This is a genomic window from Nocardia wallacei, assembly GCF_029868745.1.
Taxonomy (GTDB): Bacteria; Actinomycetota; Actinomycetes; order Mycobacteriales; family Mycobacteriaceae; genus Nocardia; species Nocardia wallacei_B.
In genome coordinates this window covers 1-57495 of the sequence record NZ_JARWOP010000281.1, presented here as the reverse complement: position 1 = coordinate 57495, position 57495 = coordinate 1, and the positions used below count along the sequence as shown (strand labels likewise).

General features: G+C 69.0%; 51 protein-coding genes, 1 tRNA gene and 1 pseudogene (1 of these 53 only partly in view). 26 read left to right on the top strand and 27 right to left on the bottom strand.

Features of this window, described 5'->3' with window-relative positions:
* From QH470_RS25390 to QH470_RS25380, 3 genes are all read left to right on the top strand, one after another.
* Positions 1-954, top strand: partial view of a metallophosphoesterase gene (locus QH470_RS25390; protein ID WP_280274851.1) — the 3' portion only. The gene continues 9 nt to the left of window position 1, outside the view; only the last 954 of its 963 coding nucleotides appear in the window; its start codon lies beyond the left edge, outside the window; its stop codon occupies positions 952-954.
* Positions 955-992: 38 nt separating this feature from the next.
* On the top strand, positions 993-2267 hold the full coding sequence (locus QH470_RS25385) for a DUF8017 domain-containing protein (protein WP_280274850.1): 1275 nt from the start codon (positions 993-995) through the stop codon (positions 2265-2267).
* Between the two features lie 55 nt (positions 2268-2322).
* Positions 2323-2396 (top strand) — tRNA-Pro (locus tag QH470_RS25380).
* 84 nt (positions 2397-2480) lie between these two features.
* Here QH470_RS25380 and QH470_RS25375 read toward each other — a convergent pair.
* Positions 2481-6140: a WD40 repeat domain-containing serine/threonine protein kinase gene (locus QH470_RS25375; protein ID WP_280274849.1), complete on the bottom strand. Its 3660-nt coding sequence runs from the start codon at positions 6138-6140 to the stop codon at positions 2481-2483.
* Positions 6141-6238: 98 nt separating this feature from the next.
* Between QH470_RS25375 and QH470_RS25370 the strand changes: the two genes are divergently transcribed.
* On the top strand, positions 6239-7627 hold the full coding sequence (locus QH470_RS25370; protein WP_280274848.1) for a protein kinase domain-containing protein: 1389 nt from the start codon (positions 6239-6241) through the stop codon (positions 7625-7627).
* A gap of 56 nt (positions 7628-7683) precedes the next feature.
* Here the strand turns inward: QH470_RS25370 and QH470_RS25365 are convergent, their stop codons facing one another.
* Complete coding sequence (locus QH470_RS25365; protein WP_280274847.1) at positions 7684-8319, bottom strand: TetR/AcrR family transcriptional regulator; 636 nt, start codon at positions 8317-8319, stop codon at positions 7684-7686.
* Between the two features lie 148 nt (positions 8320-8467).
* Between QH470_RS25365 and QH470_RS25360 the strand changes: the two genes are divergently transcribed.
* Positions 8468-9856: a lipase family protein gene (locus QH470_RS25360; protein WP_425302777.1), complete on the top strand. Its 1389-nt coding sequence runs from the start codon at positions 8468-8470 to the stop codon at positions 9854-9856.
* Positions 9857-9878: 22 nt separating this feature from the next.
* On the opposite strand, the gene QH470_RS25355 is transcribed toward QH470_RS25360, so the two are convergent.
* Entirely contained in the window at positions 9879-11477 is a 1599-nt protein-coding gene (locus QH470_RS25355) for a succinic semialdehyde dehydrogenase (RefSeq protein WP_280274846.1), read from the bottom strand.
* A gap of 137 nt (positions 11478-11614) precedes the next feature.
* Here QH470_RS25355 and QH470_RS25350 point away from each other — a divergent pair, with 137 nt between their 5' ends.
* Complete coding sequence (locus QH470_RS25350; RefSeq protein WP_280274845.1) at positions 11615-12436, top strand: crotonase/enoyl-CoA hydratase family protein; 822 nt, start codon at positions 11615-11617, stop codon at positions 12434-12436.
* A 56-nt stretch (positions 12437-12492) separates the two neighbouring features.
* Here QH470_RS25350 and QH470_RS25345 read toward each other — a convergent pair whose 3' ends face one another.
* The 3 genes from QH470_RS25345 to QH470_RS25335 are packed head-to-tail and all read right to left on the bottom strand — an operon-like array spanning position 12493 to position 15226.
* Complete coding sequence (locus QH470_RS25345; RefSeq protein WP_280274844.1) at positions 12493-13260, bottom strand: SDR family NAD(P)-dependent oxidoreductase; 768 nt, start codon at positions 13258-13260, stop codon at positions 12493-12495.
* 19 nt (positions 13261-13279) lie between these two features.
* Positions 13280-13972 (bottom strand): acetoacetate decarboxylase family protein, encoded by a 693-nt coding sequence (locus QH470_RS25340; RefSeq protein ID WP_280274856.1) that lies wholly within the window; start codon positions 13970-13972, stop codon positions 13280-13282.
* A 48-nt stretch (positions 13973-14020) separates the two neighbouring features.
* Positions 14021-15226, bottom strand: a complete 1206-nt coding sequence (locus QH470_RS25335) for a cytochrome P450 (RefSeq protein ID WP_280274843.1) — start codon at positions 15224-15226, stop codon at positions 14021-14023.
* A gap of 355 nt (positions 15227-15581) precedes the next feature.
* On the opposite strand from QH470_RS25335, the gene QH470_RS25330 reads away from it, so the two are divergent.
* The 6 genes from QH470_RS25330 to QH470_RS25305 are packed head-to-tail and all read left to right on the top strand — an operon-like array spanning position 15582 to position 21427.
* Entirely contained in the window at positions 15582-15986 is a 405-nt protein-coding gene (locus tag QH470_RS25330; RefSeq protein ID WP_280274842.1) for a carboxymuconolactone decarboxylase family protein, read from the top strand.
* Entirely contained in the window at positions 15983-17482 is a 1500-nt protein-coding gene (locus QH470_RS25325; protein WP_280274841.1) for an FAD-dependent oxidoreductase, read from the top strand. Before QH470_RS25330 ends, QH470_RS25325 begins: the two co-directional genes overlap by 4 nt.
* A 15-nt stretch (positions 17483-17497) precedes the next feature.
* Entirely contained in the window at positions 17498-18358 is an 861-nt protein-coding gene (locus QH470_RS25320) for an LLM class F420-dependent oxidoreductase (RefSeq protein WP_280274840.1), read from the top strand.
* A gap of 48 nt (positions 18359-18406) precedes the next feature.
* Positions 18407-19648, top strand: a complete 1242-nt coding sequence (locus QH470_RS25315; protein ID WP_280274839.1) for a glycosyltransferase family 4 protein — start codon at positions 18407-18409, stop codon at positions 19646-19648.
* Positions 19642-20367, top strand: coding sequence for a class I SAM-dependent methyltransferase (locus tag QH470_RS25310; RefSeq protein ID WP_280274838.1), 726 nt, complete (start codon positions 19642-19644; stop codon positions 20365-20367). Before QH470_RS25315 ends, QH470_RS25310 begins: the two co-directional genes overlap by 7 nt.
* A complete protein-coding gene (locus QH470_RS25305; protein ID WP_280274837.1) occupies positions 20360-21427 on the top strand; it encodes a glucosidase family protein in 1068 nt (355 codons plus the stop codon). The genes QH470_RS25310 and QH470_RS25305 overlap by 8 nt, the downstream gene beginning before the upstream one ends.
* Positions 21428-21433: 6 nt before the next feature.
* On the opposite strand, the gene QH470_RS25300 is transcribed toward QH470_RS25305, so the two are convergent.
* A complete protein-coding gene (locus QH470_RS25300) occupies positions 21434-22102 on the bottom strand; it encodes a class I SAM-dependent methyltransferase (RefSeq protein ID WP_280274836.1) in 669 nt (222 codons plus the stop codon).
* A 73-nt stretch (positions 22103-22175) separates the two neighbouring features.
* Here QH470_RS25300 and QH470_RS25295 point away from each other — a divergent pair, with 73 nt between their 5' ends.
* Positions 22176-22742: a TetR/AcrR family transcriptional regulator gene (locus QH470_RS25295; protein WP_280274855.1), complete on the top strand. Its 567-nt coding sequence runs from the start codon at positions 22176-22178 to the stop codon at positions 22740-22742.
* A gap of 19 nt (positions 22743-22761) precedes the next feature.
* Here QH470_RS25295 and QH470_RS25290 read toward each other — a convergent pair whose 3' ends face one another.
* Positions 22762-23247, bottom strand: a complete 486-nt coding sequence (locus tag QH470_RS25290) for a glutathione peroxidase (RefSeq protein ID WP_280274835.1) — start codon at positions 23245-23247, stop codon at positions 22762-22764.
* 282 nt (positions 23248-23529) lie between these two features.
* Between QH470_RS25290 and QH470_RS25285 the strand changes: the two genes are divergently transcribed.
* The 5 genes from QH470_RS25285 to QH470_RS25265 all read left to right on the top strand — a co-directional run bounded on the left by QH470_RS25285 (position 23530) and on the right by QH470_RS25265 (position 29177).
* A complete protein-coding gene (locus tag QH470_RS25285) occupies positions 23530-25167 on the top strand; it encodes a GMC family oxidoreductase (protein WP_280274834.1) in 1638 nt (545 codons plus the stop codon).
* 204 nt (positions 25168-25371) lie between these two features.
* Positions 25372-26421 (top strand): tellurite resistance/C4-dicarboxylate transporter family protein, encoded by a 1050-nt coding sequence (locus tag QH470_RS25280; RefSeq protein ID WP_280274854.1) that lies wholly within the window; start codon positions 25372-25374, stop codon positions 26419-26421.
* 238 nt (positions 26422-26659) lie between these two features.
* On the top strand, positions 26660-27817 hold the full coding sequence (locus QH470_RS25275; protein WP_425302776.1) for a transcription termination factor Rho, short form: 1158 nt from the start codon (positions 26660-26662) through the stop codon (positions 27815-27817).
* A 125-nt stretch (positions 27818-27942) separates the two neighbouring features.
* On the top strand, positions 27943-28575 hold the full coding sequence (locus QH470_RS25270) for a LutC/YkgG family protein (protein ID WP_280274832.1): 633 nt from the start codon (positions 27943-27945) through the stop codon (positions 28573-28575).
* 275 nt (positions 28576-28850) lie between these two features.
* Positions 28851-29177, top strand: coding sequence for a hypothetical protein (locus QH470_RS25265; RefSeq protein WP_280274831.1), 327 nt, complete (start codon positions 28851-28853; stop codon positions 29175-29177).
* A 221-nt stretch (positions 29178-29398) separates the two neighbouring features.
* Here the strand turns inward: QH470_RS25265 and QH470_RS25260 are convergent, their stop codons facing one another.
* Positions 29399-30931 (bottom strand): MFS transporter, encoded by a 1533-nt coding sequence (locus QH470_RS25260; RefSeq protein WP_280274830.1) that lies wholly within the window; start codon positions 30929-30931, stop codon positions 29399-29401.
* A 150-nt stretch (positions 30932-31081) separates the two neighbouring features.
* Between QH470_RS25260 and QH470_RS25255 the strand changes: the two genes are divergently transcribed.
* Positions 31082-31837 (top strand): TetR/AcrR family transcriptional regulator, encoded by a 756-nt coding sequence (locus QH470_RS25255; protein ID WP_280274829.1) that lies wholly within the window; start codon positions 31082-31084, stop codon positions 31835-31837.
* Positions 31838-32007: 170 nt separating this feature from the next.
* On the opposite strand, the gene QH470_RS25250 is transcribed toward QH470_RS25255, so the two are convergent.
* Both QH470_RS25250 and QH470_RS25245 read right to left on the bottom strand, forming a co-directional pair.
* Positions 32008-33474: a catalase gene (locus tag QH470_RS25250; RefSeq protein WP_280274828.1), complete on the bottom strand. Its 1467-nt coding sequence runs from the start codon at positions 33472-33474 to the stop codon at positions 32008-32010.
* Between the two features lie 66 nt (positions 33475-33540).
* On the bottom strand, positions 33541-33981 hold the full coding sequence (locus QH470_RS25245; RefSeq protein ID WP_280274827.1) for a Fur family transcriptional regulator: 441 nt from the start codon (positions 33979-33981) through the stop codon (positions 33541-33543).
* A gap of 110 nt (positions 33982-34091) precedes the next feature.
* Here QH470_RS25245 and QH470_RS25240 point away from each other — a divergent pair, with 110 nt between their 5' ends.
* Positions 34092-35441 (top strand): serine hydrolase domain-containing protein, encoded by a 1350-nt coding sequence (locus tag QH470_RS25240; RefSeq protein ID WP_280274826.1) that lies wholly within the window; start codon positions 34092-34094, stop codon positions 35439-35441.
* Between the two features lie 27 nt (positions 35442-35468).
* Here QH470_RS25240 and QH470_RS25235 read toward each other — a convergent pair whose 3' ends face one another.
* Positions 35469-35885 (bottom strand): nuclear transport factor 2 family protein, encoded by a 417-nt coding sequence (locus QH470_RS25235; protein WP_280274825.1) that lies wholly within the window; start codon positions 35883-35885, stop codon positions 35469-35471.
* Positions 35886-35978: 93 nt separating this feature from the next.
* Here QH470_RS25235 and QH470_RS25230 point away from each other — a divergent pair, with 93 nt between their 5' ends.
* Positions 35979-36569, top strand: a complete 591-nt coding sequence (locus tag QH470_RS25230) for a TetR/AcrR family transcriptional regulator (RefSeq protein WP_280274824.1) — start codon at positions 35979-35981, stop codon at positions 36567-36569.
* Positions 36570-36586: 17 nt separating this feature from the next.
* Here QH470_RS25230 and QH470_RS25225 read toward each other — a convergent pair whose 3' ends face one another.
* The 4 genes from QH470_RS25225 to QH470_RS25210 form a co-directional block, all read right to left on the bottom strand.
* Positions 36587-37150: an SMI1/KNR4 family protein gene (locus tag QH470_RS25225; protein ID WP_280274823.1), complete on the bottom strand. Its 564-nt coding sequence runs from the start codon at positions 37148-37150 to the stop codon at positions 36587-36589.
* A 179-nt stretch (positions 37151-37329) separates the two neighbouring features.
* Complete coding sequence (locus QH470_RS25220) at positions 37330-38364, bottom strand: aspartate-semialdehyde dehydrogenase (protein WP_280274822.1); 1035 nt, start codon at positions 38362-38364, stop codon at positions 37330-37332.
* A gap of 4 nt (positions 38365-38368) precedes the next feature.
* Complete coding sequence (locus QH470_RS25215; RefSeq protein WP_280274821.1) at positions 38369-39634, bottom strand: aspartate kinase; 1266 nt, start codon at positions 39632-39634, stop codon at positions 38369-38371.
* 67 nt (positions 39635-39701) lie between these two features.
* Positions 39702-39965, bottom strand: coding sequence for a nuclear transport factor 2 family protein (locus QH470_RS25210; RefSeq protein ID WP_280274820.1), 264 nt, complete (start codon positions 39963-39965; stop codon positions 39702-39704).
* Between QH470_RS25210 and QH470_RS25205 the strand changes: the two genes are divergently transcribed.
* Together QH470_RS25205 and QH470_RS25200 are read left to right on the top strand one after the other, a co-directional pair.
* Complete coding sequence (locus QH470_RS25205; RefSeq protein ID WP_280274819.1) at positions 39949-40302, top strand: MarR family winged helix-turn-helix transcriptional regulator; 354 nt, start codon at positions 39949-39951, stop codon at positions 40300-40302. The genes QH470_RS25210 and QH470_RS25205 overlap by 17 nt on opposite strands.
* Positions 40303-40317: 15 nt before the next feature.
* Positions 40318-40737, top strand: coding sequence for a secondary thiamine-phosphate synthase enzyme YjbQ (locus QH470_RS25200; protein WP_280274818.1), 420 nt, complete (start codon positions 40318-40320; stop codon positions 40735-40737).
* A gap of 116 nt (positions 40738-40853) precedes the next feature.
* Here QH470_RS25200 and QH470_RS25195 read toward each other — a convergent pair whose 3' ends face one another.
* The gene (locus QH470_RS25195) at positions 40854-41429 is read right to left on the bottom strand and encodes a dihydrofolate reductase family protein (protein WP_280274817.1); all 576 of its coding nucleotides are present in this window, start codon (positions 41427-41429) and stop codon (positions 40854-40856) included.
* A gap of 75 nt (positions 41430-41504) precedes the next feature.
* Here QH470_RS25195 and QH470_RS25190 point away from each other — a divergent pair, with 75 nt between their 5' ends.
* From QH470_RS25190 to QH470_RS25180, 3 genes are all read left to right on the top strand, one after another.
* On the top strand, positions 41505-42077 hold the full coding sequence (locus QH470_RS25190; RefSeq protein WP_280274816.1) for a TetR/AcrR family transcriptional regulator: 573 nt from the start codon (positions 41505-41507) through the stop codon (positions 42075-42077).
* A gap of 193 nt (positions 42078-42270) precedes the next feature.
* Positions 42271-42726 (top strand): SRPBCC family protein, encoded by a 456-nt coding sequence (locus QH470_RS25185; protein WP_280274815.1) that lies wholly within the window; start codon positions 42271-42273, stop codon positions 42724-42726.
* 41 nt (positions 42727-42767) lie between these two features.
* Positions 42768-43976 carry a low temperature requirement protein A gene (locus tag QH470_RS25180; RefSeq protein WP_280274814.1) on the top strand — a complete coding sequence of 403 codons (1209 nt, stop codon included), beginning with the start codon at positions 42768-42770 and terminating at the stop codon, positions 43974-43976.
* On the opposite strand, the gene QH470_RS25175 is transcribed toward QH470_RS25180, so the two are convergent.
* The 10 genes and pseudogenes from QH470_RS25175 to leuA all read right to left on the bottom strand — a co-directional run bounded on the left by QH470_RS25175 (position 43973) and on the right by leuA (position 56907).
* Positions 43973-44746: an ion transporter gene (locus tag QH470_RS25175; protein ID WP_280274813.1), complete on the bottom strand. Its 774-nt coding sequence runs from the start codon at positions 44744-44746 to the stop codon at positions 43973-43975. The two genes, QH470_RS25180 and QH470_RS25175, sit on opposite strands and share 4 nt — an antisense overlap.
* Positions 44747-44843: 97 nt before the next feature.
* The gene (locus QH470_RS25170; protein WP_280274812.1) at positions 44844-46466 is read right to left on the bottom strand and encodes a GMC oxidoreductase; all 1623 of its coding nucleotides are present in this window, start codon (positions 46464-46466) and stop codon (positions 44844-44846) included.
* A 117-nt stretch (positions 46467-46583) separates the two neighbouring features.
* Complete coding sequence (locus tag QH470_RS25165; protein WP_280274811.1) at positions 46584-47294, bottom strand: type 1 glutamine amidotransferase; 711 nt, start codon at positions 47292-47294, stop codon at positions 46584-46586.
* Positions 47291-48526, bottom strand: a complete 1236-nt coding sequence (locus tag QH470_RS25160) for a Mur ligase family protein (RefSeq protein WP_280274810.1) — start codon at positions 48524-48526, stop codon at positions 47291-47293. Before QH470_RS25160 ends, QH470_RS25165 begins: the two co-directional genes overlap by 4 nt.
* A gap of 54 nt (positions 48527-48580) precedes the next feature.
* Positions 48581-49210, bottom strand: a complete 630-nt coding sequence (locus QH470_RS25155; protein WP_280274809.1) for a pyridoxamine 5'-phosphate oxidase family protein — start codon at positions 49208-49210, stop codon at positions 48581-48583.
* A gap of 50 nt (positions 49211-49260) precedes the next feature.
* A complete protein-coding gene (locus tag QH470_RS25150) occupies positions 49261-50970 on the bottom strand; it encodes a hydroxysqualene dehydroxylase (RefSeq protein WP_280274808.1) in 1710 nt (569 codons plus the stop codon).
* A 251-nt stretch (positions 50971-51221) separates the two neighbouring features.
* Positions 51222-51366 (bottom strand): annotated as a pseudogene (locus QH470_RS25145) (EamA family transporter); the annotation flags it as partial.
* An 18-nt stretch (positions 51367-51384) separates the two neighbouring features.
* Positions 51385-52137, bottom strand: coding sequence for a hypothetical protein (locus QH470_RS25140; RefSeq protein WP_280274807.1), 753 nt, complete (start codon positions 52135-52137; stop codon positions 51385-51387).
* A 355-nt stretch (positions 52138-52492) separates the two neighbouring features.
* A complete protein-coding gene (locus QH470_RS25135) occupies positions 52493-54811 on the bottom strand; it encodes a nucleotide-binding protein (protein WP_425302775.1) in 2319 nt (772 codons plus the stop codon).
* Between the two features lie 293 nt (positions 54812-55104).
* Complete coding sequence (gene leuA, locus QH470_RS25130; protein ID WP_280274806.1) at positions 55105-56907, bottom strand: 2-isopropylmalate synthase; 1803 nt, start codon at positions 56905-56907, stop codon at positions 55105-55107.
* Positions 56908-57495: the final 588 nt, after the last annotated feature.

Below are 57495 nucleotides of genomic sequence, written 5' to 3'. Positions count from 1 at the left end.
TTCTCGTCCCCTGTACTCCGACGAGCCGCGTTGGGCACCGTCGCAGCAGGTGCCGCCGGAATCGGATACGCCTCGCTGGTGGAACGCAATGCCTTCGTGTTGCGGGAGGCGACCCTGCCCGTCCTGCAACCGGGCTCCGCGAGCCTGCGGGTGTTGCACATCAGCGATCTGCACATGACCCCCGGCCAGCGGCTGAAGCAGGCCTGGGTGCGGGAGCTGGCCAAGCTGGAGCCGGATCTCGTGGTCAACACCGGAGACAATCTCGCTCATCAGCGCGCGGTGCCGGCGGTCGTCCAGGCCCTGTCGGAGCTGCTGGCCCGCCCCGGCATCTTCGTCTTCGGCAGCAACGACTATTTCGCCCCGGTCCCGAAGAACCCGCTGAAGTACTTCGACAAGAACCACAAGCGCGTCCACGGCGCGCCGCTGCCGTGGCAGGACCTGCGCGCGGCGTTCACCGAACGCGGGTGGCTGGACCTGACGCACGTGCGCCGCGATCTCGAGGTCGCCGGAATCAAGATCTCCACTGCCGGTGTGGACGATCCGCATCTGCGCCGGGATCGCTACGAAACGGTCGCCGGAAGCCCGAACCCGCTGGCGGAGTTGAGCATCGGGCTCACCCACTCCCCCGAGCCGCGGGTGCTGGACCGGTTCGCCACCGACGGCTACGACCTCGTGCTGGCCGGGCACACCCACGGTGGTCAGCTGTGCCTGCCCGGTTTCGGCGCGCTGGTGACCAACTGCGGTATCGACCGTTCCCGGGTGAAGGGCGCCTCCCGCTGGGGCGCGCACACCCGCTTACACGTGTCGGCGGGCTTAGGCACCTCGCCGTGGGCCCCGTACCGGTTCTGCTGCCGCCCCGAGGCAACGCTGCTCACCCTGGTGGCGGCGCCACCGGAACGCCCGATCGCCGACACCGGCCACGGCCTGTCGGAATCGGAGGCGATCGCGCGCTAGGGTGACGCCGAGGCGGAACGTGAGGCAGGGGACGAGGTTTGAGCAGCGGGTTCGATCGACGGCCGAATAACCCGACCGCGGCGAGCGGATCCGCTCCCAGTCCCCCGGCCCCGCGGTCCACACCGGATCCCGTCGCGCAGACGGAGGAAATCCGGCGCACCGAGCGACCGGCGCAACTGAACTTCGCGGCGGGCGCGCGGCCGCTCCCGTCCTCCGGCAATCCCGCCGGCGGGTTCGCTTCCGATCTGGAATCCGCTGCGACACAGGAATTCGCGGTGTCCGCGCCGCCTGCGGGTGCCGACGCACCGCCCAATCATGCTGCGGCGCATGGCGATACATCCTCGGCCACGGCATGGCAGTCGGCGGCTACGACTCCCATTCTGCGGCAGTCGGCGCAGCCGACCGATCCGGTGCGGCCGGTGCCGGAGCAGTCGTGGCAGGTGGGTGTGCCGACGGAAAGCGTTGCGGCGCAACCTGTTCCCGCCTGGCGGGGGTACGGGTCGCAACATCCGCCGACGTCCACGTTCGAAGTGCCGCCCCACGGCCCACCGCCCGGCCCGCGGCGCAACCGCACGGCGTGGATGTTCGCCGGTATCGGGGCTGTCGTCGTCGTGGCGCTGGCGGTGACGGTCGCGGTGATCGTCTCCGGCCGCAACTCCCGCGACCCCGCCGCCCAGGCCGGTAGCCCGTCCATGGTGAGCGCCCTCACCAGCGGCAAGAGCGCGCCGTCGCCGACCAGCTCCGTCCCGGCCACGCCGCGACCGAGCGCGGCCCCGGTGGCGCCGCTGGTGCCCGGTTTTCAGGTGGTGTCGATCCCGGAACGGGGTGCGGCCTACGACGTGCCCCGGGACTGGAAGATCGATCCGGTCGGCACGGCGGTCTGGGGCCAACCGCCCGACAGCGTGGAGCTGGCGGGCCTGGTACAGGACGGTAAAGACTACTGCCCCAGCTACACCCGCACCAACGCGTTCCTGACCCTGTCACCGCGAAGCGACCCGGCCGCGGCGGCCACCGACGTCGGCGCCCGGATGGCCAAGGTGGGCTGGTCCGCCGCCGGCGCCACCGCGAGCGCGGCCGAGCCGCTGGATTCGCTCGACGGCCAGCTGCACGGCACCTTCGTGGAAACCACCGGCAGCGCACCGCCGCCCGCCCCCGGTTGCGCCACCACCTTCGCCGTCTACACCTTCGCGTTCCCGAGCGAGAACGGCAACTTCGTGATGACCATCGCCGCCGACACCGGCGTGGACAAGGCCGTGGACAAGCCCACCGCCCAGCGCATCCTCACCAGCATCCGCCCCCTCCCAAACCGCTGACCAGCCGATTTAACGACCACCCACCCCCTGCTGTAAGCTACGACAGGTTCACTCACGGGGTGTGGCGCAGCTTGGTAGCGCGCCTCGTTCGGGACGAGGAGGTCGCAGGTTCAAATCCTGTCACCCCGACTCGTGTGTGGAGACACGACAGGGCCCCTGACCAGCATGCTGGTCGGGGGCCTTACTCGTGCGATCACCATGCAATACCCGTCCTCAGCGCCGCCCCAGCCAACGACGAAACCTCGGCGGCCTCTTGCGCTCCACCCCGACCGCCGGCGAAGTCCCGGCGGCCTCTTGCCCTTCACCGCGCCCACTGGGCGGGCGGCGCGGACCGTCGGGGTCATCGGGAAAGATGTAGTCCCAGTCCAGTTCCCACACCCGCACGTGGTGGCCGAAGTCTCCGGCGACGAGAAAGCGGCCGTCGTCGGTGAGGTCGAGGTACGATATCCCGCTCGTGTGGCCGGTCAGCGTCCGCAGGCACGCACCGCTGCGGAGATCCCAGATCTTCAGCACATCGTCCCGGCTGCCGGAAGCGGCGAACCGTCCGTCGGCACTGAGCGCCAGGCGACTGACCCAGTGAGTGTGACCGATCAGGACCAGGCGCGGATCCGGCGAGTTCCGGTCCCAGATGCGCAGGGTGCGATCCCAGCTCGCCGACACCAGCATGGTGCCGTCCGCGTCTGCGGCGAGCGCGGTCACTCGCTCGGTGTGGCCGTCGAATCGGCGAGTGTAGCGGCCGGTCGTCATGTCCCACATCCGAATCGAACAGTCGCTGTAGGCGGCGAAAGCCCACCGACCGGCGACCGTGACCGCGGTCGGATCGTCCGCCGGTGGCTCGGGCGCGACGGTGGCGAGGCATCGACCGGTGGCGACATCCCAGAAGCTCAGTCCACAGAACAGACCGCCGGTGGCCGCGATCCGTCGCGCGCCGTCGAGGGCGACCTCGGATCCGATGCCTCGGGCATCGTCGGCGATGAGGGGCGTACCGCTGCCTGTCGCCACGTCGAGCACGCGCGCACCATCGCTCCCGACGGCCAGGATGATGTCCCCGTCGCTGGTCGGGACGCTCGATAGCGCCCTGTGCCCATCCACCTCGAGCACATGCAGGCATCGGCCGGACGCGACATCCCAGATCCGCACGGTGTCCTCGTCGGCGGTGACGGCGTACCGGCCGTCGGCCGTGCAGCAGACGCGCCAGATGAAACCCGGATGAGCCTCCAGCGTATGCAGCGTTACACCTGTGGCGAGATCCAGCAGGACCAGCTGCCGTCTGCCGCCGACCGCCGCGATGCCGTTGCGGCTCAGCCCGATCGCGGCGTCGTGCCCGTACTCGCGGTCGATGTGTTTCGCCTCCCAGACCCCGTTCAGCCCGGCGCGCTCACCGGCCGGGGCAGCCGACCACCAGCGGCCCAGGAGCTCCCGGTCGCGCGCGAAGCCCGGTACGGCGCGAGCGTCGCGGATCAGCTGGGCCGCCGTCGCCCAACGGCGTTGCGAGAGAGCGCGATCGATGTCGGAGAGTGCCTCGGTGACCGTGTCGGCGCGAGTGGTCAGCTCGGTCGCGTCGGCCGGTCGGCAGTAGCTCCACGGCGCAAGCGGCCCGGCGGGTTCGAGCTGCCACACGTGCACGGTCGGCACGGTTCCCGAGTGACCCATGATCACCGAGCAATCCGAGTTGGAAGCGATGAGGGCGTGCCGATTCCGGCCGTGAGCCTCGACGGTGCGGCGGCAGCGGCCCGATCGCAGTTCCCAGAGCCGGAGCACCTCCCTGCCCTGTACCTCACCGGTGCACACGGCCACGGCGGCATCGTCGCTGAGGTGACCGGCGGTCCGGAACAGCGCCGGGAGCTTCGCGTGTGGCACGTCCCGGCCCGAATTCAGCTGCCAGAGCACGTGTTCCACTTCGGCACTGCCGCCGGTGTACGGCGTGATGCGGATCAGCGCCCACCGACCGGCGCCATCGCGTACCGTCGCATAGCAGTCGGCGCGCTCGTGCAGCAGCCGCCCCGTCGCGATCTCCCACACCTGAGCCAGGTTCTCCGCGCTGTCATGCGCCATCGCAAGCTGTCCGTCGGCACTGACCGCGACCGCACTGCTCTGCGGGCGGAAGCCCGACGACCCGCGAAGAGTGCGCAGTAGCCGGCCCGCGACCAGATCCCACGCCTGCACCGTGCCGTTCTGGGCCGACACGGCGACCGCACCGTCCGCGCTGACGGCCAGCCCCGCGCCCTTCGGCCCGAACCCTTCGAAGCAGTGCCGCAGCCGACCGGTGGTGATATCCCAAACCTGTAGTGCGCCATCGAATATGGCGAGCACGCACGACCCGTCGGCACTGACGACGAGCGGGTCCGGTCCGTACCCGTCGTGCGTCACGGGTCCCTGCGACGGCAGGGTGTGCAGGCAGCGGCCGCTGGTCAGATCCCACACTCGCACGGTCCGGTCGTAACTGCCCGACGCGCCGATCCGCCCGTCGGCGCTCAGCGCCACCCGGCAGATGCCTTTCGTGTGACCTTCGAGCGCGATCGGCTCCCTCGCGGGGGTGCGGCCGGTCAGGCCCGCGCGTGCGGTGTCGAGATCGGTATCGCGCGCCGACGCGGCGGCTGCGAGCCGGCTCGCCTCGTCCAGCCAGCGCCGGGCCAGGTCGATGTCGCCACGTTCGAGGTACACCGATCCGATCAGCCGAGCCGAAGCGGCGCCCGGACGCTGGTCGTGCAGGCTTGCCAGCTGCAGCAAGAAATGCGCATCGGTGTGCTGTCCGGTCCGCCACCGATGCAGGCCGTAATTGAAGACCGCGTGCGTGTGTAGCGGATCAGCCGCCAGCGCCTGCTGCCACGATCGCTCGGCCCGCTCGACGTGACCGAGATCCAGCAGCGACAGGGCTTGATTGGACAGCCCGTCCGCTCGCAGCTCGGCCGGATCGGGCTGAGTGCGAGGGTAGGCCGTACCGGTGACCGTGGCGTAGATGCCGATCAATTCCTCGGCCAGTTCGGCCATGCGCCGTGGGCGGCCGCCGGGATCAGCGGTGAGACAGCGGCGCAGCAGATCGACCAACGCCGGTGGCATTGCGGGAACTCCAGGGCGACGCGGGGGCCCGTCGGCCAGGTACGACTCGAATACCTGAGCGGCCGTCTGGCCGAAGGCACAGGGTGTGGCGCCCGCGAACATCTCCCACACGCTGATCGCCCACGACCACACATCGGTGGCGCGGGTGAGCACACCGGTCCGGTCGGCGGCCGCGGCGGCCTGCTCGGGGGAACAGTAGGCAGGAGTCATGCCGCCGAAACCGGCGATCATGGTCGCGGCCGGATGCGCCGGCGGCCGCTCCCCTGCCGCGGCACGCGCCTTCGCCAAGCCGAAATCGGTCACCTTGACGGTGCCGTCGGAGGCCAGCATGACGTTGGCGGGCTTCACGTCCTGGTGGATCAGTCCGTGCCGGTGGGCGTGCTCGAGGCCCCACGCGAACTGGATCGCGATATCCAGCAGTCGGGCCGGTGACCGCTCGCCCCGGTACAACCGCCCGGTGCGCACGGTGTCGGCGAGACTGCCGCCGTCCACCCATTCGGCGAACACCCGAGGCACGCCGGCGAGCCTGCGAACATAGCTGCACGACACCGTGTTCGGGTGCAGTCCCAAGCCGACCCACGCCTCGGCCTCGGTCTCGAAACTACGCACGTGCTCCTCGGAATCGAGCAGCTCCGGGCGCGGCGTCTTGACCGCCAATTCCAGGTTCCACCCGCGGTGCCGAACCCGGTACACCAATCCCAGCCCGCCGCTGCGGATCACTTCCCGGACCTCGTACACGTCCGAGATCACCGCACCGACCTGCCATTCACCGGACCCGGAATACCGTTCCGCGCCCGCAGCCAGCCTGTCCAACTCGAGACCTCCCGCCCGCTTTCCCACCCCGGGTCCCCGCGGGATGATATTGCTCGTCCGGACCGATCATGGTGCGGACAGCGGGGACGAGGAGGGATATGTCTGCCTCTGTGCGATTGTCGGTGATTTCCGGCCCGTCGGCCGGGACCGAGTTCTTCGCCGATGAGAAGGCCCACTGTGTCGTCGGGCGCGCACCCGATTGCGCCCTGCAGATCGTCGAGAACGGCGCCAAACCGGTGGTGTCACGCCATCACTGCCTGTTCGACATCAATCCGCCGGACGTCCGAGTGCGAGATTTCGGGAGCCTCAACGGAACTCGGGTCAACGATCGTGAAATCGGCCGGCGCCGTCCGGGTCAGACACCCGAGGAGGGTGCGCGGCTGGAATTCCGGGAATACGACCTCCTCGACGGGGACGAGGTCCGCCTGGGAAAGGCTGTGATCCGGGTCGGCGTCGATGTCACACCGGCCGACGACTTACCCGAGGCCGCGCGATGTGGTGTGTGCGGACGGGACATGCGGGACAGCGGAGCGGGAAAACGGATCTGCCGGACGTGTCGGCGCGACCCCGGGAAGCTACTGCTCGGGCTGCTGCGCCCGGCCGGTGCGCCGGGCGGGGAGCTACCGGCGATCACCGGCTATGAACCGGTCCGTGAGCTCGGGCGCGGTGGTCAGGGCATCGTCTGGCTGGTGCGGCACATCGACTCCGGTGAGCTGCGAGCGCTGAAAGTGCAGTCGGCCCAGGCTGCTGTGGAGCCGCGGGCCGAACGCAGTTTCCTGCGGGAGATGGACAATATTCGCGGGCTGCGTCATCCCAATATCGTGGCCTTCCGCGACGGGGGCGCCGTCGGTGCGATGTTCTATTTCGTTTGCGAATACTGTGCGGAAGGCAGCGTGGACGAGCTTGTCCGGCGCCGCGGCACACTCGAGGTCGATGAGGCCGTCCGGCTGACCACGCAGGCCTTGGAGGGGCTCGCGTACGCGCATGACGTGCCGGTCGAGTGGGGCACCCTCGACACCGGGCCCGCCGCAATAGGTTTGATCCATCGCGATGTCAAACCCGCGAACATTCTGCTGGCCGCCGCGGGTGCGCACCCGATCGCCAAGCTCGCCGATTTCGGCTTGGCCAAGGCCTTCGAGCGAGCTGGGCTGTCCGGTCACACGATGACCGGTTCGATGGCCGGGACGGTCGGGTTCATGGCCCGTCCGCAGTTGATCAACTACAAGTTCGCCAAGCCGGAGGTCGATGTCTGGGCGATGGCCGCCTCGCTGTACTTCATGCTCACCGGCCACCCGCCGCGCCATTTTCCCGCCGGAACCGATCCCATCGCGGTGGTATTGCGCGACAAGGCCGTTCCGATCCGGCAACGCGATCGGAACCTGCCACGCCGTCTCGCCGCTGTCATCGACGAGGCCCTCATCGATGAGCCCGCGATCCGCATCACCACCGCGACGCAATTGCGGGACGCGCTGCTGGCCGCGCTGTGAGCACGTGACGTCCGCGAGACGAAGTTGGTCCCGGCAGGCGGAGTAGAGCCGGTCGGCTAGCTTTCGTGCGACTCGATCAGGGAGACAGCCACCGGCACCAGGAGATCGGCGAGTTCGGCCACCGGCGGGCGAGGATCCATCAGCAGCCACTCGTGCGCCAGCCCGTTGACGGCGCCGATCAGGGTACTGGCGGCCAGGTCGCGCCCGCCGCGAATGCGGGCGTCCGGGCCGGCGATGGGCGCCACCGCCAGCTCCACCAGTTGCGCCCAGACATGGCGGCGGGCGCGGCGATGGCGTTCCATGCGCTCGCTCACCCCGACCACCTCGATGAACGCCACCTTCGCCCGGTACGGATCGGCATCGATGGACTCGAGGTAGGCGGTGAGCACGACCGTGAGCGCCGCCCGGGGATCGCCCTCCGCGGCGGCCGCGGCCAAGGCCGTGGTCACCGCCGCGGCGGCCTCGTCCTGGATCCGGTCGTAGGCCGCGACGAGCACGTCCTCGCGGGTGCTGAACTCCTCGTAGAACTGCCGCTTGGACAGGCCCGCACCCGCGCACACGTCCGCCAGCGAACAGCCGGCATAGCCGCGCTCGGCGAACAGGCGGGTCGCGGCACGCAGAAAGCGTTCGCGCCGTTCGGCTTTGCGATCGGCCACCGCCCGCCCGCCGTACTGCCGTTCCACGATCTTCATCGCACCACGGTAGCGCGGTCCGCCGCGAGCCCGAGGCCACCGCTGGGCATCCCGCGCTCCGGCGCGACCCTTGCGACGAGGGTCACAGCTATGCGATAGTTCCGGCTCATGTGAACCCGAACGGTGTCACATAGACGAAGGAGTCGCATTGACCGAGCCGAGGGCGGGCCGCACCCGCCGGTGGGCGGCGGTGGTGGCCACAGCGGTCGCGATCGCCACACTGCCGGCGACGGCCGTGATCGCCGCACCACCGTCAGTTCCCGCGCCGCCGGCCGCGCCGATTCCGCTGCCGCCCGAACTGGATCCGGGCTTCTATCACCCGCCCGCCGAGATCGTCGCCGCCAAGGCCCCCGGCGAGATCATCGCCGCGCGACAGGTCGATGTCGCCAATCTCGGGCTGATCCCGGTCAACGTCGACGCGTGGCAGCTGTCCTACCGCTCGACCGACACCCGCGACGCGCCGATCGCGGCGGTCACCACGGTGTTGAAACCGCGCGGTTCCGCTCCGGACAAGGTGCTGTCGGTGCAGATCGCGGCGGACTCGCTGGCGCAGTACTGCTCTCCCTCGTACGCGCTGCGGCAGTGGTCGGTGGCCCCGTTCGTCGGCCAGATCGTCGCGCCCGCGGAGTTCGTGATCGCCCAGGGCGCCGTCCAACAGGGCTGGGGCGTGGTGATTCCCGACCATCAGGGCCCGAACCAGGCCTACGCGGCCGGTCCGCTGGCGGGACGGATCACCCTCGACGGCCTGCGGGCCGCACGCGATTTCGAGCCCATGCGAATCGCTCCGGATGCCCGCCTCGGTCTCTACGGCTATTCCGGCGGCGCCATCGCCACCGGCCACGCGGCCGAGCTGAAGCAGTCCTACGCACCGGAACTGAATATCGTCGGCGCCGCCGAGGGCGGGGTGCCCGCGGATCTGGGCGTGGTGCTCGACGTGGCGAACGGCCAGGCCACCGCGGGCCTGGTAATGGCCGCGGTGCAAGGGCTTTCGCGCGAGTACCCGGACTTCGCGAGATTCCTGGACGAACGGATGGACCCGCTCGGCAAGACGATCGAGACGATTCAGGGCGGGTTGTGCGTCCAGTACGTCTCGTCGTTCCCGTTCCTGAATCTCAAAGGGATGCTGCGGGTTCCGGGCGACCCGATGCAGCAGCCCGCCGTGCGGGACGTGGTGGACCGCACCCGCATGGGCAAGGCGGTACCCGATCTGCCGATGTACATCTGGCAGGGCAATCCCGACGAGATCATTCCCGTCGGCCAGGTGAACACCCTGGTGGACACCTACTGCCGCAACCCCGACGCCGACGTGCAGTACACCCGCGAGCATCTCGCCGAGCACGTGGCCACCGAGATCTCCGGCGCCGGACCGGCATTGCTGTGGATGAAGGACCGGCTCGACGGCGTCCCGGTGCAACGGGGCTGCCGCACCGGTGACGTGGGCTGGCTGGCCTTGGACCCCAACGGATTCCAGCTACTCGCCGCGACCTTCGGGGAAACCTTCGCGTCGTTCTTCGGCAAGCCGATCGGCGTGAGGTAGCGGTTGCGAAAACCCTTGTCGCTCAGCGAATCCGCAATCGCCGCATCCAACGCAGCGTGAGCCGCGTCGAACTCAGCTGCTTCGCGTACGGCATCGCCGCGCGGGCGGCGAGCACCTGCCTCTTCTGCACACCGATGTTGATGGTGTCGGTGTACTTCAGCAGTCCCGCCACACCGTGCCGGGTGCCGACGCCGGACTGCTTCACGCCGCCCGAGGGCGTCGCCTTCGCCGAGTAGCTGGCGACGAAGCCGTCGTTGATATTGATGTTCCCGGCCTCCAGCCGATCCGCGATGCGGTTGGCGCGGGCCAGGTTCCGGCTCCATACGCTGGCGTTCAGACCGTAGGTGGTGGCGTTGGCCTGCCGGATCGCCTCGTCCTCGTCGGTATACCGGTACACCGTGACCACCGGGCCGAAGGTCTCCATGGTGGCGTGCGCCATCTCCGAGGTGACGCCGGTCAGCACGGTGGGCTCGTAGAACGCCGGGCCGAGATCCGGGCGCGCCTTGCCGCCGGTCAGCACGGTCGCGCCCTTGCTCCGGGCGTCCTCCACATGCGCCGCCACCCGCTCCATGTGATCCACCGACACCAGCGAGCCGAACTCCGGCTCGTAGTCGTAGGCCGCGCCCGCATTCGCACCCAATTCCTCGGCGGCGGCGACGAATCGGCGGAGGAACTCGTCGTGCAGCCGTTCGTGCACGTAGATGCGCTCGATGTGCATGCACGCCTGGCCGGAGTTGCCGTACACGGCGAACACGGTGCTGGGAATCACCTCGTCGAGGTCGGCGTCGTCGAGCACGATCATCGGGTTCTTGCCGCCCAGTTCCAGGCTGCAGCCGATCAGGTTCCGGCCGGCGAGTTCGCCGATGGTGCGGCCGGTGGCGGTGGAGCCGGTGAACATGACGTAGTCGGAGTTCTCGATCAGCGTCGGACCGACGTCGGGGCCGCTGCCGCAGACCACCTGCACCAGCCCCCGCGGCAGCCCGGCCTTGTGCAGCAGTTCGACGCCGAACAGCGTGCACAGCGCGGTCTTGTTGTCGGGCTTGAGCACCACGCCGTTGCCCGCGATGAGCGCCGGTACCGAGTCGGACATGGAGATGGCGAACGGGAAGTTCCACGGGGCGATGACCGCGACGACGCCCTTGGGCCGGTGCTGTTCGGTCGAGGTCGTGATGATCGGCATCGCGCCGCCGCGCCGGACCGGCTTCAGCGTCCGCGCGGCGGTCTTGAGGTAGTGGCTGATCACCATCGGCGGATCGCACGACTCCTCGATCGCCATGCGCCGGGTCTTGCCGCAGCCGATCTGAATCAGGTCGGCGATGGTCTCCAGTTCGGCCAGGATCAGCTCGTGCGCCCGCTCGAAGACGGCCAGCCGCTCGGACACCGGCCGGCTCGCCCATTCCCGCTGGGCGGCGCGGGCCGTCGCGGCCGCCGCGGCGACGTCCTCGGGCGAGGACTGCGGCAGCTCGCCCACGACGGCGCCGGTGTAGACCTCGATCATCTCGTACGGTGCGCGCTGTTCGCCGGCGGTGCCCGCAATCACCATCGCGGTCAGCCGGTCGATGAGCGTCTGTGTGATCCGCGGCGGCAGCGTGGTCGCGCCGCTGTGCGTGGTTGTCTCCATCAAGGATCTCCCTAACTTGCCGCCCCGTGACGGCGGTCACCAAACTCCAAACTAGAACACGTTATTGTTGTGGACAACGTCGCGGGGTAACTTCGTCCGCAACACGCAGGTAATGCCCGGAGGAGAGAGGGTCGGCGATGACTACGGCAGCCACTGAAACAGGTAGCAACACGGAACCGCACGCATTGATCGAGCGGCGCGGCCACACGCTCGTCGTCACCATGAATCGTCCGAAGGTCCGCAACGCCCTGTCCGGCGAGATGCTGGAGCTGATGGTGCAGGCCTGGGACACCGTCGACAACGATCCGGAGATCCGCTCCTGCGTCCTGACCGGTGCGGGCGGCGCCTTCTGCGCCGGCGCCGATCTCAAGGCGATGACCAAGCAGAACCCGGGCGAGGACATGAGCGAGGGCGGCAGGTTCGACCCGAGCTACCTGCCCGGCCTGCTGAAGGGCCGCCGCCTCACCAAGCCGCTGATCGCCGCCGTCGAGGGCGCGGCCATCGCGGGAGGCACCGAGATCCTGCAGGGCACCGACATCCGGGTGGCCGGTGCGAGCGCCAAGTTCGGCGTGTCCGAGGCGCGGTGGAGCCTGTTCCCGATGGGCGGTTCGGCGGTCCGGCTGCCCCGCCAGATCCCGTACACCATCGCCGCGGAGATCCTGCTGACCGGCCGCCACGTCACCGCCGCCGAGGCCAAGGAGATCGGGCTGATCGGCCACGTGGTGCCCGACGGCACCGCCCTGGACAAGGCCCTGGAAATCGCCGAGCTGATCAACGCCAACGGTCCGGTCGCCGTGCGGGCCATCCTGCAGACCATTCGCGACACCGAGGGCCTGCACGAGGAGGAAGCCTTCAAGATCGACGCGAAGCTCGGCCTGGCCGTCTTCCGCAGCGAGGACGCCAAGGAGGGCCCCCGGGCCTTCACCGAAAAGCGCAAGCCCGTCTTCAAAGGACGCTGACGGGCTGGGGATTCGCCACACCCGGAACCCCCGCTGACGGGACTCTCCTCACTGGCCTACAGGTTGGGTTTCACCATGCGTGCGATTTGTTTGCGGAGGAGGTTGGGGGCGAAGCGGCGGGCCAGGACCAAGGCCCGTGCCGGGCCGGGGAAGACGAACAGGGGGGACTTCGGGTTGGCGACGGCTCGCTCGACCGCGTCCACGATCTTCTCCGGCGCCACACCGCGGCTGCCGCCCAGGATGGCCGGGTCGACGGCCCGAATGCCTTCCAGGAACGGGGTTTCCACGTGCGGCGGGCAGATCGCGATCAGCCGCACGCCGGTACCGGCCAGCTCCAGCGACAGCGCCTCGGCGTAGCAGACCACCGCGAACTTCGACGCCGAGTACGCCGCCAGGCCGGGTGAGGGCAGCCAGCCCGCCACCGAGGCGAACAGCACCACGGTGCCCGCGCCGACGTCGCGCATGCCGGGGACGATCGCCTGACAGAGGTTGACCGTGCCGATGTAGTTGATGTCCATCACCCGGCGGATCTCCGAAACATCCTGGGCCAGCGTGGATCCCACCCGGCACAGGGCCGCGGCGTGCACCAGCTGCTCGATCGGCCCGAGGTCGCCGCGCACGGTATCCACAAGTTTCACGACCGCGTCGGTGTCGGAGACGTCGCAGACGTAGGTGGTGGTATTCGGTGAGCGCCGGGCGGTTTCGGCCAGCCCGGCCTCGTCGATGTCCACCGCGGCCACCCGGTGTCCGGCCGCCGCCAGCCGCTGGGCGACCATGCGGCCCATGCCGCTGGCCGCTCCGGTCACCAGTGCCGTCTTGGTCATCGTGCCTCCTGTATCGCGCTCACCGGATCTCCGTGGCGTCCTGAAAGGCCATGCGCAGCAATCCGATACCACTGGTGAACAGCGCCCGGCGGGGCAGCCCGAGGGCGCGCAGTTCGGCCGCGGCGGGATGGTCGCCGAGTTCGACGCGAGCGCCGCCCGGGCGCATCCGCACGCGCGCCGGATCCATCAGCCACGGCGTCGCCCGCAGCACGCCGTCGCGATGGGTGTAGGTCTGCATCGAGGCGCCGCCGAGGCGCGCGGGCGCGGGCACACCACCGACCGTCTCCAGCGCCACCACGAGCGGGCCGTCCAGCCGCACCTCGCAGCGCTTCCCGCGCCCCTTCGGCTCGATCCGGATATCGGCGATCTCCTTGGGAAAACCCCACAGTTCCCGGCCGACGGCGCAGGTGAAGGTCTGGTTCACCGGCAGCCAGCGAATAAAAGCTCCGGTGCTGTCCCGGCGACCGGGCAGCCGGGCCAGTAGAGCGAACGCGAACTCGTGGTACGGACCGAGATCGGTGTCGAGATGCCGGATGAAGGCCAGCGCACACAGGGCCCGCCCCGCCATTCCGACCGGCTCCAGCCCCGTCCCCGCCAGAACGGTGCGCGCGGCCGCCGCGTCGACCGGGAACAGACTCGAACACGCCTCGGCCTGCCGGACCTCGACCGGAACCCGGATCTGTTCCCCGAGTATCGAGTGCACCTGCGCCATCACTCTTCGATTAGAACACGTTCTAGCGTGCCGAAAGGCGGATTCGAGTCATCGCACCGACACCGTCACCGGAAGCCGCGCGAACCCGCGCACATTCGTGGAATGCACTCGCACGATGCCGGATTCGTCGATGCCGTAGGCGCCGACCCGAGTGGCGAACTCGCGCAAGGCGATTCCCGCTTCCAGGCGAGCCAGGTGCGCGCCGAGGCAGAAGTGCACGCCGCGGCCGAAGCTGAGCAGGCCGCCCTTGTCGGCGCGCTCGATGTCGTAGGTGTCGGGGTGCGCGAACACCTCGTCGTCGCGATTCGCCGAGCCGACCAGCAGCAGCACCTTGTCGCCCGCCGGGATGACGCCGCCGTGCAGTTCGATGTCCGTCGCGGCGGTGCGGGCGAGGATCTGGCTGGAGGTGTCGTAGCGCAACGTCTCGTCCACCCAGTCGGAGACGAGTTCGGTATTGCCCGCGACCTTCGCGTACTGCGCGGGATCGATTGCGGCCCAGTACAAAGCGTTGCCGAGCAGCTTGGTGGTGGTCTCGTTGCCCGCCACCACCATCAGGAACATGAACCCGATGATCTCCTCGTCGCTGAGCTTGTCCCCGTCCAACTCGGCGTCCAGCAGCGCCGAGGTCAAATCCTCGGTGCGGGCCCGGCGGCGCTGTTCGAGCATGTCGGCGTAGTACCCGACCAGCTCCAGCGACGCCTCCATCGCGGGCAGCGGCACGTCGAGCACGCCGTCCTCGCGGTGCATCACCAGATCGGCGAGCCGCCTGATCTCGGCCCGGTCCGCCGCGGGGACGCCCATCATGTCGGAGATCACGTCCATCGGCAGCTTGCCCGCGAAATCCTCGATCCAGTCGAAACTTTCGCGTTCCAGCGCCGGTTCCAGATGCTGTAGCGTCAGCGCCCGGATGCGGTCGCCCATCCCGGTGACCCGCCGGGGCGTGAAGCCCTTGAAGACCAGCTGCCGCATGCGCATATGCCGCGGGTCGTCCATCGCGAGAAACGACATCGTCTTGTGCGCGTGCCTGCCCCACGCCGCCGGATCCAGCGACACCCTGTTCGCGCTCGACAGCCGCGTGCTGTCCCGGAAACCCGCCCCGACGTCGGCGTGCCGCGACAGCGCCCAGAAGCCCAGCTCCGCATTGCGATACAGCGGCGCCTCGGTGCGCAGGCGCCGGTAGACCGGATAGGGATCGTCGTGGAAGCCGTAGTCGTAGGGGTCGAAGGTGAGCGGTGTCAGGAACGCCGCGGTCATTGCCACCCCTCATTCGAGAACGAGTTCAGCCGTTCACGGCGGAACCCGGCCACCGCCGAAGACACATAGCTGGACATGTGTCTGGACGGTACCATTGTGCGCGCATGCCGACAATGGGACAGCCGTCCCGACGCCACCAGGACCACCTCGCCGACGCCAAAATTGAAACAAGTTCTTGCGACATGTACGGGCTCGAACCTATAGTCCGTACACGTGTCCAGACAGTTTCGGAGCAACCGGAGGAGCACGCTCGTCACCACCGGCGGCCCGCCGCTGTCGGTCGGGGGCAAACGGATTCCGCGTGGTGCCCAGAGGTTTCCGGCATAGCCACCCGTGCCACCGCGAAGGAGCAGCAATGAACACCGACGAGACCGGCGAATCGGCCGCGGAGCGCCGTCAGCGCGGACTGAAGAAGATGTCCGAGGTCTACGGCTGGGAGTTCTCCGACGGGCCCGGCGAGCATTTCGCCGTCACCGCCGACCACCTGTTCGCCGACATCTGGTCGCGGCCGGAACTGTCCGTGCGCGACCGGCGGCTGCTGCTGCTCGGCGCGCTCACCGCCCAGGGCCTGTTCGACGTCGCCGAGATCCAGGTCGGCGCGGCCCTGCGCAACGAGGAACTCACCGCCGCGCAGTTGCGCGAGATCGCGCTGTTCCTGTGCCACTATGCCGGCTGGCCCGCCGGCACCGCGCTGGACGGCGTCGTCGGGAAGGTAGTGGCACAACACCAGAAGTCCGAGCAGAGGAAGAGCACACGATGACCGACACACCAACCGTGCGCCCCGCGCGCGCCGCCGCGATCACGGCCTGGGACCTCGAGGCCGATGTCGTGATCGCCGGATACGGTGTCGCCGGAGCGGCCGCCGCCATCGAGGCCGCACGCGCGGGTGCCGATGTGCTCGTGCTGGAGCGCACCGGCGGCTGGGGTGGGGCCGCCTCGCAGGCGGGCGGATTCATCTACCTCGGCGGCGGGACGCCGCTGCAACGCGCGCTCGGCTTCGAGGACACTCCGGAGAGCATGGAGAAGTTCCTGCTCGCCGCGCTGGGACCGGGTGTGGACAAGGCCAAGATCCACGACTACTGCCAGGGCAGCGTGGCGCATTACGACTGGCTGGTCGCCCAGGGCGTGCCGTTCAAGGAGGAGTTCTGGGGCGAGCCCGGCTGGGAGCCGCCGCACGACGAGGGCCTGATGTACTCCGGCGGCGAGAACGCCGCGCCCTTCAACGAACTCGTCCCGCCCGCGCCGCGCGGCCACGTGCCGCAGATGGCGAACAAGCGCACCGGCGCCAAGGGCGGCGGCTACATGCTGATGAAGCCGCTCACCGATACGGCCGAATCCCTCGGCGTCCGAGCCGAATACGACGTGCGCATCCAGCGCCTCGTGGTCGACGACGAGGATCGCGTCGTCGGCATCGTCGCCAAACGCTACGGCAAGCCGCTGACCGTGCGGGCCCGGCGCGGGGTCGTGCTGGCCACCGGCAGCTTCGCCTATCAGCAGCAGATGATCGAGAGCTACGCGCCGCGGTTGATCGGACGACCGGGCGCGGCCATCGAGGAGCACGACGGCATCGGCATCCGCATCGCCCAGGCGCTCGGCGCGGACCTGGCCCACATGGACGCCACCGAGGTCGCCTTCTTCGGCGACCCACAGCGGATGGCGCGCGGCATCCTCGTCAACGGCCGCGGCCAGCGCTACGTCGCGGAGGACACCTACCCCGGCCGCATCGGCCAGGCGACCCTGCTGCAGCAGGAAAATCAGGCGTTCCTGGTGCTGGACGAGGAGGCGCTCGAGGCCGCCGACGCCACCGAGACCTCCACGCCGTTCTTCCGGCAGCCGCCGACCTGGGTGGCGGAGACGGTCGAGGAACTCGAGACCGAGATGGGCCTGCCCGCCGGTGCGCTGCAGACCACGGTCGAGGTCTACAACCGGCACGCCAAGGACGGCGTCGATCCGCTGCTGGGCAAGAAGCCGGAATGGGTGAAGCCGATCGGGGCCCCGCTCGCCGGATACGACCTGCGCGGCATGACCGCCGGATTCACCCTCGGCGGCCTGCGCACCGACCTCGACTCGCGCGTGCTGCACGTCTCCGGCGAACCGATCGCCGGGTTGTACGCCGCGGGCCGCTGCACCTCCGGCATCTGCGCCGGCGGCTACGCCAGCGGCGCGTCCCTCGGCGACGGCAGCTTCTACGGACGCCGCGCCGGACACGCCGCCGCCACCGGCGAAACCCCGCACTCCCCCGCTGCGGCGAACTGAAAGGACCCACAGGCCATGCGTTTCGGCATCGTCTTGTTCACCAGCGATCGCGGCATCACCCCCGCCGCGGCCGCGCAGGCGGCCGAGGAGCGCGGATTCGCGTCCTTCTTCGTGCCCGAGCACACCCACATTCCGGTGAAACGCGAAGCGGCACACCCGGTGACCGGCGATGCCAGCCTGCCCGACGACCGCTACACCCGCACCCTCGACCCGTGGGTGGCGCTGGGCACCGCGGCCGCGGTCACCGAGCGCATCGAATTGTCCACCGCGGTCGCGCTGCCCGTGGAACACGATGTGATCACCCTCGCCAAGACCATCGCCACGCTCGACCACCTGTCCGGCGGCCGGGTCAGCCTGGGCGCCGGATTCGGCTGGAACACCGACGAACTCACCGATCACGGGGTGCCGCCGAAGAAGCGGCGCACGGTGTTGCGCGAATACCTCGAGGCCATGAACGCCCTGTGGACCCAGGAGGAGGCGGCCTACGACGGCGAGTTCGTGAAGTTCGGGCCGAGTTGGGCGTGGCCGAAGCCGGTGCAGCGGCACGTGCCGGTGCTCATCGGCACCGCGGGCACCGAACAGGGCTTCCGGTGGATCGCCAAATCGGCGGACGGCTGGATCACCACGCCCTACGAGAACGATCTGCTGCTGGATCGGCTGAAACTGCTGTCGAAGGTGTGGCAGGAGGCCGGGCGCAGCGGGCAGCCGCGCGTCGTCGCCCTCGATTTCAAGCCGGACGCCGAGCGGCTGGCCGAATGGGAGGCGGCCGGGGTCACCGATGTGCTGTACGGGCTCCCGGACAAATCCGATGCCGAGGTGCTCGCCTACCTGGACCGCTTGGCCGCCAAGCTGGCCCCACTGGGCCTCACGGCCTGAATCACCCTCTACCCCTTCCTGTCTCGACCACGGAGAGTGAGCCGACAAGTGCGCATTGCCCTGCTGTCCTACCGCAGCAAGACCCACTGTGGCGGGCAGGGGGTCTATGTCCGGCACCTCAGCCGCGGCCTGGCCGAACTCGGGCATCGAGTCGAGGTGTTCTCCGGGCAGCCGTATCCGGAGCACCTCGACCCGCGGGTGACCCTGACCGAGGTACCCGGCCTGGACCTGTACCGGGAGCCGGACCCGTTCCGCACCCCGCGGCCCGGTGAGATCCGCGACCGGATCGACCTGCTGGAGCTCGGCACGATGTGGACCGCCGGCTTCCCGGAGCCGCGCACGTTCAGCCTGCGGGCCGCCCGGCTGCTGCGCTCGCGCGCCGCGGATTTCGATGTGGTGCACGACAATCAGTGCCTCGGCACCGGCCTGCTGGACATCGCGGCGCGGCTGCCGCTGGTGGCGACGGTGCATCATCCGATCACCCGGGACCGCGCGCTCGATCTGGCCGCCGCGCCCTGGCGGCGCAAGCCGTTCGTGCGGCGCTGGTACGGGTTCCTCGCCATGCAGCAGCGGGTGGCCCAGCAGATTCCGGACCTCATCACGGTGTCCTCGTCCTCGGCGGCCGATATCGTCGACGACTTCGGGGTGGCGGTGGACCAGCTGAACGTGGTGCCGCTGGGGGTCGATACCGACCTGTTCCGGCCGCGGGATCGCCGCGTTCCCGGTCGCATCGTCGCGGTCGCCAGCGCGGACAAACCCCTCAAGGGCATCGGTCACCTGCTGCAAGCCGTTGCCCGGCTGCGGCTTTCGCACGACATCGAGCTGCGCCTGGTGGCCAAGCTGGAGCCGAACGGGCCGACGGAGAAGCTGATCGCCGAACTCGGCCTGTCCGATATCGTCACGGCCACCGCGGGCCTGTCCGACACCGAACTCGCCGAACTGCTGGCGTCGGCCGACCTCGCCTGCATCCCGTCCATGTACGAGGGCTTCTCACTGCCCGCCGTGGAGTCGATGGCCAGCGGCACCCCGCTGGTCGCCAGCCGCGCGGGGGCGCTGCCGGAGGTCGTGGGCGACTGCGCCGAACTGGTCGAACCGGGCAATGTCGACGAGCTGACCCACACCGTCGGCCGATTGCTGGACTCCCGCCGCCGGCTGACCGAACTCGGCGCCGCGGGGCGTCGCCGTGCGGTTACCGTGTACAGCTGGGAAGCTGTTGCCGCACAGACCGTTTCTGTCTACGAGCGAGCCATCGCCCGGCGGAACCACGCACCCGAGGAGGGCACATGCTGACCGTCGACTTCGACCGCCTCGGAATCGGGCCGGGCACCCGCGTCATCGATGTCGGCTGCGGGCAGGGCAGGCACTCGTTCGAGGCATATCGGCGCGGCGCGGATGTCGTCGCCTTCGACCAGAGCGCGAGCGACCTGGCCGACGTGAAGGTCATGTTCGGCGCGATGGCCGAGGCGCGGGAGGTGCCCGCCTACGCGAAAGCCGAAGCGGTACAGGGCGATGCGCTGGCCCTGCCCTACGACAACGAAGAATTCGACATCGTCATCGCGTCGGAGATCCTCGAGCACGTCCCCGAGGACGACCGGGCCATCGCCGAACTGGTGCGGGTGCTCAAACCCGGTGGGGCGCTGGCGGTCACGGTGCCGCGCTGGCTACCGGAGCGCATCTGCTGGCTGCTGTCGGACGAGTACCACGCCAACGAGGGCGGCCACGTGCGCATCTACCGCGCCGACGAATTGCGCGGCAAGATCGCGGGACAGGGTGTGCGATTCATCCACAGCGCGCACGCCCATGCCCTGCACTCGCCCTACTGGTGGCTGAAATGCCTGGTGGGGGTGTCGAAGACGGACAGCAGGGTGGTCGGCGCCTATCACCGGCTGCTGGTGTGGGACATGATGAAACGACCCCGGCTGACTCGCTTCGCGGAGAGCGCGCTGGACCCCGTCATCGGCAAGAGCGTCGCGCTGTACTTCACCAAACCGGCGGTGCGTAGTGCCTGACCTACCGGCGGTGCCCGGCGTCCTCACCGCCGCGCAGTGCCGGCAGACCGGCGAATCCATTGCCGCCGCACAGGAATCCGACGGGGCGCTGCCCTGGTTCACCGGCGGCCACACCGATCCGTGGGACCACGTCGAGAGCGCGATGGCGCTCACCGCGACCGGACTGCTGACCGAGGCGCGCGCGGCGTACGAGTGGTCGGCGCGCACCCAGCGCCCGGACGGCTCCTGGCCGTCGCAGTTCCGCGCGGGCGCGATCGAGAACGCGGACGCCGACACCAACTTCTGCGCCTACCTCGCGACCGGGATATGGCACTACTTCCGCTACACCGGGGATCGCGATTTCGCCGCGGCACTGTGGCCGAGCGTGCGGGCCGCCGTCGACTACGTGGTCACCATGCAGCAGGGGCGCAACGGCGAGATCTATTGGCTGCGCGGAGCTTCCGGGGTCGCCGCGGAGGCGCTGCTGACAGGGTGCGCGAGCATGTTCCACAGCATCCGGTGCGCCCTGGCGCTGGCCGAATTACTCGGTGACCCACAGCCGGACTGGGAGATCTCGGCCCTGCGACTCGGCCACGCCATCCGCCACCACCCGGAGTCCTTCACCGAGAAGGACCGCTACTCGATGGACTGGTATTACCCGGTGCTGTGCGGCGCCTACGACGGTGTGGCCGCCGCGGAGCGAATCGCTTCGCGCTGGGGCGATTTCGTCGTCGGCGACCTGGGCATCCGATGCGTCGCGGACCGGCCGTGGGTGACCGGTGCGGAGACCTGCGAACTGGCGCTGGCCCTGGATACCCTCGGCGACCGCACCCGCGCCCACCGCCTGCTGGCCGCCATGCAGCACCTGCGCGAGGCCGACGGATCATATTGGACCGGACTGGTATTCGCCGACGGCAAACGCTGGCCGGAGGAACGCACCACCTGGACCGGCGGAGCCATGATCCTGGCCGCCGACGCCCTCTCCCGCACCACACCGGCCAACGGCATCTTCCGCGAGCCCGCCGCCCCGATCGACCTCGCCACCGGCTGCGCCTGCGATTGCGTGGGCTCCCGCCCGTAACGGGCCTTACCCTTGCCCGCCGCAGCCCGCGGAACGCTCGAGGATGCGCAGCGAGCCCGTGACCGAGACCTCGCGGAACTTCCCGCTCTCCAACGCTTTCCGATAGATGTGGTAGGGCGCTTGCCCGCCGTCGCGGGGGTCGGGGAAGACGTCGTGGATGGCGAGTGCGCCGCCCGCGGCGACCCAGTGCGCCCAGTTGTCATAGTCCCGCTGGGCCGCCTCTTCGGTGTGTCCGCCGTCGATGAACAGCAGCCGGATCGGGCTGCGCCACATGCGCGCCACGGTGGCCGAGGGGCCGACGATCCCGATCACGGTGTCGGTCAGCCCGGCCCGCACGATGGCACGCCGGAACGCCGCGACCGTGTCGAAGCGGCCCGTCTCCGGGTCCACCAGCGAGCTGTCGTGATACTCCCAGCCCGGCTGGTGCTCCTCCGAACCCTGGTGATGGTCGAGGGTGTAGACGGTCGCGCCGGTGTCGCGGGCGGCCGCGCCGAGGTAGATCGACGACTTACCGCAATAGGTGCCGATTTCCAGAACGAGGCCGTCACCGGCGTAGCGCAGGACCGCCTCGTAGAGTGCCCGGCCCTCCTCGCTGGGCATGAAACCGGTAGTTTGCTCGGCGAGTTCGAATAATTCGCCGGTGGCGCCGGAAACCGCCGAATCGGCACGGGTCATGGGAGACGGACCTTTCTGTTGCCCGCAAGGGGTGTCCAGTGTAGCATCCAGACACGTGTCTGATTCTATGCCCGTGAGCCTGGAGGCGACTCGCCGCCGCCTCACCGAGAAGCAGGCCGACACCGTCGACCGGCTGACCCGGGCCGCCCTGGAGGTGCTGTCCCGCGAGGGTTTCGCGGGCCTGACAGTGCGCATGGTCGCCGCCTCCGCCGGAGTCGGCACCGCCACCGCCTACACCTATTTCTCCTCCAAGGAACACCTCGTCGCCGAGGTCTTCTGGCGTCGCCTGGCCGCGACCCCGGCGCCCGCCGACGACGACACCGCCGACAGCATCGCCCGCACGGTCGCCGTGCTACGCCAGATCGCGATGCTGGTCGCCGACGAGCCGGCCCTCGCCGGCGCGGTGACCAGTGCGCTGCTGGGCACCGATCCCGATGTCGCGCACCTGCGCGTGCGCATCGGCAGCGAGATCCGCCGGCGCCTGGTCGACGCCCTCGGCGAGGACGCCGACCCGGATATCGTCGAGTCGCTCGAACTGCTCTACGCCGGCGCCCTCGTGCGCGCCGGTATGGGTTACGCCTCGTACGCGGAGATCGCCGACCGGCTGGAGCAGGCCGCGGTGCGCGTGCTGCGCGACTGACCCACTCGCGACCGAGCGCCTACAGCACCGACTCGACGGCGGCGACCACCGCCGGGTCCTGCGGTTCGGTCCGCGGCCGGAACCGGGCCACCACCTTGCCGTCCCGATCCACGAGAAACTTCTCGAAATTCCACTGGATATCGCCGCCCTCGCCCTCCGCGTCGGCGGTCTGCACCAGCTCTCGATACAGCGGATGCCGCTCGTCGCCGTTCACGTCGGTCTTCTCCAGCAGCGGAAAGTCGACACCGTAGGTGGTCGAGCAGAACTCCTCGATCTCCTGCGCGGTGCCGGGCTCCTGACCCATGAACTGGTTGCACGGCACCCCGACCACGCTGAAACCGCGCGGGCCGTAGGTCTTCTGCAGTTCCACCAGGCCGGTGTACTGCGGCGTCAGACCGCATTTGGACGCGACGTTCACGACCAGCAGCGCCTTGTCGCCGGCCAGTTCGCCGAGGGTGGTGGATTCGTCGGAAAGAGTGCGTACGGCAATGTCACGAATAGTCACAAGGGCGATGATAGGTCGAAGTCGATCACCGACCCCGGGAAATGAAACCGGTTCTACAACGCTCGAACCAGCGCCGCGACGGTACCGGCAGCGGCCCGCGAGCGGCCCCGATGATCCATCGCCACCACCCGACTCGCGCGATCGAGGATCGTCGACGGGGAGCCGCATCCAGATCCGGCGCTTCACCATTATTAGAACTTGTTCTACAGTGATCTCGGGCACGCTCTCCGGCACCGAGCGCGGCCGCGATCTGCCGACTACTTCGAGGATGAGGTAAGCACTATGACCGACTCTCCGCGCACCGGGGATACCAGCGAAGCCGATTACGTCGTCGTGGGCGCCGGTAGCGCCGGTGCCATCGTCGCGGGCCGCCTGGCCGAGCACGGCGCCAGCGTGATCCTGCTGGAGGCCGGGCGCAAGGACAACACCCGGCTGGTCCGCGTGCCGGGCATGATCACGACGGTGCACACCGTGCCGCAGCTCAAGCATCAGGTCACCTGGAGTCAGTACTCGGTGCCGCAGAAGCACGCCAACGAGCGCCAGATCCCGATGACCCGCGGCAAGGTGCTGGGCGGATCCAGCTCGGTCAACGGCATGCTGTTCGTGCGCGGCAACAAGGCCAACTTCGACTCCTGGGCGGCGGAGGGCTGCGAGGGCTGGAGCTACGCCGACGTGCTGCCCGCCTACAAGCGCCTGGAGAACTGGGAGGACGGCGCCAGCGAACTGCGCGGCTCCGGCGGCCCGATCCAGGTCACCCGGCAGAAGGAACTGACCCCGATCGCGCAGGGCTTCATCTCCGCCGCGACCGAGACGCTGGGTGTCCCGCAGATCGCCGACTACAACGGCGAATCGCAGGAGGGCATCAGCATCTTCCAGCAGAGCGTGCGCAACGGCATCCGCTACAGCTCCTCGCGCGGCTTCATCACCGAGCGTCCGAACAAGAATCTGCGCGTGGTCACCGGTGCGCACGTGGCGCGCGTGGTGATCGAGAAGGGGCGCGCCACCGGCGTCGAGGTGATCGAGAAGCGCGGCCGCCGCCGCATCATCCGCGCGGCCAAGGAGGTCGTGGTCTCCGGCGGCGTGATGGGTTCGGCGCACACGCTGCTGCTGTCGGGCATCGGCCCGGCCGGGCACCTGCGCGACCTCGGCATCGACGTGCACGCCGACCTGCCGGTCGGCCAGAACCTGCACGACCACCTGTTCGTCCCGATGACCTACATCTCCAAGAAGGCGCTGCACCGCGGCATTCCGTCGCATTTCGCGGCCGGCATGCTGCGCGAGGCGCTGCGTCCGGGCAGTTCGTGGTTCGGGCGGACGGTGTTCGAATGCGTCGGGTTCGTGAAAACCTCGTTCGCCAAGGACATTCCGGACATGCAGATCCACACCCTGCCGTGGAGCTACCCGGTGCCCAACCAGGACGAGGACAAGCTGCACATGGTCGACCGCCGCTCGGCGCTCACCATCTTCCCGACCCTGATCTACCCCAAGAGCCGGGGTGAGCTGCGGCTGGCGTCGACCGATCCGTTGCAGCAGCCGCTGATCGACCCGGGTTACCTGTCCGATCCGGCCGACACCGAGTTCCTGATCGAGGCGATGGGCATGATCCGGGAGATCATGTCGTCCAAGACCATCGCGGGCGACGTCACCGAGGAGCACTCGCCGGGCCCGGAGTTCACCGACGAGACGGCGCTGCGGCGCGAACTGCCCAACCGCATCCATTCCGTCTACCACCCGGTCGGCACCTGCCGCATGGGCGTCGACGAGCGGGCGGTGGTCGATCCGCAGCTGCGGGTGCGCGGCATCGAGGGCCTGCGGGTCGCCGACGCCTCGATCATGCCGAGCATCACCGGCGGCAACACCAACGCCCCGTCCTACATGATCGGCGAGAAGTGCGCCGAATTCATCACCGCGGGAGCGTAATTCGCTGAAAGGGGACGGGGGCACACGCCCCGTCCCCCTCGCGCCGGACACACTCGGCGACAGGCGCTTACGCGAGTACTCCTCGCATCGGTGCGAAACTTGCCGTCGTGAGCGCGTTCGCCGCCCTCGCCCGGTTCGGCACGGCGTTGTCGGCGAACCTCCAGCGCGCCTGGTGGCGCCCGGCAGCGAGGTGGTGGCGTGAGCATGCGCGTGGCGAGCGTGCGGAACCTGAAGCCGGGCTGGTTCGCGGCGGTCATGGCGACGGGGATCGTGTCGCGGGCCGTGACCGGCGCCGGGTGGGCGTGGGGCGGCAATGTCCTGTTGATCATCGGGCTGGTGGCCTTCGTCGCACTGACCGCCGCGACACTGTTGCGGCTGGCCCTGTTCCGCGCCGCCGCCCTCGCCGACGCCCGCGACCCGGCCGTCGGCTTCACCTATCTGACCTTCGTCGCGGGCGCCGCGGTACTGGCCGCGGGGCTCGCGAAGCACGATCGGACCGGACCGGCGCTGCTGCTGCTCGCGATCGCGGCCGCGGCCTGGCTGCTGCTGTGTTACGCGATACCGGCGGCGCTGATGGTGCACCACGCGCCGCAGGACGCGGTCACCGGCGCCGACGGCACCTGGTTTCTCTGGGTGGTCGGTACCCAGTCGCTGGCCGTGGCCGCCACCGCGCTGCCGCGGCCGTGGGGACAGCGACTCGCGGTTCCGGCGCTCCTGTGCTGGTCGGTGGGTGTCGTGCTGTACCTCGCGGTGGCCGCGCTGGTGCTCGGCACCCTGTTCGGCGGATCGCTGACGGCCGCGAAACTCGTTCCGGCGTATTGGGTTTTCATGGGCGCGACCGCGATCAGCGTGCTGGCCGGAGCGCAGGTGCTGGAGCACGGCGCCGACCAGCTCGTCGCGGCCGTGCGACCGTTCCTGGCCGGTGCCGCGCTCGGACTGTGGGCCTTCGGCAGCTGGCTGATCCCGCTGCTGCTGGCGGCCGGGGTGTGGCGGCATCTCGTGCGGCACTTCGCGCTCGCGTACGAGCCGGGCCTGTGGAGCATCGTCTTCCCGGTCGGCATGTACGGCGTCGGGACGGCGGAGTTGGGTCGCGTGCTCGGCGAGCACTGGATGATCACCTTCGGCCACGCCGAGGCGTGGATCGCGCTGGGGGCCTGGACGGCGACGGCCGTCGCGCTGCTCGGCAGCGTATTCCGGCGACGGCGAGCACACGATGCGGCGGGGCGGACCGCGGCCGCACCGGTGCGGGAATGAACCGGCCCCCATTGCGCGTTCTCCACGGTGCCGCTACCGTAGGCACTGTCGTAATCCTGTGGACGTAGGTCGACGCAGCAGTCCCTCCCACAAGATTTCTTCACCCGCTCCGATCCGATTCCCCGGTGTGCAGTGCCACCTCGATCGGGCTCGACCGGGATTCTCCACCCGCGGCTCACACTCCGCATCCACGGCGTTCGCCGCAGCACGACTTCCTATCTCACTCAGGAGAGAAACCATGAAACACAACACTATTCATTCGAAAGGCGATGCCGACGCGGTAACCACCGGGACACCGGTGACCGGCATCCTGGACCTCACCGACAACCACGCGGCCCTGCGCGTCGACGGCTACCTGGCCGGTCCGGACGACGCCCACGTGCCGCCGCGTCTCCTCCGCGAATTCGGTTTGCGCCGCGGCGACACCGTCACCGGCACGGTCGGAGCCAAGCGGGAGGGCGCCAAATTCGCGCCACTGGTCCGCATCGACGCCGTGAACGGCCTGCCGCCCGCGCAGGCGAAGTCCCGCCCGCACTTCTCGGAATTGGTCCCCATCTATCCACAGGACCGGTTGCGGCTGGAGACCGAGCCGCACGAAATCACGACGCGCGTCACCGATCTGGCGATGCCGATCGGCAAAGGCCAACGCGCCCTTGTCGTCGCGCCGCCGAAGGCGGGCAAAACCTCTGTGCTGCAATCGATCGCACACGGCATCGCGAAGAACCACCCCGAATGCCAGCTGCTGATGGTCCTGGTCGGCGAACGCCCGGAGGAGGTCACCGACCTCACCCGCGCGGTGCCCGCCGACATCGCCGCGGCCACCTTCGACCAGCCGCCGCGCGAGCACGTCGCGGTGGCCGAACTGGCCATCGAGCACGCCAAGCGCCTGGTCGAGATGGGCCGGGACGTGGTGGTGCTGCTGGATTCACTGACCCGCCTGGCCCGCGCCTACAACCTGGCCTCGCCCGCCTCCGGCCGGGTGCTCTCCGGCGGTGTGGACGCCGCCGCGCTCGCGCCGCCGAAGAAGTTCCTCGGCGCCGCCCGCAACATCGAGCACGGCGGTTCGCTCACCATCGTCGCCACCGCGCTCGTCGAGACCGGTTCGGTCGCCGACACGGTGATCTTCGAGGAGTACAAGGGCACCGGCAACGCCGAGCTGAAGCTCGACCGGCGCACCGCCGAGCGCCGCCTGCACCCCGCGGTCGACATCGCACAGTCCAGCACCCGCAAGGACGAGCTGCTGGTGGCGCCGGACGAGCTGGCCGCCGTCCACGCGCTGCGCCGGACGCTGGCCGGACGCGAGCCCCAGCAGGCCCTCGAACTGCTGCTCACCGGCCTGCGCCAGACCGACACGAACGCCGAGTTCCTCGCCGGTGTGCGCGCCGCCGGTCACTGACACCGGCGCCCATCGGCAACACGACGTTGCGCGGTATTAGCCGGGTTCCTACGCGGGGGTAACCTGGTTCGCGGTGGTGGGCATCGAGCAGGTCGTGCCGGCCTTGCCCGACCCGGGAGGACACGGTGACGTCGCGAGAAGAGTTCCTGCGCCGCGTGCGCGACGGCCTGATGGCACTACCCGACGACGAGCGCACCGTAACGGTGTCGCACCGGTACCCGCGGCAGACACCGGCGGTCTCGACCGAGGATCGCGCCACCCTCGTGGAATCCTTCGCGAGTCGACTGAAATCCCTGGGCGCCGAGGTGGACCGGATCACCGAGCCGGAGATCGCCGACCGCGTCAACCTGGTGCTGCGTGTGCACGGCGCTACCGCGGTGACAGCGCCCGACGGGCTGCCCGGGGAATGGCTCGAATACTGGTCCGAGACCGACGGCCACCACGTGGTTCCCGACCATCCACACTCCTCCACAGCCGACCCGGTGGACGCGATCGTGACCACCTGCACCGGCGCGGTCGCCGATTCCGGCACCCTCGTGCTCGACGGCAGGCCCGGCCAGCTCCGGCGCACGCCCAGCCGGGTGCCCGGCTGCCACGTGTGCGTGGTGCGGGCCGACCAGATCGTGGCGTCGCTGCCCGAAGTGCTCGATCGACTGGATCCGCGCCGTCCGATCACCTTCTTCGGCGGCCCGTCGGCCGCGGCGGCCACACCCGACGCCTCGGATCCGCGGCAGTTGATCGTCTTCATCGTCGAGTAGCACCGCAAGCACTCTTTAAGACCCCGCCAAGCCGGGCGCGGCATCGTCTGTGTCACCACCGGATCACTCCGGTGAACCCCCCGCCGAGGGGGTTGGAGCACCGGACGCGGCCCGTCTTCGAGGGGTGGCGGGTCACGTCCGAGCCACACCCACGCGCTCCTGCCGACTTCAGGGAGGGGGCGGCAGGATCGCGTGGGCGGGGGGATGTGAAAGGCTTTCCGGCACTGGGTATCCGGTCGCTTCCGGTGCCCGGCCGCCCGCTATACGGTTTCGGCGTGGAACTCAACGACGACCTGCTCGTGCTCGTCGGCACCCTCGTCGCGGCCGTGGGCTTGGTCATCGCATGGAACAGAGCGGTGCGCCGCGAGGCGGCGACCCGGGCGGCGCTCGTCGGCTTCGTCGAAAACCTCCGGGCACGACTGGGCGGTGCCGAAGCCACCGCGGTGGACCGGCTCGCCCCGGCCGATCTCGACGCGGCGCTGACGGCGGCGCTCGCGGACCTCGAACCGCCGGCGGCCGCGTCGACGGCCCGGGATCTCGCGGTCGTGCTGGCCGGTCTCGCGCTGATGGCGTACGGCTCGCTGGCCGACATCCTCATGTGATCCGGGGCCGTTGCGGCGTTGTGATCTTGGTCGGCGGCGCGGCGCGCGAACTCGAGGAATGATGGGTGGTACGCGAAAGGTTGGGAGCGACGATGGAAACCGCAGTCGTCTTCGTACTGGCCTGCCTGCTCTATTGGTGGGGACTGCTGTAGGCAGAGCGGCCGCCGTGCACGACGAACTCCGCCCCGCCGATCTCGGCCGGGGCGGAGTTCACACAGCGTTCAGTGCGTATCGGCCGGTTGCTCGCTGCCGATCGTCTCCCCTTCGCCCGCAACGTTTTTCACGTTCCGCATGAGGAAGACCGCCACCACCGAGGCCGCCAGCGCACTGAGCGCGCCCGCCGTGAAGGTGGCCGACATGGCCGAGCTGAAGGCATGCCGGGCCAGGCCGATCAGGCCCTCGTCACCCGTGCCGAGCGCACCGGCGATCGACTCGCGGATACCCTCCGGCGCCCACGTCGGCATCTCGTCGGTGTAGGTGCCCGCGAGGATCGCGCCGAGCACCGCCACCCCCATCGACGCACCTGCCTGCTGGATGGTGTCGTTCAGCGCCGAACCGACACCGGCGTGTTCGGCCGGGACCACGCTCATCAGCGCGCCGATGGCCGCGGGCATCGCCAGTCCGGCGCCCGCGCCGAGCAGCGCCGTGGCCAGCGCCACCGGCCAGAAGCCGCTGTCCGCGTCGAGCAGGGCCAGTCCGCCGAAACCGGCCGCGACCACCAGCAGTCCGATGACGGTGACCACCTTGGCGCCGAACCTGCTCACCAGCGTCGCGCCGAGTCCGTTGCAGGCCAGGATCGCGACCGCCATCGGCGTGAACGCCAGCGCGGTACGCATCGGCGTGTAGCCGAGCACGAATTGCAGGAACTGGGTCAGCACCAGCACCAGGCCGCCGTTGGCGAAGGTCACCAGCACCAGCGAGAAACTGGACCCCGTGAACGTCCGATTGCGGAACAGATCGAGCGGCACCATCGGCGACTCGGTGGTGACCTCGCGGAGCACGAACCCGGCCAGCGCGGCCGCGGCGACACCGAAGGCGGTCAGCACACCGGTATCGGTCCAGCCGTCCTGCGGCACCGCGATGATCGCCCACACCAGCGCGGTCATTCCGACGATCGACAACACCATGCCCGGGACGTCCGGCTTGCGCCACGGCCCCTTCGACTCCGGCATCAGCGCCAGCGCGGCGACGATCGCCACCACCGCGATCGGCACGTTCATCACGAACACCGCGCCCCACCAGAAGTGGTCGAGCAGCGCGCCGCCGACCACCGGGCCGCCGACCATACCCAGCGTGGCCACCGCACTCCACGCGGCGATCGCCTTAGGCCGCTCCTGATCGTCGAAGACGGTGATCAGGATCGACAGCGTGCTCGGCATGATCAGCACGCCGCCGACACCCATCACGACCCGGCCCGCGATCAGCAGTTCGGGGGTGTTCGCGTAGGCCGCGAGCAATGACGCGCCGCCGAACAGCACCAGGCCGAGCACCATCACCAGCCGCCGGCCGAACCGGTCGGACAGGCTGCCCGAGGTGAGCAGCAGTCCGGCGAACACCAGCAGGTAGGCGTCGATGATCCACTGGATCTGCTGGGCACTGGCGTGCAGATCGGTCGCGATGTCCGGGATCGCCACGGTCAGCACCATGTTGTCGATCACCAGGACCAGCGAACTCAGGCACAGCACCACCAGGATCAGCCAGCGGCGGGGGTTCCTGCCGACCGACTCCCGGGCGGTCGTTTCGAGCGTTTCCATCGTGAGCCCTTTCGAGATTCCGCACGGCGTGCGTCCTTCCGAACACTGTACGGTCACCGCACAGTGTTCGCAATAGGTACGGCGTTCGCTTCTCCGAACACCGTTCGCCCAGCGCGTTATGCTGGGTGCGACGACTGTGAAGGAGCGGAGATGGCCACCGAGACACGGCAAGGCACGGCACCGGACGGAATTCCGTCGGTGTGGACACGCCCGCAGCGGGTGCGGCGGGAAACCCCGGCGCTCAGCCGGGACCAGATCGTCGCGGAGGCGATCGCCCTACTCGACGCCGAGGGCTACGAGGCGCTGAGCATGCGCAAGCTCGGCGCGCGGCTGAACGCGGGCGCGACCTCGCTGTACACCCACGTGGCGAACAAGGAGGAGCTGCTCGAACTGGTCGTCGACGAGATCTTCGGCGAGGTGCACTCGCTCGAAACCGCCGACCCAGCCCAATGGCGCACGGCCGTACTGGATTTCGGCCGGGACGTGCGCGCGGTCATGCTGCGGCACCCGTGGGTCGGCGTGGTGCTGAGCAGCGCGGGGCTGGCCTTCCTCGGACCCCACCTGATGCGCCTGACCGAACAGGCGCTGGCACTGCTGGAATCGGCGGGCTTCGACGACGACACCGCCGACCGCGTCACCAACACGGTCTTCACCTACATCATCGGCGCCACCTCGACCGAGGCGGCGGCGCTGGCCACGATCGCGCGCAGCGGCCTCGACGAACAGCAGTGGACCGAGCGCCTGATGGCGGCGTACGAGGCCGCGTCCCAACCCTTTCCACGCAACCACCGGCGCTACGTCGAACAGCGCGGCGTGAACGCGGCGGGCTATCGAGACGCCACGTTCGACGACGAACTGAACCTCATCATGGACGGGGCCGAACTGCGCCGCCGCCAGGCTCGATAGTCGTTGCCGTCCAGCGGCAACCAGTTCTACGGCCTGTTCTGGTACCGCTTGCTGCTCGGCCACTCACCCTTGGACCGGGCGGCCGCCGAGCGATTGACGGACGCGCTCCTGCGGTCGGCATAGGCAAGACCCGCACCGAAAACGGTGCGGGCCTTGCTATCCGGGGAAGATCAGCGCTTGCCGTCGAGCCCGGCGCGCACGCCCTCCTCGATACGCTTGCCGATCTCGGAGTCGACGTTCTTCCAATACTCGAAGACCCGGCTCAGCACCGGCTCCCGCACGCCGCCGAGCACGTGGCCGACGACGTTGCCCACCAGGCGATCCCGCTGTGCGTCGTCGAACACTTCGCGGACCAGGGTGCCCGGCTGGGTGAAGTCACCGTCCTCCGCGTGCTGGATGTAACCGGCGCGCACCTGCTCCGGCTCGAAGGTCCAGGCGGCCTCCTCCGGCGCGCGGGTCGCGTCGGCGTGCGGGCCACCGTAGGAGTTCGGCGCGTACACCGGCACCTCCGGCGCGTTGAAGTCGTACCGCATCGCGCCCTCCTTGGAGTAGGAGTTCACCTCGGCGGCGCGGGCCCGGTTGGGCGGGAGCTGGGCGTAGTTGGTGCCGATGCGGTACCGGTGCGCGTCGGCGTAGGCGAACACCCGGCCCAGCAGCATCTTGTCCGGCGAGTAGCCGATGCCCGGCACGATCGCCGACGGCTCGAACGCGGCCTGCTCGATCTCCACGAAGTAGTTGCGCGGGTTGCGGTTGAGCGTCCAGCGGCCCACCTCGATCAGCGGGTAATCCTTCTTCGACCACACCTTGGTCAGATCGAACGGGTTGAAGCGGTAGCCCTCCGCCTCGTCGACCGGCATGACCTGCACGTACAGCGTCCAGCTCGGGTGGTCGCCGCGCTCGATCGCCTCCCACAGGTCCTGGCGGTGGTAGTCGGGATCGGTGCCGGCCAACCGGTCGGCCTCGGCCTGGGTCAGGAATTGCTGCCCTTGGTCGGTGCGGAAGTGGTACTTCACCCAGAAGCGCTCACCGGCAGCGTTGATCCACTGGTAGGTGTGCGAGCCGTACCCGTTCATGTGGCGGTAGGTCTTCGGGATGCCGCGGTCGCCCATCAGCCAGGTGACCTGGTGGGCGCTCTCCGGACGCAGCGTCCAGAAGTCCCACTGCATGTGGTGGTCGCGAAGACCGCTGTCGGGCAACCGCTTCTGCGAACGGATGAAGTCGGGGAACTTGATCGGATCCTTGATGAAGAAGACCGGCGTGTTGTTGCCGACGAGGTCGTAGTTGCCGTCCTCGGTGTAGAACTTCACCGCGAAACCCCGTGGGTCACGCCAGGTGTCGGGGCTGCCCTGCTCGCCGGCCACCGTGGAGAACCGGGCCAGCGACTCGGTGCGCGCGCCGGGCTGGAACAGCTTGGCCTTGGTGAACCGGCTGACGTCGTTGGTCACGACCAACTCGCCGAAGGCGCCCGCACCCTTGGCGTGCACGATCCGCTCCGGCACCCGCTCGCGGTTGAACTGGGCGAGCTTCTCGATCAGGTAGTGGTCGTGCAACAGGATCGGGCCTTGCGCGCCCGCGGTCAGCGACTCGTTGTCGCTGGGTACCGGGGTTCCGGTGTTGGTGGTGGTCGGCTTGGTCATTCGACGCCTCCTTGGCTGACGAGCGAACGCCGGGACAGCTGCCCGGGTACGGGATGGGTGGCGCGTTTATCGGGCGTGTACGGACCCGGCCCGGCAGTCCGGGCATCGGCCCCAGTACACGACCTCGGCCTCGTCGACGGTGAAACCGTGCGCGTCGGACGGGTCGAGGCAGGGGGCAGTGCCCACGGCACAGTCCACGTCCACGACCGTGCCGCACTGCCTGCACACCAGGTGATGGTGGTTGTCGCCGATGCGGGCCTCGTACAGCGCCGCGGACCCGGCCGGTTCGATGCGCCGCAGCAGGCCCGAGTTCACGCAGGCTCGCAACACGTCGTAGACGGCCTGCGTGGACACCGACCCGATCCGTTCGCGGACCGCGGCGGCGACTCGCTCGGCATCCGAATGCGGTTGCGCCGCAACCACATCCAGCACCGCGACCCGCGGGGCGGTAACCCGCAGGCCGACCGCGCGCAACCGTTCGCGCGGATCGAAGTCACCGGTGTGCATGACTCCAGTTTCCCTCTTTTCTGGAATAAGTCAAGAAAAGGAGCGGACGGGCCGATCACCGACACCGAGATTTCACCGTGCGGCGCATGCTGCCGCGATAGCCTGAGGGCATGGGGCGCATCCTCGGGTGGGTGACGGGTGTGGTGGTGCTCGCGCTGGCGGCCGGTAGCATATCCGCGGCGTCCGTCCGGGCAGCGCCGGTGGACGACGTCCGCTGCGCGGTGACCTCCGGACGAGACTTCGAACGCACCGCGCCGGAGCGCGCCGGGCTGGACGCCGCCCGGCTGACCGCCGCGCTGGACTTCGCGGCCCAGCGAAATCGTTTGAACGTCAAGGTATTCCGGCACAATTGCCTGATCGGCGCGGGACCGGGCAATGTACAAACCGACAATGTCGCCTGGAACGTGTGGAGCGTCACCAAGAGCGTCGTCTCCCTGCTCGCCGGAATCGCCCGGGATCAAGGGAGACTCGACATCTCGGCACCGATAGATCGCTACCTCCCACTCGGCTTGGGCGACACCGCGCATCGATCGATCACCGTCGAGAACCTCCTCACCGAGACCTCCGGGCTGCACATCGGCCTGATCAACGAGGGCGTCACCGGTGTCGTGCCGGTCGATCCCAACAGCGCGGTGCAGGCGCTCGGCGTGCCGCTGGACCATCCGCCGGGCACCGAATTCGCCTACAGCCAGCGCAATGTCGATCTGCTCAGCTATGTCGTCGAACTGGCGGTGGGCGAGCCGCTGCAGCAGTTCGCCCAGCGCGAGCTGTTCGATCCGCTGGGCATCCAGCGCGGTGACTACTACTGGGCCCGCGACCGTTCCGGGCACACCTACGGCTATGCCCATCTGATGATCCCGCCCGACGATCTGGCCAAGCTGGGGCTGCTGGCGAGCAACGACGGGCGTTGGGGCAGCACGGAAGTCGTCTCCGCCGACTATCTGCGCCGAGCCCGGCAGCCGTCGGCGGCGAACCCCTGCTACGGGTATCTGTTCTGGGTGGGCGCGGGGTGCGTGGAGATGCCCGGCTTCCTGCCCGCCGACACCTACGAGATGTCCGGGCTCGCCCTGCAGAACGTCTTCGTCATCCCCAGCCTGGATCTGATCGTGGTGTGGACGGGCGTCTTCGGCAACCACAGCAACCTCGGAGTGACCGGCGCGCTGCAGAATTCGGCCGAACTGTCCCACGAGTTCTTCCGCCGGCTGTTCGCCGCATTCGAACAGCCACCGGCGCCGGATCCGGGCCCCTATGTGGAGCCGCCGCCGCGCCTGGACCCGCGCGACTACTTCGATCCGAACATCACGCTGGCGGTGTTCGGCCTCGGGCCGCACGCCTACCCCGACTGTAATGTCCTGTCCTGCTTGAATACTCCGCTGGCCCCGCCGTTCGCCGACGCCCCGCCCGGCTGCCTGCTGCTGGCGTGCCTCGGGCCGGATCCGCGTACCCCGGGAATCCGGTGAGGTCCCCCGGCGACGGCGCGGCCGGTGTCACTCCACGAGTCGCGTGAGCCGCGCGGTGTCCATGTAGTCGCGGAACAGCACGACCTGGCCGTCCCGGACCCGGACCACATTGACCGACGTGCGCACCCGGGCCCGCCCGGCACTGGGCACGGTCATATCGACCTCGTTCTCCACCAGTAGCAACTCCGGATCGGTGGTCTCGTACACCTCGGGATGAATCGCGTGCACCTCGATCCCGGACAGCCCCGACCAGCGCTGGGCCAGATGCTCGCGAATAGCCTCCCGGCCCTCCAGCCGGTCCGGCAGGCCGGGGATGGTGAACGGGATCTCGAAGATCGCGTCGGGCGCCAACAGCGCCACGAAGGCGTCGGCGTCTCTGGCCGGGAGCTGCTGGAACAGCTTCTCGACCAGCGCCCGGGGACTCTGCACCGAAGTCTCTGTCATGACAAACCTCTCTCGATTAAGCGGAACGTATGCCCCGCTTATAATCCGGAACCATCGCCCCGTTTGTCAATGGGCAAGCGGTAGACTCGCGCCGTGCAGGAGAAACCGAGCGCGGCGAGCCCCACCGGCGACACTCGACGGGCGCCGCGGGCCGATGCGCAGCGCAATCGGGAGCGGGTGCTGGCCGCCGCGCAGGCCGCCTTCGCGGCCGAGGGCATCTCGGTCCCGCTGGACGAGATCGCCCGCCGCGCGGGCGTCGGCCCGGGCACCGTGTACCGGCACTTCCCCACCAAGGAGGCGCTGTTCCACGCCGCGATCACCGACAATGTCGAGCGGATGATCGACTACGCCCGCACCTTGACCACCGCCGAGGACGCGGGCGCGGCCTTCTTCGAACTACTCGACCGGATGGTCACCGAGGGCGGCGTGAAACGCGACCTCGCCGAGGCGCTGGGCGGTCACGAGGCCGTCGGTACCACCGTGCCCACAAGGGAATTGGTCACCGAGATCGATGTCCTGCTGCGTCGTGCGCAGGACCGCGGGGCGGTACGCACCGATATCGGCACCGACGACCTGATGCGAATCCTCAAGGGCGCCTTGCTGGCGGCGCACACCACCGACGCCGACGAGACGCAGCGGTCCCGCGCCTTCGCCGTGGTGTTCGACGGCCTGCGCGCCCGGTAACCCGCGCCGTCGGTCACTCAGGCGCAGCCGACGACCCCCGCCGGTGTGTACGCCCGCAGTTCGGCATTGAGCCGGGCGGCCGCGTGATTGAGCCAGCTCTGGTAGTAGTCGAGAAACGCTGGGCCCAAGGACCATTCGTTGCGGCGGTAGCCCAGGTAGACGATCCGGCCCCGCGCCGCCCCGGCCGCGACCACGCCGATGAAGTCGCCGTAGCCCACGTCGCTGATCACCAGGAAGCCCGCGTCCGGCAGCCCTGTCCCCTGCTCACCACCGGGAAATTCACGCGCACAGGCATTTCGGGCGGACCGCACCATCCGTTCCCAGCTGATCCCGCAATACGGCCCCGCACCGACGCCGATCCGCGCCAGAAAGGCCCGGAACAGCGGGTCGAGGCCCGCCCCCATGGCGTCCTCGAGTCCGCACAGTTTCTCGGCCCGCACCGGCCAGGTGAGATAGGAGTGCAGATTTCCCCCCGACACCACCTCGTTGTCGAAAACCCTGGGCAGCAACGCGTCCCGCTCCCGCAACCAGACCAGCCGCCCCCGAACCCAATTCAGCCGACCCCGTAGTTCCTCATCCATCGGTCGATCATGACCACCGAACCCCCTGCGCGCCAACGCCGTTCGAGTCCGACGGAACAGGATAACGCCAGGTCGGCACCGAAGTTACCTATCTTTCACCAACATTGAACATGCCGGAAACGACCGAAGGCCGCCCGGATCACGGGGATCCGAACGGCCTCGGCCGCAACAGCGTTCGCTCAGCGCTGGCTCAACAGCACCTCGGCGATTTGGATGGTGTTGAGGGCGGCGCCTTTTCGGAGGTTGTCGCCCGAGATGAACAGGGCCAGGCCGCGGCCGTCGGGGACGCCCTCGTCCCGGCGGATGCGGCCGACCAGGGATTCGTCGATGCCGGCCGCCTGGAGCGGGGTGGGCACGTCGACCAGCTTGACGCCCGGGGCGCCGGCGAGGATGCGCTGTGCCTCCTCCACCGAAAGTGGTTGCGCGAATTCGGCGTTCACCGACAGCGAGTGGCCGGTGAAGACCGGCACGCGCACGCAGGTGCCGCTCACCGCGAGGTCCGGGAGGCCGAGGATCTTGCGGCTCTCGTTGCGCAGCTTCTGATCCTCGTCGGTCTCGCCGGAGCCGTCGTCGACCAGCGAACCGGCCAGCGGCAGGACGTCGAACGCGATGGGAGCGACGTACTTGTTCGGCGCCGGGAATCGCACGGCCGAACCGTCGTGGGTCAGCTTCTCCATCTCGGGGGCGACCGCGCGCACCTGACCGGCCAGCTCCTCCACCCCGGCCAGTCCGCTGCCGGACACCGCCTGGTAGCTGGAGACGATCAGCCGCCGCAGACCGGCCGCGTCGTGCAGCGGCTTGAGCACCGGCATCGCGGCCATGGTGGTGCAGTTCGGGTTGGCGATGATGCCCTTGATCAGGTTGCGGGTCTGCTCCGGATTCACCTCGCTGACGACCAGCGGGACCTCGGGATCCTTGCGCCAGGCCGACGAGTTGTCGATCACGGTGACACCCGCGGCGGCGAACCGCGGCGCCTGCACCCGCGACATGGTGGCCCCGGCCGAGAACAGCGCGATGTCCAGGCCGCTCGGGTCGGCGGTCTCGGTGTCCTCGACCACGATCTCCCCGCCGCGCCACGGCAGCGTCTTGCCCGCCGACCGCGACGAGGCGAAGAACCGCACCTCGTCGGCGGGAAAGTCGCGCTCCGCCAGCAGTTTCCGCATGACGGCGCCGACCTGGCCGGTCGCGCCGACGACTCCTACGCGTACACCCATGCGATCACCGCCCCGATCCGGCGTGCACGACCGCGACCTCGTCGCCGCCCAGATCGAAGGCCTTGTGCAGCACCTGCACGGCCTTGTCCAGCTCGGTGTCCTTGACCAGCACCGAGATCCGGATCTCCGAGGTGGAGATGAGGTCGATGTTGACCCCGTTCTGCGCCAGCGCCTCACAGAAGGTGGCGGTGACGCCCGGGTGACTCTTCATGCCCGCGCCGACCAGCGACACCTTGCCGATGTGGTCGTCGAACAGCACCTGGGAGAAGCCGATCTCGCTCTGCCGCTTGGTCAGGAACTCCACGGCCTTCGGGCCGTCGGTCTTCGGCAGGGTGAAGGTGATGTCGGTCTTGCCGGTCTCCACCTTGGAGACGTTCTGCAACACCATGTCGATGTTGACGTCCGCGTCGGCGATGGCGCGGAACACCTTGGCGGCGTATCCCGGCTCGTCGGGGAGGCCGACCACGGTCACCTTCGCCTCACTGCGATCGTGAGCGACGCCGGTGAGAATTGCTTTCTCCAAGGGGATGTCCTCCATCCATCCGTAAACGTAGGTGCCCTGCTTGTCGGTGTACGACGAACGCACATGGACGGGCACGTTGAAGCTTCGCGCGTACTCCACGCAACGCAGCATGAGCACCTTGGAGCCGCAGGCCGCCATCTCCAGCATCTCCTCGAAGGAGATCTGGTCCAGCTTCTGCGCATCCGGCACGATCCGCGGGTCGGCGGTGAAGATGCCGTCCACATCGGTGTAGATCTCGCAGACATCCGCCTCCAGGGCGGCCGCGAGCGCCACGGCGGTGGTGTCGGAACCACCGCGGCCGAGCGTGGTGATGTTCTTGCTGTCCTGCGAGACGCCCTGGAACCCGGCGACCAGCACGATCACGCCCTCGTCGAGCGCGTCGCGCACCCGGGACGGGGTGACGTCGATGATGCGGGCGTTGCCGTGCGCACCGGTGGTGATGACGCCGGCCTGCGACCCGGTGAACGAGCGCGCCTCCGCGCCCAGCGAGTGAATGGCCATCGCCACCAGGGCGTTCGAGATCCGCTCGCCCGAGGTCAGCAGCATGTCCAGCTCACGAGCCGGCGGCGCGGGGGACACCTGCTGGGCCAGGTCCAGCAATTCGTCGGTGGTGTCACCCATCGCGGAGCAGACCACCACCACGTCGTGGCCCTGCTTCTTCGTCTCCACGATCCGCTCAGCGACGCGCCGGATACGCTCGGCTGATTCGAGCGAGGATCCTCCGTACTTCTGAACGACGAGAGCCACGACGGGGTCCTCCAAGATCGACTAGCTGCAATTACAGGAACCCAGAGTACCGATCCGGATCCAACGATTATCGATGCACCTCGGTCGGGGGCAGGTGCGAGGAACCCATCCGAGCGTCGAACTTGGTGGTCAACGGTGCCAGGACCCAGTGATATCTAGTGTTGTGAAAAGCTGAAATTTCCCATCCTTCGGCGCGGCGGACGAGCACCCAGGTCTGCACCTTCGTCTTGCGGAGCGTGCGGCGCTGTCCGCCCTTCAGCAACGCGCCCTTGCTGTGCACCAGCGCCACGTCCGGCACGGGGAAACGCAGCTGGGTGATCTCGCACTCCATCCGGGAACCCCTGCGCGGCCCCGCCACGCCCGGCGAGCTGGCCGCCCGCACCGGACTGACCACCGGCGCCGTGACCCGGATGATCGACCGGCTGCTGCGCGGCGGCTACGTCGCCCGCGAGCACGACGCGCAGGACCGGCGCCGGGTGATCGTCACCGCCGACGAGGACCGGATCGCCGAGATCGCCCCGCATTACGAGCTGCTGGCGCGGGAATTCGGAAAGATCATGGGCGAGTACTCGACCGCGCAACTGGAGCTGCTGCTCGAGCTGTTCGATCGCCTGCACGAGACATCGCTGCGGGTGACCACGATGCTGCGCAACAACGAAACCGACTGAGCCGGAGAGGAATTCATGAAAAGCACCGAGATCGACGTGACCACGGGCCGCTCCGAAGTGGTCCACGACCTCACGCCGCAGTGCACGGCCTTTCTGCGCGAGGCCGCCGCGGGCGGCGACGGTCTGCTGCACGTCTTCGTCCCGCACGCCACGGCGGGCATCGCGCTGATCGAACTCGGCGCGGGCAGCGACGACGACCTGCTGGCCACGCTGCGCGACCTGCTCCCGGCCGACGACCGCTGGCGGCACGCGCACGGCTCGCGCGGGCACGGCCGTTCGCACGTCATGCCCGCGCTGATCGCGCCCTACGCCACCATCCCCGTGCTGCGCGGTGAACTCGCGCTGGGCACCTGGCAGTCGGTGGCCTTCGTCGACCTCAACGTCGACAACCCGAACCGCCGGGTGCGCCTCTCCTTCCTTGCCGACCCCAGTTGACCTGAGGCATCGGGCGCACGGGGCGTGCGGTGAAGCGCTGCTGCACGGCGCGGTTTCGGACCGGCTTTCGCATGGGGATACTGCCTTTCTGGAGAAAATGACGCCAGGTGGTGCGTTCAGGCCCGGGTGAACCAGGTGACCTGTGCACAGTTGCTGAATTCCTGCCGCCGGACCGGGCGGAACTGGGTCGGGCGGAAGTTCCCGCCGAACACCGGCACGCCCGCGCCTGCGATCACCGGGTAGCTCTTGATGATCAACTCGTCGATCTCGTCGACGAGCGCACCGGCGAGCTTGCCGCCGCCGCACAGCCAGATATCGCGGCCCTCTTCGGCCTTGAGCCGGCGCACCAACTCGACGGGATCGCCGTCGACGACCTCGACGTTCGGATCGTCCACCGGCGCCAGCGTGCCGGACACGACGTACTGCTTCATGTGCGCGTATGGGCTGGCCACCCCGATCGACAGCGCGGGTTCGTAGGTGCCGCGGCCCATGATCAGCGTGTCCCACTCCCGGTTCGGCGCATCCACGGCCAACCCCACATGCGGGCGGATGTGCGTCGGCACCACCTCCGGATACCGCTCGTTGAACCAGGCCGACATGTCGTCGGCGACCGGATAGAAGTCGATCTCCCCGGCAGGCCCGGCGATGTAACCGTCCAGGGACACCCCGACGTAGTAGACGAGCTTTCGCATCTCAATACCGCCTTGCCTGTTGTACTCTGTCTGTAGTGATTTCGAATGTAGTACTACGGATGGAGTGGTGTCAAGATGCGGACCAATCCCGAACGCCGGCAGACCCTGCTGGACGCGGCGATCGAGGTGCTGGCGCGCGACGGCGCGCGCGGGCTCACCTTCCGTGCCGTCGACAAGGACGCGGGGGTACCGGCCGGGACGGCCTCGAACTACTTCGCCAATCGCGACGACCTGCTCACCCAGGTCTGCGGGCGGTACTACGAGCGTCTGCAACCCAGCGCGGAGACCATGGCGATGCTGACCGACGCGCCCAAGAGCCGGGAGACCATCGCCGAACTCATGACCGAGGTGGTCGGGCGCGTGGCCGGATTCCGCACCGGCTACCTGGCCCAGCTGGAACTACGGCTGGAGGCGACCCGGCGGCCCGAACTGCAGGCGATGCTCACCGAGCGGGTGCGCGCCGACCTCGATCTCAACGTGCGCAATCACCTCGACGCCGGGATGCCGGGCGACGCGACCACGGTGGTGCTGCTGTATCTGAGCCTGAACTGGCTGATCCTCGAAAGCCTCACGCTGCCCGAGATTTTCGATGAGCAGCAGCGGCGCGAGTTGGTGCGGGCCGCCGTCGACCGCGCGATTCCCCTGTGATGCTCATCACTGGTGGCCGGATTCCGCCACTGTCACTAGTGCGCCGACCAGGCGCGGCGGCCGCAGCCCGCACGACCGCGCGTCTCGAAACACCGTGCCCCGGACGGACTGCCGCGCCGGAGAGCCGGTTGACGTGCGCTGTGGCCCCGGCGACAATCGGGCTCGAAGCATTACGGGGGGTGGAGGGCACAGCATGCGCACGAAGACCGACCACCGATTTGTCATCGACCTCGATCCCGACCAAGTCATGGAAGCCTTGCTCGCGATCGATCGGATCCCGGAATGGTCACCGTCGCACAAGGATGTGCGCGTGGCGACTTACGACGACTACGGACGTCCCAAGAAGGTATACGCCACGGTCACCCCGCTCGGCAATTCCGATCGGCAGGTTCTCGAATACGACTGCACCGACGACCGGGTTGCGTGGGAAGTCGTGGAGAGCGGCGGCGGCGGCGGCGGCCGCGGCTGGTTCGAGCTCGAGGTGACCGGGGAGGGCACCGAGGTCTGGTACCACTCCGAACTGCAACTGCCGATCCCCGTGCCGGGAATCCTGATGAAACGCAGCATCGCCCGCGTGAACGAGGAAGCGGTGCAGAACCTGATCGAATTCATCGAGAAGTTCCGGTTCGAGAACTACGACGTGGGCTGAGCGTCACCCCGAGAACACCGACCGACTGGCACGATATCGGCATGACCGGTGTGAAACGGCGGATCCAGGCAGTCTCCGAGGATGCCTCGGTGACCCAGCTGGAGCTGTTCTTCGACCTCGTGTTGGTGTTCGCGTTCACCCAGGTGACCGATCTGGCCGCGCACGAGACGACGGCGTTGAACATGCTGCGGGCCGTGCTGGTGCTCGCGGTCATGTGGTGGGTGTGGATCGCCTACGCCTGGCTGGGCAACGTGGTGAAGGCCGACGAGGGGATCGCGCGGGTCGCGATGTTCGCCGCGATGGGCGCGGCGCTGATCGTGGCGGAGGTGATCCCCGAGGCGTTCCACGACATGCCCGGCGGCTGGTACGGGCCACTGGTTTTCGCGATCGCCTACCTGGTCATCCGGCTGGTGCACCTGCTGATGTTCTGGCTGGCCAGCAACGAGGACCAGCAATTGCGCGGGCAGGTGACGCGCTGGGCCGCGGGGTCCATCACGATCGGCACCACGCTGCTGATCGTGGCGGCGCTCGAGCACGGCACCGTCCAGATCTGGCTGTGGATCGCGGCCATCGCCGGCGACATGCTGTGGACCTTCTTCGCCGGCAACCAGTGGCGGCTGAACTCGGCGAGCCACTTCGCCGAACGGCACGGGCTGATCATCATCGTGGCGCTCGGCGAGTCGATCGTCTCCATCGGCGTCGGCATGGCGGGGCTGCCCATTTCGTGGCCCATCGCCGTGGGATCGCTACTGGCACTGACGGTTTCGGGGCTGTTGTGGTGGGCGTACTTCGACGTGGCGGCCACCGCGGTGGAGCATGCGATGACCCACGCCCGCGGCGAGCGGCGCATCCAGATCGCGCGAAACTGCTACACCTTCTGGCATTTTCCGATGATCGCGGGCGTCATCGCGCTGTCGCTGGGCCTGAAGAAGGTGCTCAACTACCTCGGCGGCGCCCAGGGGCATACGTTGCACGATGCGCTGCACGGGATTCCGATGTTCGCGCTCTACGGCGGGGTGATGCTGTACCTGCTCGCGCTCGTCGGTTTCAAGCAGTACGCCACCGGGCAGGTCTCCTGGGCGCGAGTGGCGACCGCGGTGCTGCTGGCCGCGCTGCTCCCGGTGGCGACACAGGTACCGGCGATGGCCGCGCTGGCGCTGCTGTGCGCGGTGCTGGCCGCGCTGACCGGGTGGGAACTGGTGCGTTTCGCGGAGCCGCGCGAGGAGATCCGGCACGGCGCCACGGGCTAGCGATAGTGGACCGGGGACTTGTGGTCCACCGTCTCCGGCACTTCCACGCCGTCGCGGACCGCCTCGCGCATCTGATTCACGTTCTCCCGCAACACATCTCCGATCAGCTCGTCGGTGCGCGGATCGGCCAGCGCCTGGAACACGATGCGGAAACTGATATCGGCGATGGTCCGGATGATGTCCTCGTGGAACGGGAGATAGCGCACCCGGCCGATCTGCGGGTCCTTGCGGATCAACTCGACGATCATGGCGTCGAGTTCGCCGCGGTTCTCCTCCAGCGCGGTGGCGATATTGCGGGTGTAGCGGCCCGCGCGCAGCACCGTCGCCACCTCCTCCAGCACGGCCATGGTCACCGGGCGCTTGATCGTCTCGACGATGGTGCCGACGAAACGGTTCACCACCGCCGCGGTCACCCGGTCACCGAAGACGCGGTCGGCGACTCGGGCCAGCCGGACCAGGATCACCACGACCCGCAGCAATCGGAAACCGCGGAAGAACGGGCTGGTCACCGGGATCATGCCCAGCACCTCGTACCAGTACACGAACGGGAACGTCCAGGACCAGTCCGCCCGGCGCCAGCGCCACCCGAACTCGACGGCGAAGATCGCGCAGATCGTGTAGTCGACGATCACGAACACGTGGTAGGCGCCCGGCGAGATCGGGAAGAAGGTAACCCAGCCGACCAGCACCACCGAGACCACGGCGAGCGCCAGCATCAGGAAGTCGGTCCACAGCGCCGGCGGTTTGCGCGGGTACTCCTCGGGCGACACAGCGATCCCTTCCACATCGAACGGTCCCGCCGAGAGTAATGGGTGTCGGCACCGATGTCTCCGCTGCGCCGGATGTCACAATCGCGCCGTGCCGCACTCACTGACCGGCGCGGACGATCGCCTCCAGATTGCGTTCGGCGAGCGCGGTGATGGTCAGCGACGGGTTCACCGTGCCGGTGCTGCCCGGAATCGCGGCGCCGTCCACCACGTACAGGCCCGGATGACCGTGCACCCGGCCGTAGTTGTCGGTGGCGCGGCCGAGCACCGCGCCGCCGAGGGGATGCGCGGTGAAGACGGCGTTGGCGTCGTAGCCGAGCGGGGTGACGTAGTCGAAGACGGCGCCGGACCGTTCGGCGATGCGGCGGTCGACCAGCCGGCACGCCTCCACCACCTGCTCCTGCGCCTGCCGCGGCCAGGCCAGGGCGGCGGCATTGCGCCCGGCGTCGAAGCCGATGCGGGCGCGGGTCGGATCGAAGACCATGCCCAGCGAGGCCAATGCGCCGGTCTCCACCGGGACACCGGGGATGAACCAATTCTCCAGCGTCAGCGGCATTCCGGAGGCGTCGAAGATGCGACTGGCGCTCGGCACGCCCTGGCCGGTGCCCGACAGCGAGTTGTCGACGCGGGCGAGCACCACGTCGCCGTTGGTGCCCCAGCCGTCGCCGATGTGCTCGTTCAGGTGCGGCAGCGCGCCGGTGGCCTGGGCGCGCACCAGCAGCTCGGTGGTGCCGATCGAGCCGGCGCCGAGAAAGAGCCGGTCGCAGGTGAGGGTGCGGGTGGCCAGTACCGCGCCGGTGGGATCCAGCTTGGTCACGGTCACGACGTACCGGCCGCCCGGGTCCTGGGCGATGGCGTCGACGCGATGGCCGGGGTAGACCGCCGACTTGCCGGACTCCTGGGCGTATTTCAGGTAGTTCTGGTTCAGATCGAACTTCGCGCCGTTGGAGTTGCCCAGGTTGCTGCGCGCCGCGGTGGCCGAGGGCCGGGTGGCGCCGGCCAATTCGCCGCGCAGGATGTCCCAGTTGAAGATCGAGTCGTTGCCCTGCGGCTGGTAGCCGGCCGCGCGGGCCTGCTCGTCCCAGCGCCGGGAATGACTGAACGGCGACGCGGCGTACAGGTCCGGCGGGAGCGGGCCCAGCCGCAGCTGCTGCCGCACCCGCGGGTAGTACACCCGATCCATCTCGCCGAATGCGACTGTGCCGCCGAAGATCTCGTCGAACCAGCGCTGCTCGGGGGCGACCATCGCGCCGGTGAACACCACGGATCCGCCGCCCACCGCCGCCGCGCGCCACACGTCGATACCGGAGAATTCGGTGACGTCGAGAACGCCGCCGAACGGGGCGCACTGCATGGGTACCTTGGTGACGCCGGTGAAACTGCTGCGATGCCAGAAGCCGCGCCCGTCGGGCAGGTCGTCGCCGGTGAAGATCTCCCGCCAGGGATCGTTGGGCCAGCGAGATCCCCGCTCCAGCACGGTATTCGCCACGCCCGCCTCGGCCAGCCGCCGCGCGGCGACCGCGGCGCCGAACCCGGAGCCGACGACGATGGCCGGCGAATGCTCGGGCGGATCGGCGAGGGGCGCGAAGATCTCCGGCACCCAGCTCCGGAACAGCTCGCTCCAGACCGGGTCGGCGGCGGCCGGACCGGTCCCGTGCACAGCCCCCACCGCACCCAGCAACGCCGCCGTCCCGGCAGCCTTCAGAAAGGCACGTCTGTGCACCCGGACTCCTTAATCACGTTCGATCGCGCGCGAGCGTACCCGGCGGACGACAATCGCCTCAACACAATCGGGAGTCCTCATAACAACGCTCCTATAGCTTGGAACTATCGAAGGTAATCAGGCGCGCAGGCGCTCGCGGCGGAGCTGGTCGACCTCCGGCAGATCCAAGGGGGTCAGTTCGTCCACGCCGAGGGCGCGCATGAGCAAGTAGTCGGCCAGTTCCGGATTGCGGGCCAGCGCGGGGCCGTGCATGTAGGTGCCCATGACCGAGCCCTGCACCACGCCTTCCAGGCCGTCGCCGACGCCGTTGCCCACACCGCGGGTGACGCGGGCCAGACCCTGCGCGTCGCTGCCGAGTTTCGTTCCGCCCCGGTGGTTTTCGAAGCCGGTCAGGGGCTGGGACAGGCCGGGGAGCAACGGCGTGGTGGCCACCTCGCCGATGGCGCGCACGGCCTGCGGCGCGGTGGTGACGTCGAACAGTCCCACACCGTCGACCCGCTCGCCGCGCGAGGTCTCGTACCAGTGGCCGAGCACCTGGATCGCGGCGCAGATCGCCAGTACCGGAACGCCTTTCGCGGCGGCCTGCTGCAGGCCGGGGTAGCGCTGCAAATGGCGCGTCGCCAGGCGCTGCGCCGAATCCTCGGCGCCGCCGAGCAGGTAGACGTCCAGCGACTCCGGAACCGGGTCGTTCAGCGTGACCTCGACGATCTCGGCGTCGTGCCCGCGCATCCGCAGCCGCTGCCGCAGCACCACGGCATTGCCGCCGTCGCCGTAGGTGCCCATCACGTCGGGCAGCACCAGCCCGATGCGGACGGTCGATTCCCTCATGCTGTGCCCTCCAACTCCCGGTTCAGATCCCGGAACGCGGTGTAGTTGGCCAGCACCTCGACCCGGCCGGGCGGGCAGGAGGCGATGGCGCGCAACGGATTCGAGACCGTGGTGTGCTCGACACCGGCGTAGGTCAGGCGCACCGCGAGGTCGGTGGCGCGCTCCCCGGCGGCGACCACCTGGGTGCCCTCGAAATGCTCGAACCGCACATCCCACAGCCAGGACAGGTCCTCACCGTCGGGAACCTGGCCGTTGACCGCGATGACCAGGCCCGTCGCCGCCGGGTCGATCATCGACAGCGCCTCCTGCCAGCCCGCCGGATTCTTCGCCAGCAGCAACCGCGCGCTGTGCTCGCCCACCTGCACGCTGCGGTAGCGCCCGGCGATCTCGCGCACGGTGCCCGCCGCCTGGGCCGCCGCCTCCGGGCGCACGCCCAGCGCGACCGACGCCGCCACCGCCTGGGCGGCGTTACCGCGATTGGCCCGGCCCGGAAGGGCAAGGTGCAGCGGCAGTTTCACGCCGTCGGGGCCGTAGAGGTGCTCCTCGTCCACCCACCAGTCCGGCTCCGGGCGATGGAAGTCGGCGCCGGTGCTGCGCCAGTGCGTGCCCTCCCACACGATCGGCTCGCCGCTGCGCGGACAGCTGGTGGCGTCCACCGACCAGCCGCTGCCCGCGGCCACCCACACCACGTTCGGATGGTCGTAGGCGATCGAGGTGATCAGCACGTCGTCACAGTTGGCGATCAGCACGGTGTCCGGGTGCCGGGCCAGGCCGGCGCGCAGCTTACGCTCGATCATGTTGATCTCACCCACCCGGTCCAGCTGGTCGCGGGACAGGTTCAGCAGCACCACCGCGGCCGGGTTCAGCGCGTCGCTGACGTGCGGCAGATGCAATTCGTCGACCTCGATCGCGGCCAGCGGCGCGGTGCGGTCGGTGCTCAGGGCCGAGACGATGCCGGCGTCCATGTTGGCGCCGTCCGCCTGGGTCACCACGCGCCCGAGCGCGCCGAGCGCGGCCGCGGTCATCCGGGTGGTGGTCGATTTGCCGTTGGTTCCGGTCACCAGCACCGTGCGACGGCCGCGACCGAGCTGGGTCATCAGCTTCGGGTCGAGCAGCAGCGCGATCAGGCCACCGATCATCGAACCCTTACCGCGACCGGCCTTCTGCGAGGCCCAGGACGCCGTCGCCGCCGCGCGCAACGCGAGCCGTCCACGCACCGAGATGTCTGCCACGCCGCGAGTTTATTGGTGGTCGGCGGGATGTGCGCGGGCGGTGCTGCCGGGGAGCTAGCCGCCGGTGCTGTAGAGCAACTTCTCGTAGTTCTCCGGGGAGTAGCGCTGCTCGAGTTGCTCGACGGTTTCGGTGAGGTTCGTTTGAACCTCCTTGGCCAGGCGGGCCGCGTTCGGCAGGTCGTCCTGCGGCCACCCGTCCGGTTTCCACAGGCTGCTGCGCATGAACGCCTTGGCGCAGTGGAAGAAGATCTGCTCGATCGCCACCTCGACGGCCAGCACCGGGCGGTGGCCCTTGACGATCATGTCGTCGAAGTAGGGGGCGTCGCGGACCAGCCGGGCGCGGCCGTTGACGCGCAGCGTCTCGTTGCGGCCCGGGATGAGGAAGATCACGCCCACGTGCGGGTTGGACAGGACGTTGAGGTAGCCGTCGGCGCGCCGGTTGCCGGGGCGCTCGGGGATGGCGATGGTCCGATCGTCGAGGACCTGCACGAAACCGGCCGGGTCGCCCTTCGGGGAGGCGTCGCAGTGGCCGTCGGCGTCACTGGTCGCCAGGACCACGAACGGGGACGTGGCGATCCATTGGCGGTCGCGCGGATGCAGTGTGGCGCGGTCCTTGGTGGCGGCGCGGGGATGCGGCTCGCCGAGCAGCTCACGCAGCTCGGTGGCGGTCGTGATCTCGCTCATGCTCCGATTGAACTGCCGATCACAGCCCGCGCCAAGGGGTTTGTGAGCAATCAGATCGCGACGTCGAACAGGTTGGGTTGCCCCGCGGCGTAGCGATCGGCGTCCTGTCGCCGCAGCGGTTCCAGTTCGGCGGCGCGGTACAGGGTGAAGACGCGGCAGCGTGCGGCGTTCGAGCCCGCCACGTCCAGCAGCGCGTTCACCGCCGTGCGGGCCGCCTCGCTCGCGCCCTCCATGGTGGCCAGGTCCACATTGGTGCGCACGTAATCGCCGGCGAGGAACAGGTTTTCCAGCGCGCCGTGCGGCTGTGGCCGGGCCGCCCAGGACCCCGCGGTGTTGATCAGCAGCGGGTCGGCGTTGCTGTTGCGGCGGCGTTCGGCGTCCCAGGTGATGCCGGGGTCGAGGAACCAGGAGTGCAGGTCGTCGTCGCGCAGCGCGGCGCCCGCCAGATGGGCTCGCAGCTGCGCCCAGACCTCGCGGGCGATCTCGTCGTGCGTGCATTCCTTGGCGGGCTTGCCGAACAGCGGACCGGGCGTATTCCAGTCGGAGATGTCGACCGACAGGCAGTCCTGCACCGTGCCGTCGCCACGGTCGGGAAGCCTTGTGCGCGACCAGAATTGGCCCTGCGCGATCGAGGTGAGCGACCACGGTGAATCGACGTAGGCGACGTGCCCGCGCGCGATCTGCGCCGGCCGCCGCAGATACAGCTGGATCCCGGCCATCCAGTCCACGACCAGCCGGTCCAGCTCGGCCAATTCCGGTCGCACGGCGAGGATTTCGGGCGTGCACAACGCGCGCGCCACCTCGACGGGCACGGCGAGCACGAAATAGTCTGCGGCCACAGTGTTTCCGATCCCGGAGCCGTCCACGGTGCGAGCGCCCACGATCCGGCCGTCCCGGACGTCCAGGCCGCGCACTTCCGCCGTCTCGAACCGCACGCCCAACTCACCCAGCAGCCGCACCCACGGATCGATCCAGGCCTCGTTGGTCGGGCCGTCGAGCACGCGGTCCAGCGGGCCGTCGTTGCCGACCTCGCGCGGGTTGCCGAGGAACTGCTCGCCCATGGTGCCGATGGTGCGGGTGCTCGCCTGCTCGTCCTTGGCCGCGACCAGCAGCGTGGTGAGGGTGCGCGACAGCAGCGCCCGGAACTCCCGGGACCGCCCGGCCGCGCCGACGAAGTCGCGCCACGGCACGTGCTCCCACTGCCCGAAGCGGCGCGCATCGCAACTGGTGTCGAAGACCAGCAGGCGGTTGGCGAAGTAGAGCGCGTCGGCCGTGGGCATCTTCGCCGAGGTGGCGATGACCGAGCCGACGGTCTGGCGGAAGTCGTCGGGGGTCGCCCAGCCGCGGGCGCCGCCGCTGCGCATGGGGACGATGGTGTCGTCGGCGCCCTGCCGGGCGAATCGCGCCTCGGCTGCGGGCACCAGGTTGTCCCACACCCCGTTCTCGTTGCCCGGGAAGGGGATTCGGCGCATCGTGTCCGGTATGTGGCGATAGAAGCCGGGGAAGAAGCGGAAGCCGTGCTCGCCGGGCAGATCGGGCCGACCGCCGCGCCCGCTGCCCGCGACCGGAATGCTGCGCGCCTTGCCGCCCAGCGCCCGCCGCTCGTAGACGGTGACCTCGAAGCCGCGCTCGGCCAGTTCGTGCGCCGCGGTGAGCCCGGCCACGCCACCGCCGAACACCGCGACCCGACGACCCGCCTCCGCCGCCGCGCGCGGCGGTCGCCATACCGCCGCACCGGCCGTCATTCCCGCCGTAACCATCCCCGCCGCCCCGCGAAGCATCGTTCTCCGCGACGCGGCCCCCAGCCGTTCTGCCATCTTCCGGACCTCCACGCCGCGGCCAACTCTAAGCGCTCAGCGCCGACGGACACGAAACCCCCGCGAATACGCGCACTTCGCCGGTTACTTACTGAGGGCGATCGCCGGGTCCGGCGCCGCGGGGACGACGGGCTCGGTGCGCTGTGCGGGCCGCCGGCGTGCGGACGTCGCGGCGAACGCCCCCGCGCCACCGCACCGGCCAGGGACAGCGCCGACGGCCGCTCGCCCAGGAACAGCGCCCCCCAGCAGCACGGTGAACGGCGCCGAGGACTGCAACACCAACGAAGCCAGACCCGTGGGCATCCCGGCGCGCATGGCGGTGAAAAGAAACGCGAACTGCGCGATAACACGCGGTGTTCACAGTTGTGGGCGGGCCTTGTTGACTTCCGCAACGCGGCTCAAGCTCGCGCACCAGTCTCGCATCTGAGGTGAGATGGAACCGAGCAGGCGCATGGCATCTCGGTGGCGCGCCGGCACCTGAACCCCAAGCAGCGGTTCCATGTGTGCCACACGGTTCCGCAGGCTGACCAGCCGATCCAGTCGGTCGTGAACAACGATATCCGCTGAGATAACCCCGCTCCTCGACCGGATCGGCCGAGCATACGGAAACGCTCGGTGCAGCGCGTTGTTCCATAGAACTTGCAGACCGGTCTTCGATGGGGCCGCAGCCGGAAGAAGCTTGCGCCACAGTCCAAAAGAGAGCTGCGCCAGCATGTCGTCGTGGCAGACCGCAGCGTTGCGGCGGGCATGACTGGGGTCGCGAGCCGCACGAGCGTTGGTGGCGTGAACGCGGGCCTGCTTCACGGCCTGGGCAGCCACACCGGCGATTGGGGAAGCGGGCAGTTCGGTCCACTCGGCGGGGTATGGCCGGCCTGTCGCGTGATCGACGCCACGGGTGGGATTCCATGTCCGAAGTTCCGCGTCGACCGCGTTCCGCACGACCACCTCGACGATGCCTAGGACTTCCTGAAACGCGGCGTTGAGCTGCAAGTTCCAGTGATAGAGCGCCAAGGCAAGCTCAGCGTCACCGCAAGCCTCGGATAGGTAGGGTGCCAGGCGCGGACCGCTGAGGCAGCGGGAGACCTCCTGGTGCACCGTGCGTGCAGGCATTCGCCCTTTCTAAGGGACCGCACTATGGACTACCAAATTCAGTTGTCCAGTAGACGGTCGCAGCGCCTCTACCAGCGGTTTGTAGATTTCCAGATGCAGAGCTACAGACGCACCTTCTCCACACAGCAGCGTGTATGGTTAGTAAGGAATGCGGGAGACAAGAGCTGCCGCACATTACATGGGAACGCCCCGGAGCCGTGTGCTCCGGGGTTTTCTCATTGCCTGACGTGCTCTGTACCAACCGGAAAGAATCCCGAGAGGCGAGCGCCAATCTGGTGGCGGGAGGGTCAGAGACGGCGAAGCGGCCCCCGGATCATCCGGAGGCCGCTTCGGGAATCGTTGGCAGGTAGTGCCTTCAGCCCTGGTATCGGTCGAAACTCGGGTAGGGGTCCTGGCCGGGATAAGGGTTCTGCGAGCCGGGGTACTGCGCCTGGGTGTATCCGCCCTGCTGCGCGGGCGGGTACTGGCCCTGAGGGCCGGAGTACTGGGTGTTCGGGCCGGGGAAGGGGGGTTGCGGGACGTGGTAGCCGAAGTCGTCGGCGACCATGGCGGCCAGCTCCAGCAGGGCCGTGCGGGTGGGCTTGCCGACCAGTTCCAGATCGATTTCCGCGCCCTCGGCCAGGTGGTCGTCGAAGGGGACCACCTGCACCGCGCGGGTGCGGTCGAGGAACAGCTTGCGCAGCTGGTCCAGGTCGACCGTGGAGGCGCCGCGGCGAGAAGCGTTGACCACCACCACGGTTCGCTCCACCAGCTTGCCGTAGCCGTGGTGCTCCAGCCAGTCCAGCGTGGCCGAGGCGCTGCGGGCGCCGTCGATCGCCGGGGAGGTCACCAGGATCAGGGAGCTGGCGAGATCGAGCACGCCCTTCATGGCCGAGTGCATCAGGCCGGTGCCGCAGTCGGTCAGGATGATGTTGTAGAACTGCTGCAGGATATTGATCGCGCGCCGGTAGTCGGCCTCGCTGAACGCCTCCGAGACGGCCGGATCCTGTTCGCTGGCAAGCACTTCCAACCGGCTCGGCGCTTGCGAGGTATGCGCCCGCACGTCCGAGTAACGGCTGATGTGCTGGTCCTCCAGCAGGTTTCGCACCGTGGAGCGGGTCTGCCGCGGCACCCGGTGCGCGAGCGTGCCCAGGTCGGGGTTGGCGTCGATGGCGATCACGCGGTCACCGCGCGAGGAGGCGAACGTCGAACCCAGACCGACTGTGGTCGTGGTCTTTCCGACGCCGCCCTTCAACGACAGGATGGCGATCCGGTAGTCGCCGCGCACGGGCTGGTTCACCCGCTCGACCAGCTCGCGCTGGACCACATCGGCCGGTGACTCGCCCGGGTTGACGGTGCCGCCGGTGACCTTGTGCACGGCCTTGCGCCAGCCGCTGCGCGGCGAGCGACGAGCGCGCTTGAGCAGGTTCAGCTCGTTCATCGAATGACCGGGCGGGCCCGGCAACTGCGGCGGCTGGTGAAAACCCGTGGGCGGCTGAGACTGTGGCGGCGGACCGCCCTGCCAGTTGTCCCGACTGGGCTGCGGCTGGTACGGCTGCGGCGGGGTCGCGGGCTGCGGCGGCAACGGCGGTGGGGCCCAGCTGAACTGCTCGCCCGCCCCGCCCGGCTGTTCCGGAGCGGACGGCGCCGACTTCTCCTCGTCGAAGACTCGGCGGACCATGCCGTCCGGGCCGATCTCCTGCCGTACCTCGCCGTAGGCGGTCTCCTGGCGCACCTCGCCGTAGGACGACTGCGCGAACGAGTTCGGGTCGCCGGGCGCGGCCGAGTACTTCTCCGTCGCGTCGGTCGGTGCCGGGTATTGCCCTGTGGGCGGCGGGAATTGGCCCGACTCCCCCGGCCCGCCGGACGGCGGCAAGTAACCACGATCCCCCGAGCCGCCGGACGGACCGAACTGCCCCGGCTCACCGGGCGGCGCGAACTGGCCCTGCTCGCCGGGGGGAGGGAAGTAACCCTGCTCACCGGACGGCAGAAAATGACCCTGGTTGCCGGAGGGCGGGAAATGCCCCTGCTCACCGGGCGGTGGGAAATGACCCTGTTCACCCGGACCACCGGGCGGCGGAAAGTTGCCCTGCTCATTCGGCGGCGCAAAGTAGCCGTGCTCGTTCGGGCCACCAGGCGGCGGAAAATAGCCCTGATCATTGGGCGGTGGGAAGTAGCCCTGTTCATTCGGACCACCACCGGGCGGCGCGAACTGCCCCTGCTCGCCCGGGGGCGGGAAGTAACCCTGATCCCCGGGAGGCGGAAACTGGCCCTGCTCACCGGGAGCGGCGAACGGGCCGCCGTGCTCGGGCGGCGGAAAACCACCCGGCGGGAAGCCCTGGTTGGGCGGGTACTGGCCCGGCGCGAACGACCCCTGCGGCCCACCGGGCGGCGGCGAGAACGGCCCGAACTGTTCCTGACCGAACTGCGGCTGGAACGTGGTCTGCTCGATCGAATCGGGCACCGGCGGGAAGATGCCCGCGGCCTGTTCGGGTTCGTCAGCGGATTCGGGTTCGGATTCGGCGGACTCGGTATCGGGGGCCGGCGCGTCGGCTTCGTCCGATGCCGTGGCGGCGTCGTCGTCCGCCTGTTCGTCGTGCGCCGGGTTCGAGTTCGGATCGTCCTTCTCGGCGGCTACGTCCACCCCGGGGTTCTGCAACCAGGGCGGTGAGGTCGAGTTGTCGTTAGGTGTCACGTTTCCCCCATCTGCTCGGGTTTTACGAGCAGAGAGCTCGGCGCTGAATGCACTCCCAAGCTAGCACGCTGGTCGTATGCCCGCGCCGTCGCGGACCTGCCCGTACTCCCGGCAGCGGTAAGTTATCCACATGTGGAAAACTTCTCGGATTCGGGGGCGCGAGCAGGTGATTCGGCGCCGCTGTCCTATTCGGTTGTGAAACGCCTTGGGCGGTCCGGCAAGTCGGAACCGACCGGCTCACGACGGCCGGCGAACCGCACCGCCCCGACGCGCGCGGGACGGTGCGGAACGGCTCAGCGGCCGCGGTGCGCCCGGTTGACGGCGGAGACGACCGCGCGCAGCGAGGCGGTCGTGATGGACGTCGCGATGCCCACGCCCCACGACACCTGGTCTCCGACGGCACATTCCACGTAGGCGGCGGCCTGCGCGTCGTCACCGGCGGACATGGCGTGCTCGGAGTAGTCCAGCACGCGCACGTCGTAGCCGATGGTCGCCAGCGCGTCGACGAACGCCGCGAGCGGGCCGTTGCCCTCGCCGGAGATCTCCTGCTCGGCGCCCTCCACCTTGACCACCGCATCGATGTGGTCGGTGCCGCCGTCGGTCTCCGCGGCGGACACCTTCTGCCGCATGCGTTCCAGTGGCAGGATCGGGTTCAGGTACTCCTCGGCGAAGACATCCCACATCGCCTTCGGCGAGACCTCACCGCCCTCGCCGTCGGTGATCCTCTGGATCGCCTGCGAGAACTCGATCTGCAACCGGCGCGGCAGGGCCAGGCCGTGGTCGGTCTTCATGATGTAGGCGACGCCGCCCTTGCCGGACTGCGAATTGACCCGGATCACGGCCTCGTAGGTGCGGCCCACGTCCTTGGGGTCGATGGGCAGATACGGGACCTCCCAGGTGAGGTCCTCGACATCGCGGCCATCCGCGTCCGCTTGCACCTTCATCGCGTCCAGGCCCTTGTTGATGGCGTCCTGGTGACTGCCGGAGAAGGCGGTGTAGACCAGATCGCCGCCGTAGGGGTGCCGCTCGTGCACGGGCAGCTGGTTGCAGTATTCGACGGTGCGGCGGATCTCGTCGATGTCGGAGAAGTCGATCTGCGGGTCCACGCCGCGCGAGAACAGATTCATTCCCAGCGTGACCAGGCAGACGTTGCCGGTGCGCTCGCCGTTGCCGAACAGGCAGCCCTCGATGCGGTCCGCGCCGGCCATATAGCCCAGCTCGGCGGCGGCCACGGCGGTGCCGCGGTCGTTGTGCGGGTGCAGCGACAGCACGATCGACTCGCGACGGGCCAGATTGCGGCTCATCCACTCGATCGAGTCGGCGTAGACGTTCGGAGTCGCCATCTCGACCGTCGCGGGCAGGTTGATGATCATCGGCCGGTCGGGGGACGGTGCGATGATCGCCGACACCGCGTCACACACCTCGCGGGCGTACTCCAGCTCGGTGCCGGTGTAGGACTCCGGGCTGTACTCGTAGCGCCAGTTCGTGTCGGGGTAGCGCTGCTCGATCTCCAGGCACAGCGTCGCGGCGTCGGTGGCGATCTTCTTCACCGCGTCGCGATCGGCCCGGAAGACGACCCGCCGCTGCAGGATCGAGGTCGAGTTGTAGAAGTGGACGATCACGTTCGGCGCGCCCTGACACGCCAGGAACGTGCGCTCGATCAGTTCCGGACGGCACTGCGTCAGCACCTGAATGGTGACGTCGTCCGGCACCGCGCCGTCCTCGATGATCTCGCGCACGAAGTCGAAGTCGGTCTGGCTGGCCGAAGGGAAGCCGACCTCGATCTCCTTGTAGCCCATCCGCACCAGCAGGTCGAACATGCGGCGCTTGCGAGCCGGGCTCATCGGGTCGATCAGCGCCTGATTGCCGTCGCGCAGATCCACCGCGCACCAGGCCGGCGCGCGCTCGATCACCCGGTCCGGCCAGGTGCGATCCGGCAGCGTGACGGGTTCGACCTCCTCGGCGAACGGCCGGTACCGAAAGGTCGGCATCGAGGAATTCTTCTGTGTGTTCCACGCGGGCTGGTCGGCCGGCGCGGCCTTGGACGGCGCGGTGATGGTGCGCGATCCGGATACGAAGGCGTCAGCGGGTGACATGCGATTCTCCGTGGTGTGGGTTTGGTATGTCCCAATAGCTTGGGTCGACCGGCACAGCTGAACCCCGCGACGGGAGCCGGTCCGTGTCAGACCCCGTCGCGGCGGCCGAGAAGGAGTGCCCGCTGCATGATGCCCGCGAGTTTACAGCCCCCCGATCTGCGCCGAAAGCACACCCCGCAAACCCACGAGCCAGCACACCCACACCCACACCCATCCCTCCCGAACCACCACACCCACCCCGTCACCGACCAACCCACCACACCCACCCACCCCTGTCGCCGACCAAACCACCACACCCACCCCTGTCGCCGGCCAAACCACCACACCCGCCCTCGTCGCCAGCCGAGCCGCTACACCCACACACCCACCGAAACAGAGACTCGATCGCCCACCCATCCCCGAACCGCAAAAACTCCCCCAGTAACGTCCAACCCCGTAGGTTTTCGGCGCGTAAACGGTTTTTTGGGGGGGCCCCGGACGGCCACCAAGGCCCACCCACCCGCCCCCCACACCCCCACCCTGTTCACCATTCTGGCCATCATGACCATCGTGACGACATTCGTTGCCAGCCCGCTGTTCCGGATGTTC

Bases quoted from the DNA above. Each gene is read 5' to 3' on its own strand.
- QH470_RS25320 (WP_280274840.1), top strand. From the start codon at position 17,498: ATGCGTTTCGGCATCGTCTTGTTCACCAGCGATCGCGGCATCACCCCC.
- QH470_RS25150 (WP_280274808.1), bottom strand. From the start codon at position 50,970: ATGGTTACGGCGGGAATGACGGCCGGTGCGGCGGTATGGCGACCGCCG.
- leuA (WP_280274806.1), bottom strand. From the start codon at position 56,907: ATGTCACCCGCTGACGCCTTCGTATCCGGATCGCGCACCATCACCGCG.
- QH470_RS25210 (WP_280274820.1), bottom strand. From the start codon at position 39,965: ATGGAGTGCGAGATCACCCAGCTGCGTTTCCCCGTGCCGGACGTGGCG.
- QH470_RS25200 (WP_280274818.1), top strand. From the start codon at position 40,318: ATGAAAAGCACCGAGATCGACGTGACCACGGGCCGCTCCGAAGTGGTC.
- QH470_RS25185 (WP_280274815.1), top strand. From the start codon at position 42,271: ATGCGCACGAAGACCGACCACCGATTTGTCATCGACCTCGATCCCGAC.
- QH470_RS25325 (WP_280274841.1), top strand. From the start codon at position 15,983: ATGACCGACACACCAACCGTGCGCCCCGCGCGCGCCGCCGCGATCACG.
- QH470_RS25285 (WP_280274834.1), top strand. From the start codon at position 23,530: ATGACCGACTCTCCGCGCACCGGGGATACCAGCGAAGCCGATTACGTC.
- QH470_RS25155 (WP_280274809.1), bottom strand. From the start codon at position 49,210: ATGAGCGAGATCACGACCGCCACCGAGCTGCGTGAGCTGCTCGGCGAG.
- QH470_RS25365 (WP_280274847.1), bottom strand. From the start codon at position 8,319: ATGAAGATCGTGGAACGGCAGTACGGCGGGCGGGCGGTGGCCGATCGC.
- QH470_RS25190 (WP_280274816.1), top strand. From the start codon at position 41,505: ATGCGGACCAATCCCGAACGCCGGCAGACCCTGCTGGACGCGGCGATC.
- QH470_RS25180 (WP_280274814.1), top strand. From the start codon at position 42,768: ATGACCGGTGTGAAACGGCGGATCCAGGCAGTCTCCGAGGATGCCTCG.
- QH470_RS25330 (WP_280274842.1), top strand. From the start codon at position 15,582: ATGAACACCGACGAGACCGGCGAATCGGCCGCGGAGCGCCGTCAGCGC.
- QH470_RS25280 (WP_280274854.1), top strand. From the start codon at position 25,372: ATGCGCGTGGCGAGCGTGCGGAACCTGAAGCCGGGCTGGTTCGCGGCG.
- QH470_RS25335 (WP_280274843.1), bottom strand. From the start codon at position 15,226: ATGACCGCGGCGTTCCTGACACCGCTCACCTTCGACCCCTACGACTAC.
- QH470_RS25260 (WP_280274830.1), bottom strand. From the start codon at position 30,931: ATGGAAACGCTCGAAACGACCGCCCGGGAGTCGGTCGGCAGGAACCCC.
- QH470_RS25345 (WP_280274844.1), bottom strand. From the start codon at position 13,260: ATGACCAAGACGGCACTGGTGACCGGAGCGGCCAGCGGCATGGGCCGC.
- QH470_RS25235 (WP_280274825.1), bottom strand. From the start codon at position 35,885: ATGACAGAGACTTCGGTGCAGAGTCCCCGGGCGCTGGTCGAGAAGCTG.
- QH470_RS25225 (WP_280274823.1), bottom strand. From the start codon at position 37,150: ATGGATGAGGAACTACGGGGTCGGCTGAATTGGGTTCGGGGGCGGCTG.
- QH470_RS25240 (WP_280274826.1), top strand. From the start codon at position 34,092: ATGGGGCGCATCCTCGGGTGGGTGACGGGTGTGGTGGTGCTCGCGCTG.
- QH470_RS25250 (WP_280274828.1), bottom strand. From the start codon at position 33,474: ATGACCAAGCCGACCACCACCAACACCGGAACCCCGGTACCCAGCGAC.
- QH470_RS25255 (WP_280274829.1), top strand. From the start codon at position 31,082: ATGGCCACCGAGACACGGCAAGGCACGGCACCGGACGGAATTCCGTCG.
- QH470_RS25165 (WP_280274811.1), bottom strand. From the start codon at position 47,294: ATGAGGGAATCGACCGTCCGCATCGGGCTGGTGCTGCCCGACGTGATG.
- QH470_RS25350 (WP_280274845.1), top strand. From the start codon at position 11,615: ATGACTACGGCAGCCACTGAAACAGGTAGCAACACGGAACCGCACGCA.
- QH470_RS25310 (WP_280274838.1), top strand. From the start codon at position 19,642: ATGCTGACCGTCGACTTCGACCGCCTCGGAATCGGGCCGGGCACCCGC.
- QH470_RS25220 (WP_280274822.1), bottom strand. From the start codon at position 38,364: ATGGGTGTACGCGTAGGAGTCGTCGGCGCGACCGGCCAGGTCGGCGCC.
- QH470_RS25340 (WP_280274856.1), bottom strand. From the start codon at position 13,972: ATGGCGCAGGTGCACTCGATACTCGGGGAACAGATCCGGGTTCCGGTC.
- QH470_RS25245 (WP_280274827.1), bottom strand. From the start codon at position 33,981: ATGCACACCGGTGACTTCGATCCGCGCGAACGGTTGCGCGCGGTCGGC.
- QH470_RS25355 (WP_280274846.1), bottom strand. From the start codon at position 11,477: ATGGAGACAACCACGCACAGCGGCGCGACCACGCTGCCGCCGCGGATC.
- QH470_RS25370 (WP_280274848.1), top strand. From the start codon at position 6,239: ATGTCTGCCTCTGTGCGATTGTCGGTGATTTCCGGCCCGTCGGCCGGG.
- QH470_RS25140 (WP_280274807.1), bottom strand. From the start codon at position 52,137: ATGCCTGCACGCACGGTGCACCAGGAGGTCTCCCGCTGCCTCAGCGGT.
- QH470_RS25195 (WP_280274817.1), bottom strand. From the start codon at position 41,429: ATGCGAAAGCTCGTCTACTACGTCGGGGTGTCCCTGGACGGTTACATC.
- QH470_RS25275 (WP_425302776.1), top strand. From the start codon at position 26,660: ATGAAACACAACACTATTCATTCGAAAGGCGATGCCGACGCGGTAACC.
- QH470_RS25300 (WP_280274836.1), bottom strand. From the start codon at position 22,102: ATGACCCGTGCCGATTCGGCGGTTTCCGGCGCCACCGGCGAATTATTC.